The following is a 43582-nucleotide window of genomic DNA, read 5'->3' as shown; positions in this document are numbered from 1 at the left end:
GCGGGCCAACCCCCTCCGCTATCGGCGGCGTACGAATCTGCCTTTCGCCCGCCGGCCAAGCGCTACCAGATCCGCACCCGTTCCTCGGGAGCCAGGTACAGCTCATCGCCCTCGACCACGCCGAACTCCTCGGCGAACGCGTCCACGTTCTTCACCACGCCGTTGCAACGGAACTCGGAAGGGGAGTGCGGGTCAATCGCCAGGTAGTTGATGGCGATCTCGTCCCGGCGCTTGTTCTTCCAGATCCGCGCCCAGTTGAGGAACACGCGCTGGCGGCCCGTGAAGCCCTCGATCACCGGGGCGTGCGCGGAGGAGGCGTGACCCTCGCGCTTCATCGCGATGTCGTAGGCCTTGAGCGCAATCGACAGGCCACCAAGGTCGCCAATGTTCTCACCCAGCGTGAGTGCGCCGCTCACATGGTGCGGGGTGCCGACCAGCTGGGCGGGCACGTACACGTCGTACTGGCCCACGAGCGACGCCGTCCGTTTCTCGAACTCCGCCCGGTCCTCGTCCGTCCACCAGTTCTGCAGGCGGCCCTCGCCGTCGTACTTCGAACCCTGGTCGTCGAACGCGTGCCCGATCTCGTGGCCAATCACGGCGCCGATTCCGCCGTAGTTGTAGGCCGCGTCCGCCTCGGCGTCGAAGAATGGGGGCTGGAGGATGGCCGCGGGGAACACGATCTCGTTCGCCACCGGGTTGTAGTAGGCGTTGACGGTCTGCGGGTTCATGAACCACTCGTCGCGGTCCACCGGCGTGCCGAGCTTGCCCAGCTGCCAGTCCGAATCGAACTTCTCCGCCGCGCGCACGTTCCCCACCAGGGAATCCGTGATCTCGAGCGCGGAGTAGTCGCGCCACTTGTCCGGGTAGCCGATCTTGGTGACGGTGGTGGCGAGCTTGGCCAGCGCCCGCTCGCGCGTCTCCTCCGTCATCCAGTCGAGCGTGGAGATCGAATAGTGGTAGGCGGCCAGCAGATCATCGACCAGCTGCTCCATGAGCGCCTTGTGGTGGGGCGGGAAGTGGCGCTCCACGTACAGCTTGCCCACGGCCTCGCCCAGCGTGCCGTCAATGAGCGCGACTGCGCGCTTCCAGCGGTCCCGCATCTCCTCAGCACCGTGGAGCACCTTGCCGAAGAAGTTGAAGTTCGCCTGCGCGATGTCCTGGCTCAGGTACGGGGCGCGCGCCCGGACGACGTTCCACCGCAGGTACGTCTTCAGCTGCTCCATGTCGGCCGCCGCCCACTCGCGCGCAAAGCCAGCCAGGGCGTCGGGCATCATCACCAGAAGGGTCGGAGCCGCCTCGCGGGTCAGGCCAAGCCCAGAAAACGCCGTCGTCCACCCAAATCCCGGCGCCGCCTCAAGCAACTCATCCCAGGTCAGCACGTTGTTCGTCTTATCCGTGTCACGCGAATCCACCGCGCTCATATGATGGGACGCAAGCCGGGCTTCGACGCCGTAAATCACCTCGGCCGCAGCCTTCGCCTCGGCGTCGTTCGCACCCGTGCCAAGCGCGTAAAGAGTGGGGATGAAGGCCCTAAACTGCTCGCGGAACTGCTCGTACTGCTCCTCGCGGTAGAACGCCTCGTCCGGCAGGCTCAGCCCCGACTGGTAGAGCCAGCAGATGTACTCCGACGGATTGTTGCGGTCCGCCGAGACCTCCAGGCCGAACGGCATCGGCACGCCCACCTGGTACAGGCGCCCAGCCGCGAGCTCCAGCTCCTCCTTGGTGGCAGCCGAGTCGATGAGCGCGAAATCGTCCGCCAGCGGGGACGCGCCCAGGCCGTTGATGCGGCCCTCGTCCATAAACGAGTCGTACAAGACCGCGACCTTGCGCTCCTCATCCCCGGCCTCGCCGGCCTCCGCGTGAGCGACCGCGTCCTGGATGATCTCCCGCACGTTCGCCTCCGCCTCCAGGCGCAGGTCCATGAACCCGCCCGTCTGCGACTGATCCGCCGGGATCTCCGCGCTCGCCAACCACGTACCATTCACAAAACGGAACAGGTCATCCTGCGGGCGAACGGCATGATCCAGGCCGTCGATGATGTTTTTCGTCGTGTTATCCATCCCACCAGTGTATGCGGCGGGCCGGGCCGAAAGCACACCTGCGCAAACTAAAGCCGCCTCACGGCGAAACCGTGCCGGTATACTTGGGACATGCGTATACACATTGCCGCTGATCATGCGGGTTTTGAACTAAGAGAACATCTCATCGAGCACCTGAGTGCCGCGGGGCACGACGTCGTCGACCACGGCTACAAGGAATACGACAAACTGGACGCCTACCCGCCCGTCTGCTTCGCGGCCGGCGAGGCCGTGGTAGCCGAGCCCGGCTCGCTCGGCATCGTCATCGGAGGCTCCGGTAACGGCGAACAGATGGCAGCCAACAAGGTGAGCGGTGTGCGCGCGGCGCTCGTATGGAACGAATCCACCGCCGAACTCGCCCGCGAACATAACAACGCCAACGTCATCTCCCTCGGAGCCCGCCAGCACACGTTGGAAGAGGCCACCCGCTTCGTCGACATCTTCGTTTCCACCGGCTACGACCCGGCCTCGCGCCACCAGTCCCGCATTGAGATGATGAGCGCCTACGAGGCCGGCGAGCGCTAGCGCGCTTCACGACGCCGCCCGGCCGGCTTTCCGCCGGCGCTTCGCGACGCCGCCCGTCTATGCTGAAGGCCCCCGATGTCCGGGGGCCTTCAGCTCGCTCGGGCCACACTCACATGGGATCACAGCCATTTGACCGCGCCCGAGCACGTTAGATGTAGATGGTCGGGTCGATCAGGTGCTCGACGTCGGACTTCTTGCGGGTCTTGGCGGGGATCCCCACCGCGACGTTGCCCGCCGGCACGTCCCGCACCACCACGGCGTTAGCCCCGACAGCGGCGTCGTCGCCAATCTCAATTGGGCCGAGCACCTTCGCGCCCGAACCGATCGTCACCCGGTTGCCCACCGTGGGGTGGCGCTTGCCCGGGCGCATCGACGTGCCGCCGAGCGTGGTGCCGTGGAAAATCACCACGTCCTCGCCCACCTTAGCCGTCTCACCGATGACAACCCCCATGCCGTGGTCGATAAACAGCCGCCGGCCCAGCTTCGCGCCCGGGTGAATCTCAATGCCCGTGATCGCACGCGCCGCCTGCGCGAGCAGGCGGGCCGGGAGCTTGAGGCGGTCGTCCTTGTTCCACATGGCGTGCGCGATGCGGTATGCCCACACTGCATGCACGCCCGGGTAGGTCAGGAAAACCTCGAGCTCGGAGCGGGCCGCCGGGTCGTTATCCACCGCGGCGCGCAGGTCCTCGCGCATCTTCTTCCACAGGCTGGGGTTCGTCATCGTCGTCTCGTCTCAGGTGGCGGGCTGCTAGTCGACCAGGCCCTCGAACAGTGGGGTGGACAGGTAGCGCTCGCCGAAGTCCGGCACAATCGCCACGATCGTCTTACCCGCATTCTCCGGGCGGGCCGCCAGCTCCGCCGCAGCCTTGAGCGCCGCGCCCGAAGAAATACCAACCAGCAGGCCCTCCTCGTGGGCAACCCGGCGCGCCATCGCTACCGCATCCGCGGACGCAACCGGCAGCACCTCGTCGTAAATCTCCGTGTCGAGCACGTCGGGCACGAAATTCGCGCCGATGCCCTGGATGCCGTGCGGGCCGGCCTTGCCCTCGGACAGGAGCGGGGACTCGGCCGGCTCCACCGCCACGATCTTGATGTCCGGGTTTTGCTCGCGCAGGTAGGCGCCCGTGCCCGTCAGTGTGCCGCCCGTGCCGATGCCCGCCACAAAGATGTCAACCTTGCCCTCGGTGGCCTCCCAGATCTCCGGGCCCGTGGTCGCCTTGTGCTTAGCCGGGTTGGCCGGGTTGGCGAACTGCGAGGCCAGGATCGAACCCGGGCGCTGCGCTGCGATCTCCTTCGCGCGATCCACCGCGCCCTGCATGCCCTTCGCCGGCTCGGTCAGCTCCAGCTCCGCACCAAAGCCGCGCAGCAGGGCCCGGCGCTCCTTCGACATCGACGCCGGCATCGTCAGCACCACCTTGTAGCCACGCGCCGCGCCCACCCAGGCCAGCGCAATACCCGTGTTGCCCGACGTCGCCTCCACAATCGTGCCGCCCGGCTTAAGCTGGCCCGACGCCTCCGCCGCGTCAACAATCGCCACGCCAATGCGGTCCTTGACCGAGTTCGCCGGGTTGTAGAACTCGAGCTTGGCCAGGACGCGAGCTTGATCGTCGGAGACGATACGGTTCATACGGACGAGGGGAGTGTTGCCGACCAGTTCAGTTGCGTTGTTGTAAATCATTGTTCTTCCTTCACGAGCGCGCGGCGCTCACACATGTTTTGGTGTTCTGTTAGAAGCTCTTGAGGGGAGCTACCCGAGGTGGCACACATGCCCGAAAAAGAAGGGCACCAAACTACGGCATGCCACCTTACAGACAGTCGCAGCAACACATCGGTGCGGTCATCATCATCAGGACCGTCCTTTCCGAGGTTGCCATGCACACGTCATGTAAGTGAAAGTTCAACGGTTTCAGTTTACTTTTTTCGGGCCGACAGTCAACGTGGGGTTCACCATGTGGGCAACGTCCCAGCCGGCACATCCCTCACGACGACGCCGACCACCTCCACCTGCGCCGCCCCCGCGCTCAGTTCCGCCACGTCCTCGGCGAAACCCTGGCCGGCCGCCACGTCAATGTGCGCGCGGGTGGGGCCGTACTCCGTGCCCACCACGTCGAAGCCGCGCCCGCGCAGGTCCGCCTCCAACTTGCCCGCCGTAGCGTGCATGGCAGTCACCCGCATGAGCGGGCGCGTGATCCGGCGGGTGACCGGCTCGCCCGACAGCACCTCTCGCACCGCATCCGAATACGCCCGCACCAGCCCACCCGTGCCCAGCAGCGTGCCGCCGAAGTAACGCACCACAACCACTGCAACGTCCATCAACTCATTACCCGTGAGAACGTCAAGCATCGGCCGGCCCGCGGTGCCGGACGGTTCGCCGTCGTCGGAAGAATGAAGGATCGGCTGGGCGCTCGGCACCGACACCACGTAAGCCGAGCAATGGTGGCGGGCGTCGGGGAACTCGGCGCGGGCGTCCGCAAGCAGGGCGCGAGCCTCCTCGACCGAGGCGGCTGGGCGGGAGAGCGCGATGAACCGGGAGCGCTTGATCTCAATTTCAGCGCGGCCGGGGCGGGTCAGGCGAAGTTCGGTCATGACGCTATTATTGCAGTGTTTCGTAGCACAGTTGCCCCACCCTATGTAGCTTTCGGCGCCTGGGGTGGGTAATATCGAACGTTGTCTGCTCGGAGGCGCGCCTCCGAATGAAGGGGTGGCCACGCGGCCACATGAGTATTGAAAGGAGCGGAAGGACATGGCAGTTCCCAAGCGAAAGATGTCCCGTAGCAACACCCGCTCTCGCCGCTCCCAGTGGAAGGCTGAGCTGACCGAGCTCCAGCCCGTTCGCGTTGGTGGCGTTGAGAAGCGCATCCCCCGTCGTCTGGCGAAGGCCGCGCAGAAGGGTCTTGTGGACTAAGGCTTAACAAAATGGGGCCCTCCGGGGCCCCATTTTTTGTGCCCGCCGGGGGGCGGTCACATTACTCCCAATGTTCTCAATTGTTACACTCGTCCCAGCTCCGACTGGCAGCTGGGTGAGGTCTCACCTTGTAGCCCGCTCTTGCCGGGACGATTTGGGCCGCGAAGTGTCGGTTGTCATGGATGTCAGCCGACTCGGCGGCAGGGGTGGCGGCCGCTGGCGTGGTAGCAGGCGGAGTTTGTTACGGTCCGGTAGGCTGCTGGTGCCGGTGCGACCGGCACCAGCAGCCAGGGAGGCGAGATGTCCACAGCCCACGTCCCATTCAGCCGAGAGGCGACCATGACGCCCGCGACCGCCCGCGCCTACGGGCAATTCGTAGGAGCCGAGCTCACCCACTTGCCGCCCATGGCCTTCCACAACCTGTGCTTTCCCACCACGGTCCGCACCCTACGTGCGCGGTCTGTGCCGGCGCCGCTACTTGGAATGGTCCATGAGTCGCTGGCGTGGGAGGTCCTCCGCCCGTTGCAGGTGGGGGAGCGGGCGCGAGTCTCGTCGCAGGTAACGGGCATGGAGCTGGTGGAGGCGGGTCTCGCGGTGGAGGTGACGTCCATGGTGGCGATCGGCCCGACTGTTCATTATGTCGAGCGTGCGCGCTACCTTTCGCGCAACCCCAAGAAGAGCGCGGCAGAATCCGTGGGCGGCCAGCTCGCCGATTGGGAAGCCCCCGCCGTGCCCGACCTGCGCGCCGAGCACGGCACCCGCGCCGGCGTGCTGCCGGTGGACGGCCCGACGCTGGCCACCTTCACGCTCCCCGCCCCGACGGGCCGGCGCTGGGCCCGCATCTCCGGCGATGCTAACCCCATCCACCTCTCGCGGGTCACAGCCGCCCCTTTTGGCTTCTCGGCCGCGATCGCTCACGGCGCCGCCCTGGAGGCACTCGCTCATGCGGCCCTCGGGCTTGACGACACGGCGCCCGCTTCTGGCGCGAGCCGCTTCCGCGCGCCCACCACCCTCCCCAATAAGATTGAGCTCGTGGCGGTGGGGGAGTCGTGGGCGCTGGTTGAGCAGCGCACCGGCCGCGACCTCGTCCACCTCGCCGCCCGCCCGGCCGCTCCACCCGAGATCCCACCCAGCCGCGTCTTCCTACCACGCCTTGACTCCAAGGTGAGCACCACCGCGCTCGGCCGGCGTGCCTTCGCCGCCGCGGCGGCCGCTGACCCCGAGGCCGTCGCCGCCATCGACTCGGTCAAGAACTGGCGCAAGGGCTACGCGGCGGCGGTCGTCCGGGTAACTGCCCTCGACAACCCCGCCCTCGGCCCCGACGCCGCCCGCCGTGCCCTCGTCTACCTCGGCTGCGCGGTCAGTACCGTGGGCGGAACCGCGCTCGCGGACCTTGAGCCGACCACCGCCCCGACCACCGAACCCGGTCCAGCCGCTGAACCCGGCCAGTCCACCGCGGCCGACAACCCCGCCCTCACCATCCCACTCCGCGGCGCCCGCCTCACGGGCCCGGCCCTCCGCGCCCAGATCGAGTCCTGGCGTTTGGCCGGCGTGCTGACCGACACCGCGGCGGCTCGCATCCTTGCCGTCGCCGATAACCCCGATTGGCTCGACCTGTCCGACCTCACCTTCGCCGTCCTCGGCGCCGGCGCCGAGCTCGCCCCCACACGCTTCCTCCTCAAGCACGGCGCGAACGTGGCCGGGGTCGTGCGCCCGGGCCCGCGCCGCACCAAGCTCGAAGCCGACGCCCGCGCCCTGCCCGGCGCCCTCACGCTGTCGCCGCCCGAGGCGTCCGACATCGTCGCCGACCCGGCCGCGGTCGCAGGCTGGATGCTGGGCGAGCGCCCGGACGTCGTCGTCGAAACACTGTACGCGCCTGGGGCGGACTTCCTGCTGCTGGCGCTCGCGGCGGACGCGGTGGAGCGCATGATCGCCGAACGTAGCCCGGCGCTGATGGCGTGGTATGGCTCGCCGTCGGACGCGTACGTGCTCGGGGGAGAGGTCTTCAACGGGATCATCGACCTGCAGGGGCCGAACTACATCCTGGCCAAGCGCATCGGCCGCTGGCGCGCCACGGACCTTGCCGCGCGCGGGCATCGCGTGTCCTACAACGTGGCCCCAATGGCCGAAACCGCCTCGGTGCTGAGCTCGGCCACGTTGCGCGCCGCCTACCGCGGAATGGCGCGTATGGGACTTTCGTCGCTACCAGCGAACACGACGTCGGCGATCATGGGCGCCCTCCTCGTCTGGGATGCCCGAAACACCCCCGTGACCTCGGAAAACTTCCTCACGGAGGCGGCGGCGCCGTCGGGAATCTGGAGCCAGAAACGCCCACCAAACGAGCTGATGAAGCGTGCGGTGCTACGCGGCGCCGGTGCATTTGTGTCCAAAGCGGTAAAATCGGAAGTGCCTCAAGAGTAAGGAGTGACATGTCCAAGACCATTGCTACTGCCGCAGCGCTCATGCTTGCGCTCGTGGGCTGCTCGCAGTCCGACGACACCCCGTATGCAAACACTTCCGAGTCGAGCGCCGAGGCCACGGCCACCGACAACACCACGACCGACGACGCCGAGGCCACCGACGACACCACGACAGACGACGCGACCAATGCCGACGCCAACACGCCAGTCACCACCGAAGCTGAAGGTGACATGATCCGCCACACGCTGGCCAACGGCCGCATCTCCATTGCGGTCCCTGCGGCCTGGGGCGAGCCGGAGGAATCGACCGAGGAAGCGCCCGTGTCGATCTTCAACGAGGACACCACCGCCTTCGCGGCCGTGACGGAGATCGGCCCAGCGGCCCTCGTGCCGGACGAAGAGGCCTACATCGAGGCGCTTGAGAACAACCTCGGCTTGGAAAAGGGTGAGGTGGAGGACAAGGGTGAGGTCCAGCTCAATGGGGGCTCGGCTCACCGCTACGATATGACGGTGTCCGGTTTGGGCGCCCAGATTTACGCGGTCCAGGTGGACGGCGTTGCGTATGAGATCACGCTCATGGGCACCGACGCCGAGGCGGGGAGCCTGAAGGCGATTCTCGACTCGGTCCTCATCAAGTAATCGAATAATCTGGTAGACAGCCCGCGCCCTTGCGGGCGCTGTCTCACGAAAGGTCCGCCCATGCGCAAGCTTGCCACCACCGCCCTCGTCTTCCTCCTGGCCGGGTGCGGGGCGGGGCAAGCGAGTGAGGCGGCGTCGTCGGCGGGGCCCTCGTCGTCTGTGGATGCAAGCCCGACGACGCCGGGGCCCGCGCCCGAACCCACCGAGACAACGGCCGAGCCCTCGGACCTGAGTACGCAGCGGGAGGGGGAGAACATCATCTACCGCTTCGCGGAGGGAAAGTTCTCGCTCGTGGCGCCGACCAATTGGACGCCGGTGGTGGAAAGCTCGCGGGCGTTCCCCGTGGCGCTGGCCAGTGAGGATGGTAGCGAGCGGGTGGTCGTGGGCGAGATCGGGCCCGCGGACCTGGCGCCTGGCATGGAGGCCTACGCGGGCCTACTGGCAGAGCGGCTCGGGCTGGACGCCGAACAGGTGGTCTACCTAGGGCAGGACTACCTGGGAGTGGCGCTGGTCCCCGCGTTCCAGGTGGTAGGCGAGGGGTACGTTGCCCGCGTGTACCTGGCCACGCTCAACGGCACCCTGTACGAGGTGAGCATTCGCGGCGCCGACGACGCGGCGCTACAGCAGGCGCTGGGTATCGCGGCGTCGGTAGAGATCTCGTAGGCCACTAAAGATTTGCGGGACGTTTTCGGCCTCATCTGCACATATACGCAGATGAGGCCGAAAACGTCCCGGATATTTGTGCTGGCGCGGGGCGAATGGGTGGAGGAGTGGGTGGAAATTGGGCGCAGTCGTTTGCTCGCGTTTTTGGCGGGGAGACTCTATATTGCGCGACAAATGAATGGCCAATGAATGACCAATGAGGGACAACCGAATGGGCAGCGCCTGGATCGTTCACAACGCCGACGCTCACTTTTCGTTGATGTGCCACGGTTTTCTGGTAGTCGGGCTAGCGGGATTTGAACCCACGACCTTCCGCTCCCAAAGCGGAATATGCCCCACCTAGAATGGCCGAAAAACGTTGATAGTCCGCAGGTTTAAGGTTGTAGGTTATTCCCGGAATGTGATAGAAATGAGGGGCAAATGAGGGGCAAAGCTATGGGGGTACAGGCCAATGGTGCGGCGGAGCTACAGGCGGGAATATGGTGAGGGGGCGTTCTACTATTCGCCCGCGAAGGGCCGGTGGATCGGGCGGGTAGAGGCTGGCTATTACCCAAATGGGGCCCGCCGCCAGCTTGAGGTGAGCTCGAAAGACAAAGCGAAGTGCTGGGATAAATTCCAAGCGCTGCGCCGGCGGGTAGCCCGCGAGGGGATGCCCGTGGAGGGCATGGCTACCACGCCCACCGTGGCGGCGTGGCTTGAGACCTGGCTCGCCGCCCGCGTGACGATGGTGCGCCCGAAGACCTTCGCGTCCGAGCGTTCCGTCCTGACCCGGCACGTGATCCCGATCCTGGGGCGCAAGCACCTCGACGCGCTGCGCCCCTCCGATCTTCGCGCCTTGACCCAGGCCATGGCCGCCGCCGGCGCCAACTCAACCCATCAAGGGTACGGGCAACGAATCCTCGTCCAAGCCCTCAAAGACGCCGTGACCGAAGGGTACGAGGTCGCCCCGGGCATCTTCCATACTCGCAAGCCTGCCGAAGCGATCAATGACCGCACTTCGCTACCGCTCGAGGATGCAGTGGCCATGCTGCGCGTAGCCTCCACCCGCCCCGACTCATCCCGGTGGGTTGCTGCCTTCCTTCAAGGAATGCGGCAAGGCGAATGTCTGGGCCTGACCTGGGACGCGGTCGATCTCGGCCGGCAAACCGTGGATGTGTCCTGGCAGCTCCAAGAGCTTCCCTACCTGGACCGGGCGGCCGGCACCTTCCGCATCCCGGCCGGCTTCGAAGCCCGCCACCTCATCCACTCCTTCCACCTCACCCGGCCCAAAACCGCCGCCGGACAACGCATCCTCCCACTCGTGCCCTGGATGAGTGCCCAACTGACCGAGCTACGCGCTCGCGGTATCGACTCCCCATATGGTCTGGTCTGGCCCCGCCCCTCCAACCCTGCATTGCCGCAGCGTGCCGCATTCGACCGCGAAGCCTTCCGGGGCCTGCAAATCGAGGCCGGGGTCAAGAAGGGCACCAAGACCACCACCAACGAGGCCGGCGAACTCATCACCGTGCCCGATTACTACGTCGTCCACGAGGCACGGCACACCACGGCATCGCTCCTGACCGCCGGCGGCGTCGACCCCGTCGTAATCACCGCCATCCTCGGCCACACCAAGCTCGCCACCTCCGAACGCTACAAGCACGTGAACCTCGCCTCCGCCCGCGCTGCACTGACGGATATGGCGGCCCAGCTCGGCCTTACCAGGTAGCCCAAAGGCGAAGCAGGGACCATTAGCGCATGGCGACGGTCTAGCAATGCCCCGTATTGAATCGAAATATGGCCACAGGGACCAGACAAGCAAGCTATTATTACGACTATGAGAAAAACACTCTTTTCCTTAACAAGCGTGATTGCCTTAGTGGTCACACTCTCCGCCTGCGGGCCACAGCAGGCCGAGGTCACCGAAGAATCTCAACCAGGCACAACCGCAACTACGACGGCTAGCGCTGAGCCAACAACCAGCGAAGTGAATGCTACGCCCAAGTTTGGCGACACGATCACCTATCCTGATGGGCTCAAGATCACCGTCAAGGATCTTGGCGAGTTTGAACCCTCCGAAACGGCCGCTGGCAACGAAGGTGGGACGCCGCACCAGATTGAGATCACGGTAGAAAACGGGACCGACAATCCAGTAGACCCGAATCTTCTTCACGCCACTGCCGCGTCTGGAGGCAAGGAGTCAAATCAGATCTTTGACTCTGAGGCTGGCCTCAACGGGGCGCCGACAACGACGGTACTCCCCGGGAAGTCGGTAACGTGGATCGAGGGCTACGCATTTGCCGACCCGGATGATGTGACTTTCGAGATCTTTATCTTTGATGCGGGACACGACTCCGTCATTTACACTCGCTAGCAACCTATTCATATGACCTTGAGGTGGCAGCCGTTTGGTTGCCACCTCAGCTATCGGCGCAGGCTCGCTCGACTCCACCGACGCGCTCGCGGTCGGCTGTTCTGAGACCGCCGGGTCCTTCGGGTCAGTCAGCACATCGATCAGGGCCACGAAAAAAGACTACGCCGATCGCCATCGCGATCCACTGCGCCTTTCCCTAGCTCATCATTCTCTCAATCATGATTCCTCCACGGTGCCCAGTGAGCCTGGGCGGTTCAAAGGCTGGTCATTTTCGACCGCCTCGATGGCAGCGGCTAGGGAGATCCCTAGGGCCTCTGTGATTCGTAGGAGCTGCGGCAAGCTTGCCATCTGCTGCAGTGAGTAAATCTTCGAGATCTTCCCCTGCGAGATCCCCGTGGCCTCCGCCATCTTCACCTGCTTAATTCCCTGCCGCTCGGCCTCATCCCGGAGAAGGATGACCAATTTTCGGGCAAGATCTTCGGCTTCTTCTAATGATTCCATACTACCAGTCTATTCCAGATGGAAACACGGCGCCACAGCGAGTTGCAATAATATTCTAGATGGAATAAACTCATTGCTATGAAAAATATTCCATACGGAATAGCCGCCCAGTTCAGGGGCGAGCTAGCAAAACGCCGCATCTCCGATGCCCAACTCGCTGAGGAGACCGGGATCTCCATCTCCTCCATCCGCCGCAAGATCTGGCTCGAGGAACGAGACCTCACTATCGCCGAAGCCTGGGCCATCGCCATCGCGGTCGGCGTCCCGCTCTCCACCATCGTGACCAACGCCGAGAACGGCGCTCACACCCAGGGGGCCGTCGTATGAGCACGGTTCACATCACTCACGTGACCCACGGCCCGCTCATGATGACCGTGCAGGACTTCGCCTACCTTCACGGCGTCTCGCCCTCCACGGTCGAGCGCTGCATCAACGGACGGCCCGGCGACTACCCACCCCTGCGCGTCAAGCTCGTCGGCTCCAAACGCTATATCACCGCCGAAGCCGCCGCCGAATGGCGCGACCAACTTCCGGACGCCTAGCCATGGACGCCACGATCCACGCACCACACATCGCGCTCGCGGTGTTCCGCAATGCGCTCGGACTGTCCCAGGCTGACCTCGCCCGCGAGGTCTCCCTTGTGCTCGGCCGTGAGGTGCCCCAGGGCACGATCAGCGCGATCGAGAACGGGCAGCGCGGCGCCTCGACCGAGATGCTCGCCGCGATCACTGCCGCCCTTGACCTGCCCGCCGGTTCGGTCACGACGTCGTACCGGCCCCGAAAGCCGCGCCGGCCGCGGCCCACCAACCTGAAATAAGAAAAGCGCCCACCCCGCTGTCCTGTAAGCGAGATGGGCGTAGCGACTCCTGGAGGAATCACAAAATGCAGTTTATCAAACGCCACCGACAGACGTCATCCGTGCCCGGTGCGACGAAGGACCGGACCCGGGCCGATCTGGACACGCCGGTCTTGCCCTGTGAGTGGCGGGCCTTGCTCTACTCGGCCCGCATCCGCTGCGGCCAGCCCCGCACCGCGACCTCGCACTCGAAGGAGGCCTAGCCATGGATGCCGCTACCCAGGAGGTGGACTGACAATGCTCTACGCCTTCATCTTCCTTTTCACGCTCGGGGCATTGGCCTGGGCGCCGGGGCTCGGCGTGGCCATCATCATCTGGGGGCTTTTCTATGCCCTCACCACCATGGCGCTCGATGCCACCCGGGCACGGAACGCCGAGCTGGACGCCCTTCGGGCGGCATCGTGCGCCACCCGGCGGGGAGGTGTGCGTCATGGCTAAGTACGCTGCGCGCTTCGTGGCTGATTCGGGCGCGGTCGATACCGAAGAGTTTCTGGATTCGTGTCGTGCTGCGACCCGGACTGCGATCGATGATCTCGTGGGCAAGGGCGTGATCGCCGCCTGCTCCGATAACGAAAACATCATGTGGCGCCACCGAGATGAGGGCATGATCCTTGTGATCTCTTATGAGGTCACCCTCGGCGAGAAATACCAGCCCGGCCGCAAATACCAGCACGAACTGACCGTTTAGGATCACCATGGCAAGAACACCTGAATCCGTTTTCTATGAATGCGCGATCTGTGAAGACCAGATCTGCAAGATCAACGACTGCGACTGCGTGAACGGTTTCCACTACGAGGGCGGCTCGATCGTCGGATTCCAGCGGCTGTGGGATAACCCTAACATCGACCGTGAGGACCTCTTTGGTCACCCAGACCACCGCATGAGCTCCCTTGCCCAGGTCCGGATTTGCTGGGCCTGCCAAGAGCGCATCTTGGATCTGATTTACGACGGCCTCATCAATGATCTGATCTGGGCTGAGGACGACGACGATGACGATGACTCGTATCTCAGATCGGAAAGCGAGCAGGCCTGGCAAAAGGGTTGGTCTGAGTGCGCCGACCACTTCGAAGATCTGCTCGGCCAGACCTCCTTCAATCGCACCCCGAGAACCGTGGCCGCTCTGCTCGAAGATATGCCCCAGGAGCAGAAGCTGCACGCCTCCATTACCGGGGAGGTGCCTTGCCCCTGGTGTGATGGCCATCTGCGCTGCGAGTACCTCCAGGATGAAATCTATCTGGTCAAATGCTCGAACCATTGCGGGCGTACCACCATCGTGGAGGCGACCTCGCCAAGTGACGCCGTGCACACCGTGGCCCTGCCCGCCCGCAAAGGCGACGGGGAATGCTGATGAAGAAGAAGACGATAATATGCGCGTCCTGTTCCGCACATTGCACCCAGGTCATTGACTGCATCTGCAAGGGCGGCACTCATTACGAAGGCGGGGCGCCCTTGACCTTTCGCCCACACTGGGACAACCCGGCCTACAACATCATCGATCTTTTCGGGAACGTCGACCACACCAACACCACGCCCCTCGACATTTTCCTCTGCTTCGACTGCCAGAAGTCCATCCACCTACTCATCGAAGATGAAGTGATCTTACGGCTTGACCTAGAGGAGGCCTAACACCATGGAATATGCAGATATGCTCCCCACCGAGCGCTGGACTTGGGCCTCCGCCCTCGCCCACTCCACCTACATCCCCAAGTCGCTTCAAGGCCAACCCGGAAACGTTTTCTTCGCAGCCGAGCTCGCCCTCGCCTTCGGCCAAGACCCCCTCAGTGAAATTCTCGGCTGGAATCAAGACCAGATGGCCGAGCTGCTCGCCGAACACTACGACGCCAACGCCGACGCCAGCGACATCAACGAGGACGAGGCCGAGGGCGAGGGTGGCGAACATCCGCCGGCAGCCCTCCCCGCCCAACCCGCCACGCCCCACCAAACCAAGACCAAGCCCGGCGACTTCCCACCCGCTGCAGCCATGCCACCCGGCACCCTGCACGAAGCCCGCACCCAATTCACCACCATGGCCACCGCCCGCAACCTCACCACCAACCAACTTGCCGAGGTCATCAGCTGGGCCACCACAGGGCGCTCCATGGACCTCGAAGACATGACCCTCGACGAACTCGCCCACGTCATCTCACGCTGGAACGAGAGCGCCAAATGAGCACCACCACCGGCTTCGCCGCCGTCCCCCGCTGGCTCCTCACACAAGGACTCTCAGCCCACGCGCTCGCGGTTTACGTCGTCCTCTCCGCTCACGCAGCCCGAGATGGCTCATGCTGGCCATCCCAGGGCCGCATCGCCGAGATTGTGGGACTCTCCCGGCCAACTGTTCGCAAAGCTCTCGCTGAGCTGCGCGCCGCCGGCGCCGTCGAATGGATCTCCCAAACCGGAGAAGACGGCGCCCAGCGCTCCAACCTCTACCGCATCCGCATGTTCGACGCCTCCCCTGTGGATAACCGGCCGAAACATGTAAACGACGTTGCCACCCCCTGTAAACCAGATTTCCAACCCCTGGCAACCACGTTTCCACGAACTATAACCAATGAACTAGAACCAATGAACGATTCACTCGTCCAAACCGACACCGCCCCTGTGGATAAACCCGAAACCGAAACCACACCCGAACCGGACTCAGAGCCCGAAGGCTTCACCGACTTCTGGAAAACCTACCCACGCCGCGTCAAAAAACCACGCGCGCTCGCGGCTTACCGTGCTGCACTTGGACGGGGAGCGACGCCGGGAGTTTTGCTCGCTGCAGCGCGACGGTACGCCAACGACCGGAATCTGCCTGAGCTGCGCTTCATCCCACACCCGGCCTCTTGGCTCGATGATGACTCCTGGCTCGATGATCCCGAGCCTTTCCGCCGAGAAGAGCACTTCTCCCGCCTCGACGCAGTGGCTCTGCGCGTGGACAAGATCGCTGATGTGCTCGCCCAGGCTGGCCACCCACCCGACCGGCAAAACGCGGCCCTGAATCCCTTCTAGCGAAAGACAATATCATGAATCTCACCAACGCCCTGTGGGCACTCCTCCAGATCGCAGCCGGTCTTGGGCTTACTCTACTTGTCATCGTGCTGCTTGCCCTTATCGCCACCGTGACCACCGCCATGATTCAGACCGTGGCCAAGGCACGCCGCGAGCGCGAGGCTCCGCCCGCTTTGGATGCTGCGGCTGATGCTTCGATTTTCAGTTCGTCGAACCCGTCTGATCGGTTCCGTGAAAACCCCTACTTTGGGGGCGACCATGCGGATTGATGTGTGTGTGCCGGGTAAGCCTGAACCGCAGGGGTCGATGCGTCATGTCGGTGGTGGGCGGATGATTCACCGCCCGGAGCTTGTGGCCTGGCGTGAGCGGATCAGGGCCATGGTCTTGAGGGAAGCGCGCGTGATCGGATTCCCGTGGGGTTTTGATGGGCCGGTGGTGGTAGAGGTGGAGTTCGCGTTGCCGAAGCCAGCCCGGTCAAAGTACGTGGGCGTTCCGTATGGGAAACCTGATCTTGACAAGCTGATGCGCGCCGTGGGCGATGCCCTGGCTCCAAAAAAAGAGCTGGGGTTGCTCGCTGATGATGGGCAGATCGTTAGTTGGACGGGCAGCAAGGTGTGGGCAGAGCGTGAGCCATGGGCAGCGATCACGATCAAAACAATCCCCAATTAGGGAGAATCTTCATGAAGAATGCAAAGGCACTGACGACACGGCCAGTCCTTGATATGACCTGCGGCGGACGAATGATGTGGTTCGACCATGAAGATGATCGGGCGGTCTTCATCGATAACCGAACGTTATCAGCTGAGCTGTGTGACGGACGTACATTCACGATCTCGCCCGACGTATTGGCAGATTTTCGCGATCTTCCCTTCGACGACGACACATTCCGATTGGTGATCTTTGACCCGCCCCACCTAGAAAACCTCGGCAAGACCTCCTGGCTCGCAACGAAGTACGGTGCGTTGCTGCCATCCTGGAAAGATGACCTGCGCGCCGGCTTCGCAGAAGCCTTCCGCGTTCTGATGCCTGGCGGAATCCTCATCTTCAAGTGGTCAGAAATCCAGATCCCGCTAGCTGAGATCCTCAAACTCACCCCGGCCCGTCCGCTTGTAGGCCACACCGGCACTAACCCCGCGACCTACTGGGTTACCTTCCTCAAGGAGAACAATGACAACGACCTCTCATGAACCGCAGCCCGCGTGCGCTAGCCTGCCACCAGCCATCGCCGACCAGATCTTCTTCTCCGCGACGGCCGAAAATACCGCCAAAGCAAAGAAAGTCTGCTCCCAATGCCCATTACGCTCTGAGTGCCTGGAAACAATAAAAGCAATCGAGACCAAGGACTGCCAGCCGACGGCGGGAATATGGGCAGGACTGACGCCACTAGAACGCGCCCCAAAAACACAAACCAATATCGCCTGCAAAACATGCGCCCACTGTGGACGATACATTCGCCCAGCGAAACTCAAGGCGAGCGCCGTACCCGGGGCCGTGACCGTGGCCGAAGCCGCAAACGGCCTGTGCTACCGCTGCTACCGCACCAAAGCCCGAACTCGCACCAACCAATCCACCGAAGGAGCTACCAGATGACCAGCCGAATTGACACCGCGCCCGCGGATCGGCGCGATCGGATTCGGGCGCTGGCTGCGGATGGAGTCCAGCGTCATGCAACGGTCTACAAGGATCGGGTGAGCGGAAAGTGGTGTGTTCGGCTGCGCCTTGCTGACAACGTAGTTCAGGCCTTGCCTGGATCGTTCGAAGCTGCGCTTATATGAGCGGTGCGCTACACGCATGATGCCGGCCGAGCACAAACCACAATCTGTAGTATGAGTGATTATATTCAGTCCCATATGTAGTGTCTGGTGGTGAATTGGGGTGGTGAATGATCCTTCGCGGTTGGCAATTGCCAACCAGCAGCTGGAGGAGCTGATCATGTGGCGTGAGGATTTACCGGCGAGGATGCAAACCACGCTCGGGCTGCGCGGCGTGCCGGCCGAGCTCGCCCCGGCAGCGCACGCCACCCGCTCACCCGTAGAGACCGCGCTGGTGCGTGCCGAGCTGCTGGCCTCGATCGGGGAGCGCCTCGAGGGCCTGGCCTATGAGTGGGGATTCGATCCGGCTCACACCAGTGGAGACCGGAGGCTTGCCGCGCTGCTCTACCTGCGCCGCCGCCTGGAATGGGCCGCCCACCACTTCCCGATGAAAGAGCCACTGCAATTGATCCACGCCGCTCATGCCGCCACCATCGACCACCGCCCATCAGGCTATAACCGGATTTGCCCCGCCCACCCAGAGACCATGACGCTCCTCGTCGAATCGTCCTCGGGTGCCCTGTACTGTACCGAGTGCGCCCGCAGTCTGACCCTGGATGAAGTCGACGCCCTCGGACTGCTGCACTTGATCAACGCCAACCCTCCCGTGACTATCCGCCTCGCCGCCGAGTTGCTCGACCTCGATCCGGCCACGATTCGCCAATGGGTACGCCGCGGCCACCTCGAAGCATTCGCAGGGAAAGTGCACCTCGGCGAGGTCTACGACTGTGCCCACCGCGACACGCCCGGGAAGGAACGAATTTGAAATGGCTTTGCTTAAGTGTACTCTTGTCAGTGGAGCACTGTGTTCAGTGTACCCGAGCCAGCAGTTCCCATATCTGGTGGCCTTCCACGACCTGAAATCCTGGGAGGCCACCAGTTCATATCTGGAGGCGAGATGCGCACCTCAAGCCGGGCCTTCAAAAAAGCACGCACAGCTTTCTACCTCGAAGGCAAAACCCAAGCCGCCAGCGCTGACCCAGACGAACGCGCCCTGGCCGTGTGCTGGCTATGCCTGGCCAGTATTGACTACGAAGCACCGCCCGGGACGACGCCTGACTCACACGAGCTCGATCACTACTACCCGGTATCGACACACCCGGATCTGCAGGATGACCCGGCGAACTTTCGCCACGCACACCGCGAGTGCAACAACCGGCGCGGCAACCGCACCCCAAGCCTTGGACTTGGCAGCAACGTTGTGGCTGACTGGTGGTAAACGCCCGTGGGGGAGGGGCGGTCAATTCCTGGCCAACCCCTTCGCGGCCCACTCCCCAGGTGGCCTTAGGCCTCTCCCTCTTGGAATTGATACCCCATCGCGCGCGAGAGACCCCGTTTTCGGATCGTGAGGTGAGAAGTTGAGTCAGCTCAGTGTTATCGAGACCAGATCCTTCCCCATCGGTGAGGTGATCTCATACCATCGCAACCCGCGCCGCGGTGACGTGGATCTGATCGCGGCCTCACTGAAGAAGCGCGGCCAATACCGCCCCATTGTTGTCAACAAAGGCACCCATACAGGGCGCCCCTTCGAAATACTCGCTGGTAACCACACCTGGATGGCCGCCAAGCAACTCGGCTGGACAGAAATTCACGCCTCAGTGGTTGATGTAGACGATGAGAGCGCTCGCGAGATTGTTCTTGCCGATAATCGGCTCGCTGATCTTGGCACCTATGATGAAGATGTGCTCGCGGAGCTGCTCTCGCAGGTTGATGACCTCGAATCGGTAGGTTTTTCCGATGCTGACCTTGATGCGCTTCTCGGCATTGACGAACCGGTCTCGTTGACGGATCCGGATGATGTTCCGCAGGCTCCAGAAGCAGCACGGACTGTGTGCCAGGCCGGGGATGTGATCGATCTTGGCGGTTCGCGCCTCTTCGTGGGGGATGCGACAGATCTGGAGGCGGTGCGTGCTAACGCGCCGGGCCTTGCTGATTGTGTGTGGACTGATCCGCCTTATGGGGTCTCTTACGTTGGCAAGACTGCGGATGCGTTGACGATCGCCAATGATGGTGCCGGAGATCTTCCCGATTTGATTCCGGCAGCGTTTAAGACGATGGTTGCGTGTGCGTGCCCTGGTGCCCCGGTGTATATCGCGCACCCTGACGCCGAGAGGATCCTTTTCGAGGAATCCATGGCCTCAGCGGGAATGGTTTTCCGTCAGAACCTGATCTGGGTGAAGAACCATATGGTGCTTGGTCGATCTGATTACCATTACAAGCACGAGCCTATTCTTTTCGGCTACATTCCCGACCATGAGCCTGTCTTGTATGGCTTTACCGAGGGCGGTAAAGGACGCCTCGGCCGCGGTGGTGAACGATGGTATGGCGATCACAAGCAGACCACGGTGTTCAACGTGGCAAAACCTAAGCGCAATGGTGAGCACCCGACTATGAAGCCGGTCGAGCTGATCGAGGCGATGCTGGTAAACTCGTGCCCCAGGGGGGGGCTGGTGCTCGACGTTTTCGGTGGATCGGGCTCCACCCTGATCGCCGCCTATCGCCTCTCGATGCGCGCCTACCTCGTCGAACTCGATCCCGTCTATGCCGACGTCATCGTCAAACGGTGGGCAGCCCACACCGGCCGCACACCCACCCGGGGCGGTGAGCCGCTCATCTTCGAGGAGTAACCCATGGCGATGAACAAGGATGATATGGCGCTCAGCCTATTCAAGGCAGCGACCCCGCTGACCGTCATCCGCGACAATTTAGGATTCCGTTCGGTGACGTCCGCACAAGCGGCAATTAATCGCGCACTCGAAGCCGCTGAACGCGGGAAAACGATCGAGACGCTGAACCGGCTCGAATCAGAAAGGCTCGACGACCTTTACAGATCGGTGTATCCGCGGGCGGTCAAAGGAGATATGGCTGCACTCGACCGGGCGTTGAAGATTTCGGAGTTGCGGGCCCGCATGGTCTCCGATCCGGCAACAGCACCGGATTCGATCCTGGATGCATTCGACCGCACCGTCGACTGTCTTGACCACATTGACGCGGGCGGGAAGGACGAGGCCGTGGTCGCCACCGGCCGGGCATTGGCGCGGCAGATTGATTTCGCGATCCACCATGGCACCGGTCAGGAAGTGACTAAGGCGCTGTATTTGGTGCCGCATTTGATGAATGTGCTCACCGCACTGGGAGCAACCCCGGATGCGAGAAAGGAAGTCAAAGCATCGGCTGGCCCGGCTCAGCTGTCATCTTTGGATGCATTCCGGGCGAAGGCATTGAAGGAAAGCACCAGCTGACCCACGAAAGGAGGATCAAGTGGCAGAGGATCGGAAAGGCTCAACCGAGCCGCGGATCTTCATGCCCCCGCTGCGCCCCCTGACCCCGGAGACCACCCGCGGCTTCGAACTGATCGCCTTCGCCCGAGACGTCCTGGGCGTCAAACTCTACCCCTGGCAAGAATGGCTCGCCATTCACGCCCTGGAGATCCTCGAAAATGGGATGTACCGATACAGGCGCGTCCTCGTCCTCGTCGCCCGCCAAAACGGGAAAACCACCTTCGCCTCCGTCCTGGCAGCCTGGTGGCTCTTCATCGACTCCCACCGATTCCCGCAACTGACAAAGCCCTCAGATTTCAAAATCGTGGGCACCGCCCAAAACCTGGACATCGCCCGCGAACCCTACTCATCCGTGCTCCTGTGGGCGGATCCTGATCCCCCATCGGCTGACGCCGCAGCGCTCGCGATTCCCGCGCTGCAGCAAGCCACGATTCATGTTTCTCGCACGAATGGGAAAGAGCTGATCACCGCTAGGGGCTTGGCTCATTATGAGATTCGGGCGGCGGGCAACACTCGTGGAAAGCCCGCTGCGCGGGTGCTAATGGATGAGCTGCGCGAGCAGAAGAATTGGGTGGCGTGGAACTCAGCCTCTCAGACCTCGAAGTCGATCGCTAACGGTCAGGTGTGGGCGATCTCGAATGCCGGCGATTCGGCGTCGGTCGTCCTCGAGCACCAATACGAGGCCGGCGTCAAGCTCATCGAGTCGTTCAACGCTGCAGCCGAGGAAGGCAAGACCCCGGCCGAATGGGCAGAAGAATCTGACCCATCGCTTGGCACCTTCGTATGGTCCGCACCCGACGATTGCGACCCGCGCGATGTCGATGCGATCCTCGCCGCCAACCCCTCCATCGGGTATGGGCCGATGACGATCGCGGCCTGCCTCTCGGACCAGTCGACCATGATGGATGCCGACTTCCGCACCGAGGTGCTGTGCCAGTGGGTGCCAGCCGTGGTCGAGTCCTATATCGATATCCACGATTGGGCCAAGCTCGTGAAACCAGCCGACCAAATCAGCATCGCCCCAGGGTCTCGTACCGTGTGGGGGATCGACACCTCCGCCGACCGATCCACCACCTACGTGGCCGCAGCCGTCATGACTGAGTCTGGGCTGCCGTTCGTCACCGTCCGCGAAGCCCGCCCCGGATCCCTGTGGGTCGAGAACTACATGACCGAGCTCGCCCAGGCCTCCGGCCACCGAGAGGTGTGCATCCAAGCCCGCGGCGCCCCGGCCATGGAATTCATTGAGCCGCTGACCGTGGCCGGACTCGACGTACACGCGATTGAAGGATCCTGGTTTGGTATCGCAACCGGCCGGATCAAAGATCGGGTGCGTGAAGAGGGCATGATCCTCATCGACCAGCCGGCCGTGAACGTGGCTATCTCGGGCGGCCTGACGAAAAAATTTGGCGAGACCGACGCCTGGAACCGCACCGGTTCCGCAGTCGACATCTCACCTATCATCGCCATGACTCTCGCCCTTTATGGGCTGGAAGCTCTCCAACCCACGACCGCTGCCGCCTCGGCTTACTCTGAGCGGGGCATGATGTTTTTTACCTAGGGAGGCCACGTGTCCATTATTGATCGGATACGCAACGCGATCGCCACCCCCGCGGCGGCGGGCAACGTCGATGTTCACTACTCCCTGGGCGCGATCGACCAGGTCCGCAAGCTCTCCCCGGCCCAAATGTACCGGACCCAGCCCCACCTTCGGGCCGTCGTAGAATTCCGCGCAATCAACGTCGCCCAGCTCGGCCTGCACGTATTCAACCGGGCCGACAACGACGGCCGTGTCCGCTCCCGTGACTCTATCGTCGCCCGCCTCCTGCGCCAACCCAACGCCAACCAGACCCAGTACGAACTCATCCGCGATCTGGTCTCCGACCTTTCCTTGTACGGGGTGGCGTTTTGGGCGCTCGCCCCTGACGCTGACGCCGACTCGGGCTGGACCATCCGCCCAATCCCACCCACGTGGGTATCGGGATACTCGGGCGGCACCGTATGGGACCCGGCCTGGATCCACGTGCTGCCCCCGGGCGGAACCCCGGTCAAACTCCCCGCCCGCGAATTCATCATCTTCCGCGACTACATCCCCGGCCTTTCCTCCATGGCCACCACCCCGGTCGAAGCGCTGCGCGACGTCCTCGTCGAGCAGCTCGAAGCCTGGCAATTCCGCCGCCAAATCTGGAAGCGCGGCGGCCGGGTGGGCACCTACCTCTCCCGCCCCAAAGACGCACCCGTATGGACCGAAGCCGCCGCCGAGCGCTTCCGCCGAGACTGGAACCAATTCCAATCCGGTGGAGCCCGCGCCGGCTCCACCCCACTCCTCGAAGACGGCATGGAAATCCGCCGGATCGGCTTCTCCGCCCGAGAAGAAGAATGGGCCGAAGCCACCAAACTCTCCCTGCAAACCGTGGCAGCCGTCTACCACATTTCACCGGCAATGATCACAGGGGAAGGCGGCTCCTCCCACGCAGCCATGCGCGAATTCCGCTCCATGCTCTACACCGAATCACTCGGCCCCGTGATCACGATGATCTCCGCCCGCATTAACCACTTCCTCATCCCACGCATCGACCCAGAATCGGTCGAGTACGCCGAATTCAATATCGAGGCCAAACTCGCCGGCAACTTCGAAGAGCAAGCCGCGATCTTCTCCACCGCCACCGGCGCCCCCTGGATGACCGTCAACGAGGCCCGCGCCCGCCGCAACCTCCCCGCCGTCGACGGCGGCGACGACCTCGTCGTCCCCCTCAACGTCATCAAAGGCGGCCAAGCCTCACCCCAATCCGGGGAAGCCCCAGCGCTCGCGGTTGAAAATGAGAGGGATGGGCAATGATCAGGATTGTGTGTGGCCCGCCGGCCGCGGGCAAGACGACGTACATCCAGAAACACAAAAAGCCTGGCGATGTGGTGGTGGATTTCGATCACCTGGCGCAGGCGCTTGGCTCTGGCGTGCCTCACCAAGCCCCGCGACCGATTAAGGAAGTCACCTTCGCCGCTCGCAAGGCAGCGATCGGGAGGATCTTCGAAGGGATCGATACGGATGCGTGGATCATTCAATCCAACCCGGCCAAGCCCTCGATCGAGCGGTGGGGTGCCGGCGGTGCACGCTTCATCGTGATCGACCCCGGCCTTGAGGCTGCACTCGCCCAGGCCCGTGCCGATGATCGCCCCGAACCGACTGAAGATCTGATCCGGTCCTGGTATGACAACCCTCCGGTGATCCCGGAGGCATGGATCGAAACTCCCAAGAAAGGAAATAGTGCGATGCGAATCAAAACCGCCTCGGCGGATATCAAGGCCGGGGATCTCGCCGAGGGCGAGTTCATCGCCTACGCCTCCACCTTCGACCGCGAACCCGACTCTTACGGCGATGTCGTCGCCCGGGGCGCGTTCGATACCACCCTCAAGGAGTGGGAAGATTCGGGGAATGTGATCCCGGTGCTCTTCGGGCACCGCATGGACGATCCAGATTTTTTTGTCGGCGAAGTCGTCAGGGCTGAGGTTGATGAGCGCGGCTTGAAAATCCACGGCCGCCTCGACCTCGACCTTCCCAAGGGCGCCCAGATCTACCGGCTCATCAAGGGCCGGCGCCTAACCCAGCTGTCCTTCGCCTTCGATGTTATCGACGCAGGCATGGTCACCCTCGATGATGGCACGAAGGCCACCGAGCTGCGTGAGCTGAAGATCTACGAGATTTCGCTCGTGCCAATTGGCGCGAATCAAAACACGGAGGTGCTCGCCGTGAAAGCCGCTGCCGAAGTCCTCGCAGCATCGGCTAAAACCCGGCCCCTATCGGATACCAACGCCGAACGACTGGCGGGCGTGCTCGACACGCTCGACGAAGCCGCCACCACCATTAAAGCTTGCCTGGCCGAACCCGGCCCGGTAAAAGAAGGAACCGCCGCCATCGGTGCCGCCGACCAGCCAACTGCCCAGGAGGGGCAGTCCGCTGGGGAGCCTAACCCGCCCGCTTCCGGCTCCCTCGATCTCCTAATCAGCCTCACCCTGGCCGGAGTCTAGGCCAGAAAAATGAAAGAAGGTTCTCATGAGTCTCAAGACCGAGCGCGCCGCCCTCGCAGAAAAGGCGGCAGCTTACAAGGCCCGGATCAAGGCCGGCGAAACCCTGACCGACGAGGAGGTGAACGCGGTGAAGGGTCTCATTTCCGACATCGACGCGCTCGACGCCAAGATTGCCGATGCCTCCGAGAAGGCCTCCGTCCTCGACCGACTCGGCGCCCTGGAGGATGGCTCTACCTCCGCCTCCTCCACTGACGATGAGACGCCGGCGAAGTCCATCGGCGAGCATTTCGTGAAGTCGGCCAAGGCCGCCGGCGTCGTCCTCGCCGAGAAGCGCCCATTCTTCGCCCCCGAATTCAAGGCCAACACCGACCTTTCCCTGATCGGTGGCCCCGAGGGCGGCTACGGCCCTTACATCACCGACATCGACCGGGCAGCGGTATTCCCCGCCTCCCGCCCGCTAACGATCGCTGATCTCATGGCGGCGGGCACCCTTTCGGGCTCCTCGATCCGCTACCCGATCTACGGGGCGGTCGAGGGCAACGCGGCCACCGTCGCCGAGGGTGGCGCCAAGCCGCAGGTACACTTCCCGGCCCCCTCGTGGGTCACGGAGTCCCTGGCCGAGATCGCGGCCTGGACTGGTATCTCCGACACCATGGCCGAGGACGCCCCCTACCTCCAGACGCAGATTAACCAGCAGCTGATCCGACTGCTGCAGATCGCGGAGGAGGATCAGATCCTCTCCGGTGATGGCGAGGGATCGAACCTGAAGGGGCTCCTCAACCGCGATGGCATCCTCTCCCTGGAAGCCACCGCCGATGATCTGGCCGACAAGATCGCCACCGCCCAGACCAACATCCTGACCGCCACCGGCTCGATGTGGCGCGCCGATGGCGTCGTGATTAACCCGCAGGATTACAACGAGCTGCGCCTCAAGCGCGACTCGAACGGCCAGTATTACGCGGGTGGCCCGTTCACGGGCGCCTACGGCAATGGTCAGACCCCGTCCGATCCGCCGCTTTGGAATATGCCCACGGTGCAGACCACGGCCGTGCCGAAGGGCACGCTCCTGGTGGGTGCGTTCAAGTCCGCGGTGATCTTCCGCAAGAACGGCCTCCAGCTCGCAAGCTCGGATTCGCATGCGGATTACTTCACCAAGGATCTGATCGCGATCCGCGCCAAGACCCGCGCCGCCCTCGAGGTCAAGTGGCCCGGGGCGTTCTGCAAGATCAAGATCGGCGGCTGACACATGGCCCGCTATCTTGATCCCACGACCGGCCTGGTCTTCCAGTACGCCGATGGCTACCGGCACGTCCCGCCCCACCTGACAAAGATCGAGGCGCCCGCACCGATCACCCCCACCGTCGAGGCGGAGGTCGAGGTGGAAGGAGCGGATGAGGTGGAAGCTACCGAGGTTGAGGCCAAGGCCAAGACCGCCCCGGCAAACAAGGCCCGGCCGGCCAAAACCAAGTAGGAAAAGGAGGGCGCGATGCGCCAGTCAATGATCGGCGAAGAAGATGTCGATGCCAAGCTGTGGCTGCACGCAGCCGAAGCCACTATTCGCCGCTATTGCGGCTGGCACATCGCGCCCTCCCTCACCACCACACTCACCCTCGACGGAGACGGCGGCCGCCTCCTACGCCTGCCCACCCTCCACCTCACCGAACTTACCGAACTCACCCTCGACGGCCACGACGCGCTCACGGCCGCCCAATGGTCACAGCGCGGCATGGTCGAACTTACCGGCCACCGCCACTTCCCCGATCAGCTGGGCTCCATCCGCGTCACCATGACACACGGCTACGACCCCGAAGAGGTCCCCGATATCATCGCGATGATCATGACCATCGCACGCCGCGGCGCCTCCCAACCCGCCGTCGCCTCCCAATCGGTCAACGGAGCCTCCGTCTCCTACTTCTCCATCGGCGGCGCACCCCTGTCAATCCCGCTACTGCGCACCGAGAAGGAAGCCCTCGCCCCCTACACGCTGCGCCGGGGGATCGCATGAAACCACACGAATTCATCACCACCGGCTTCGCTATGGACCACCTCACCACCTTCACAATCCTCCGCCCCGCGCTCGCGGTCGACCCCTACAATCCCGAGGCCACGATCACGACCGGCGAGATTGAAAAGGCTGGCACTGTGGATGGATATATCGATTCGGGATTTGGGGCCATGGCAGATGAAGCTAACCGGGCTCAGATCACCACGCCGGCAACGATCGTGATACCCAACCCGGCTGCTGACGTCCACCTTGGCGACCTCCTCGAAGCTGGTGGGCGGCGTTGGCGCGTGATCGGATTCCCCACCACCGACCGCAACCCATTTACCGGCTGGCAGCCCACCCTCGCCGCAACCGTGACCGAGGTGCTGGGATGAAATACGCTGAGCTACGCTTCGACGACTTTTACTTCAAGCGCATTCTGCGCTCGGCCGGCGTGAACGCCCTGACCAAGGCCGCTGCCGAAAAGGTCCTTGCCCGAGCGAAGGCAACCGCTCCGGTTGACACCGGCGCCTATAGGAAAGGCCTGCAAATCAAGAAAATCGGTGCAGCCACCCGAGATGTCTACCTCGTCGTGGGCACCGATTGGAAAACACTCCTCGTCGAATCCAAGACCGGTAACCTCACCCGCGCCCTGAAGGGAGCCTAAATGATCACGCCACCCGACCTCGAACTGTGGCTGACCACCTTCCTTCGCGCCCAGCTCGCCGCCCGCAAGATCGCCGCCACCGTCTCCAACAAGGAACCCGCCCAGCTTTCGGCGCCACTATCGAAGCCGCTGATCGTGATCCGCGAAGACGGCGGCCCCGGAAAAACTGAGATCACCTACACCCGCACCTGCGGAGTGTCCATCCTTGGCGGAACCCGCCAACACGACCAACCCACCAAAGCCCTCGCCCGCCTGGCCTACGCGATCCTCACCGACCACGAAACGATCGCGCTCGCGGCTGGCTCGCCGGTGGTGGCGGTGGAGTTCTCGGGGTGTGATGGCCCGTACACCGTGCCTGACCCGCAGGATGTGACGCGCGTGTATTTCGTGGTGGAGTACACAGTCGTCGGCTCCTGGTAGCCGCGTTTTCCCTGCCAGCCGGTGGGGGCAAGTTTCAACACAATCAAGGAGAAAAAATGTCTGTTGATGCAACCACGGGCGCCAATCTGGGCGCCGTCGGAATTCCGCTCACCGGCTTCGCGGCCGTTCAGCTGGAGGGGGAGCCGGTTCTCTTGGAATCGGTAGCGGGTAAGGCAACCCCGCTCGAGGTTCCCGAGGGTTATAAGAAGGTTGGCCTTTTCAAGGTCGATGGCGGCCCGCAGGAGTCGGCCGAAACCGGTGACTCGATTGAATTCTTCCAGGATGGATTCAAGGCCGCGGGGCAGGGAACCCTGACGATTACTATCAACCTGGCGGAGATGAATGAGCACGTGCGTCGCCTGACCACGGGCAAGAAGGCCGATGAGAACGGGATGATCGTTGTTGACGCGGCAACCCCGGACGCGATCTTCCCGCTGCTGGTCGTCACCCAGTATAAGAATGGTTGGCAGCGTCGTCTCAATGGCATGGCGCGTATCTCGGCCGTAGAGAAAGACCAGGAGACGCGCGGCGAGGTCAATGGCCGCAACACAACCTTCGAGTGGGTGTACTCGGAGAAGGTCGGCGGCTATTTCCGCGAGTGGGTCATCCGTCCCGACGGCCTCGCCGCCTAACCGTAACCAGTAGACACAGGTGGCGGGCACGATCGTGCCCGCCACCTCATTCATAAGGAGCCACATTGACCAAATATGATTTCGATTCCTGGGATGAAGAAGCTGCTTCGGCTGCGATTGCCCGCATCGCCGAAACCCAGACTTCTTTTCGGTATCTCATCGACGCCGAGGATCTCATCGTAGAGCTTCCTTCGAAAAAGATCGCCAAGCTTCCACTGAGCGTGACCGCCCGCGATATGCTCCAGGTCGCTGAACTCGAGCAGCGGGGCGAAGCAGCACTACTCATGCAGCTTCTGGATAACGTGGGCCAGAAGGACACCTCGGCCCTTTTGCAGGATTGCTCGCTCGCCCTCGTGGCGAAGATCGCCATGGTGTACTTCGATCTGATCGGGCAGATCACCGGAGTGGCACTGGGGGAATAACCTGGCTGCTCAGGCTGCGGCACGAACACGGCGCGGCCCTAGCGGCCACCTTCCGAGCCACCTTCCACACATCAATCGGTGCGGTGTGGGCTGGCCAGATCGAGCTGCGCGAAGCAATCGACCTGGCCACCTGCGCCGCGGCCGATCCTGCCACCTACCTCGGCGCCGCTATCAATGGCCTGACCAGCCCCACCTCTAACGCCGACCTGGCCCTCATGGTGGCCCTGACCCGATTCGCGGGCGAGCCCATGAAATCCTTCATCCCCATCGCGACAATCCAATCCAACGAATCCGACACGGACGCCGCCCGCGCACCGGAACCGGACGAACAGGAGCTCGCGGCTGCGGAGGCCATTCTCGACCAAACGATCATTTTCGCCTAGGAGGCCACATGTCGAAGCAGGTGGGCACCGGCCACATCGCGATCTTCCCCGTGATGAAAGGCATCAGGAAGAAGATTGGCCAAGAGTTCGACGCCGCCGCCCGCGACTCCCGCTCCCGCTTCTCACGCGCCTTCGGCCGAGCCGGTGAAGAAACCGGAGCCAAGGTAGGGGCCGGCTTCCGATCCGCCTTCGGCCGCACAGACCTGGCCACCCCCGGAGTCAAAAAGCTCAAAAGCGAAGTAGCCTCCGCCTCCCAAGCCCTCAATAAAGCACGCCTAGCCCAGCAAGACGCAGCAGGCAAAGTCCGCACCGCAGAGGCCCGCCTCGCCGCCGCCCAAACTGCATCCGCGAATGCCGCCTCCGCCCTGGCTCGCGCTGAAACCAATGCCGCCTCCGCCCGCACCAAGTACGGTGCGAACTCGGCCAAGGCCCAGGCAGCAGAACGCCAGCTCGAAAACGCCCGCACCAAGGTCGCCCGCACCGCGGCCTCCGTCACCAGCGCCGAAGAACAGCTCGCCTCCGCCAAGCGCCGCGCCGCCACCGCCGGGGAAACCCTCACCGCTGCCTCCCAACGCCTTGCCTCCGCACAATCCGCGCTCGCGGCGTCGGCCATGCGGGCCCAGTCGCAGATGTCCTCTTTTGGGCAGCGCACGTTGGCGTCGTTTAAGTCCGGGTGGAGTGGGGCCTTTGGCCCGGCCACGTCTGCTTTCCAGGGCTTCGCCCAGTCCGCGGGACGTCACCTGGGATCGATTGCGACGGCGGTTAGCCCAGTAGCGGGCAGAGTCGTGGCACCGTTCCGCTCCGCGTTCACGGCCGTGAGCTCGGCGATCTCGACCACGATCGGCCCCTCGCTGCGGGGGGTGGCCTCGAGGGCTGCATCTACAGGCAAGGCGATTCTTTCGCACGTGGGCGGGGCGTTCAAAGCGATCGGCCAAAGCGCGCTGGTCGCAGCTGGCATCATCGCCGGCGCTTTCGCTAAGTCCCTCTCGAGCGCGATCTCCCGAGTCGACACGTTGAATAATTTCCCGAAGGTCATGAAGAATCTTGGATATTCGACTGAGGATGCTTCGCGCTCGATCGAGAAGCTTTCCAATGGGATTCAGGGCCTGCCCACCCGCCTCGATGACATTGCCTCCACCACACAGCGGCTCGCGCCGCTGACCAGTTCGCTCGATGAAGCCTCCGACCTGGCAATCGCCCTGAACAACGCATTCCTCGCTGGTGGCAAGGGCTCGGCAGAAGCCGCGCGCGGCATGGAGCAATACACGCAGATGCTGGCCGTGGGCAAGGTCGATATGATGGCTTGGCGGACCCTGCAGGAGGTCATGCCCGGTCAGCTCAATCAGATCAGCCAAGCACTCCTCGGCACGACCGCCAATTCCCAAGATCTGTATCAGGCGATGCAGGATGGCACGCTCAGCTTCGACGATTTTAACGCCGCCATCCTCGACCTGAACAAGAACGGGCTCGCGGGCTTCGCCTCCCTCGAAGCTCAGGCCAAGGATGCCACGGCCGGTATTGCGACCGCTTTCGAAAATGTGAAGACCGCCCTGGCAAAGGGCGGGGCGACCATCATTCAGGCAATCGGCCCCGAGAACATCACGGCAGCGGCCGCGAAAGTACAGGCCGCCATCGGGAAAATCTCCAATTCCATCGCCGGCTTCATCGAGCGCCTCAAGGCCATGAATTTCACCGGGGATCTGACCAAGCAGCTGACCGCGCTTGGCCCAATCGCCGCCGGTGCCCTCGCCCCGCTACTGACAAAGCTTCCGCTCGTGGGTAGGCTCTTTACCGGGCTGACCGGCCCCGTCGGCCTGGCCATCGGACTCCTCGGCGCTCTCCTCGCCTCCTCCGAACCGCTGCGTAATTCCCTGGGACGGCTCGCCGAAAGCGTCAGCAAGGCCCTCCAGGGTGCCTTCACCAAACTTCAGCCCGTCCTCGATTCGGTGGGCAGCGCGCTCGCGGATCTTATGAGCACGGTGGGCGATGCGCTCGCCCCGGTCATTGACGCGCTAATCCCGATCGTGGAAGAGCTGATATCCATCTTCACTGATGCAGCAGCCAATATCCTTCCCTCCCTGATCCCACTCCTCGAAACCCTCGGCCAGGCTTACACCACATTGGCCGGTATTGTCACGGATCTCGTCATCCCGACCATTGAAAAACTTCTGCCTATCGTGGAGGGCGTGCTCAATGCGATCATTGGCATCATTGGCCCCGCCCTCGACACGATCACTGCGATTATCGACACCGTCCTCGCGGTGATCTCCGGTGATTGGAGCGCAGCATGGGAAGGCATTAAGGGCATCTTTTCCGGGGTGTGGGAGACGATGGGCGCGATCGTGACCGGCGCGATCGAGATCATCAAGGCCACCATCTCGGCCGGGGTTGAGATCATCAAGGCCGTGTGGTCTGCTGCCTGGGAAGGTATCAAGTCCGTGGCCTCCACGGTCTGGGAAGGTATCAAGTCCGTGGTCTCCACCGCGATCACCGCCGTCTCCACCACGGTCTCCACCGTCATGGAAGGCGTCAAGACCGGGTGGAACACTGCCTGGACCACCGTCAAGGACTTCGCCTCCACCGCCTGGGAAGGCATCAAGAGCAAAGCCTCCACCGCGATCACCGCCGTCTCCTCCACGGTCTCCACCGGCATGACCGCAGTTAAGAGCGGGTGGAATACCGCCTGGACCACCGTCCGTAATGTCGTCGGCCCGGCCTGGGAAGGTATCAAGTCCGGCGTCAGCAGCGGTTTGAGTTCCGTTGTATCCACCGTCCGCTCACTACCCGGCCGAGTGCTCGGCGCCCTCGGAAACCTCGGCAACCTCCTGATCAATTCCGGCCGCTCCCTCATCTCCGGCTTCGTCCGAGGAATCACCAGCGCCTTCTCCAGCGCAATCAACGCCGTCAGAAACGGCATGAGCCGAATCCGCTCTTTCTTCCCCTTCTCACCCGCAAAACGCGGCCCATTCTCCGGCCGCGGATGGGTCAAATACTCCGGCCAATCCATCCCACCTGCGCTCGCGGCTGGTATCCGAGGCAAGATTCCCGAGGCTCAGGCTGCTGCGCGTGATCTCGCACAGGCAGCGTCGAATGCTCTGACCGTGGACGGGTCTATGACCGGGCTTGCGTCGTCCGGCTCGGGAGCACAACCTGGGGCGGCCGTGCAGCCCGAAACGGCTAACCACGGCGGGGCCGGTGTTGTGTTCAATATCGGCGGCATTTACAACCCGCAGGCCGAGCCATCCTCGACCTCGCTATCCCGTGAGCTTGCCCGAGTCGCGGCCGGCGTCGATGCCCTGATCTAAGGAGGAAGAAGATGACGACTTTCTACCTAGATGATTTCCCGCTCGATGACCCGCAGGGCCGGTGGCGCCTCACCACCGATACCGAGTTGCCTAGCCTTTCGCTTTCCGAGCACAAGCTGGTCACGGTGCCTTTCATGGCGGGCGCTGCACGAGTGCGGGGTGCTGCACCAACCCGCCCGATCACTCTGGGTATGTGGATCCCCAACCGCCCCGGCGGCCCAACTCATGATCACGTGCTCGCCACCGCCCAACTGCTCGGCTTGGCGCTCGCCAATGCAGAGCACCTCGTGCTCGCACCGAACGTGGGCGATCGCCGCCAAGCCAAGATCCTGAATGCCTCCGCCTCCGAGATCTCCATGAACCGAACCAGGACGGGAGCAACACTCGCCTTTAGCCTTGATCTAGACCCGTTCTGGGCAAGCCAAGCAGCATTCATCTCTGCCCAAATCCAGGCCACCACCCAGATCACGATCCCGAATTTCGCTGGCGTGACCGGCCCGGCCCGCGACGCCGTGATCCGGCTTTCGGGGCCACTGACCGCGGCCCGCCTCACCGACCCCACCACCGGCCAGTGGATTCACGCAGCGACCAGCGTGAGCCGCGGCACCTACCTCTACATCAGCCCATCCACCACCAGCTTCTGGACCTCCACCTCAACCAGCCAGTGGACACCACCTGCGCAGGCCAAGATCGCCGAGTACGGCCCGGACGGCCCACCCGAGTTCTGGCCAACCGCCACCACCACCGGAACCGAGCTCATCATCCAAACTGCGCTCACCAACGCCTCATCCACCCATCTCGTCGTTAGGGGGCACAAATGGTATCTGTAACCGCCCGCATCACCATATACAACCCCGACGGCGAGCTCCGCGGCCGCCTCAGCAAACCCACCTCGTGGTCGGCATCCATCCCATGGAACGACGTCTCGGCCTTCAAACTCGACCACGCGCTCGCGGCCCCTGGCGCCGAGCTGCTTGCCGAGCCGGGCGAGTGTGCCCTCGAAATCTGGGATGGGGCGGCATGGGTAGAGCCGGCAGGGGCACGCTACTGCATGATGGAGACCTCCACTGATCGGGCTGACCGTGGTGCTGGGAAGCTTTCGATCACAGCGCCCGGCTATGCGACCCTCCTCGATGGTGTGGTGGGGATCCCGCAGAAATTCGGGCAGCCCGCCCAGTATGACACTGAAGGCAAGCGTAAATTCCTTTCCGCCACCGTGGGGGAGATCCTGACCACGGTGCTTGCTGAAGCCCGCGGCCTCGAACCGGGCCTCGTGCCCGGCCTTTCTCTCGCCTTCACAAAGACCACCGACTCCGCGGGCGCCGCCTGGGCGCGCCGCGTCACCATCTACTACGAACCTGGCCTCTCGCTCCTGACCATCCTCGATAACCTCGCCCAGCAAGGCCAGTGCGACTGGCACATGAAGGGCCGGGCACTGCACGTCACGAACGTGACCAACCCCGACCCGCTCGCCGTTTACCTGCCAGAAACCGTGAAAGAGGCCCCCGTGCGCACCTCCCTCTCAGGCCTGGCACACACAGGCTTCCTCGTGGGAGAGCGCGATACCTGGCGCTTCGAGAATGAAGGCACCCCCACCCCCTGGGGCAAAACCATGAAGGTCATTACCCAGGGCGGAGGGCGTGACGAGGTCACCGCCCGCCAGCTCGTGACCGGCGCGCTCGCGGAGGGTGCCCGGCAGCGCGTGGAGTACACGTGGGCAGCGCCCGCCAGTGTGGAGGCGCCGCGTCCCTTCGTAGATTTCCGCCCAGGCGAGCGAATCTACGCCCGAAATGTGGCCGGCGAGTTCGAGCCAATGCGCGTCGCCCAAGTGGCGCTCTCCTTCGGCTCCGATGGCCTGGAGACCATGCTCACCCTCAATGATCGCTTCACGGATTCCATGATCCGCATCGCCAAGCGCACCAAGGGCATCGTCAATGGTGCCTCCGGCGATGCCGGCACTTCGACCACCCCGGAAGGCCTCAAGGCTGCACCCCCGAAGCCAGTCGAAGGCCTCACATTGCACACCGAGGGCTACTGGGATGGGCCTCTCGCCCGGTCCCTGGTTCGCGCCTCCTGGGGTGCGGTCACTCACGATATTCGCGGCTCGGCGACCCAGATTGCCGAATACCGCCTCGAGATGGCCGGCCGCACCATCACCACCACCGAAACCACCGGCACCGTCTCCGACCTCGCCCCCGACCAAGTGGTCACAGCCACGGTGACCGCGGCCGATAATGATGGGCAGCGCTCTGCCCCGACCTCGCTCTCTATTCGCACCGCCTACCCCCTCGACCGGCTCGACCCGCCCACCCGGCTCACCGGCAGCTCCGAATACGGGATCGTCTCGCTCTATTGGGATGGTCTGCTCGATCCCGGCCCAGGAGGCACCCCCTACACCCCGCCCCGCCACTTCTCTCGCCTTCTCATCGAAGAAGCCCCCTCCGCCAATGGGCCGTGGGTGCCGCTCACCGAAACCACCGGCCGCCAAGCCACCATTGACCGCAATAAGTACATCGGCCAAACCCGCTTCTACCGGGCCACGGCTATCGACCACCTCAGCGGCAAATCTGACCCCGGCCCCGCCAATGAAGTCCAGGTACGCTCCACCATCACCGACCAGCTCGAAGGCACCGCCGACCAGCTCGCCGAACTCACCGCGAAAGCCCAAGACGCGCACAATGCTGCCATCGACGCCCAGGCCGCGGCCGACCGAGCACTCGCCGAGTACGGCCCCATCGATGAACGCACCCAAGCCGCCCAAGCAGCAGCCCAAGCCGCCGAAGAGCGCGCAAACGCCGCCTACGCGCTCGCAGAGGAAAAACCGGACCTGGCCGACGTCGAAGCTGCAGCCGAGGCCGCAGCTGACGCCGCCCGCCAAGCCGCGGCCGCTGATGCTCAGGCGAAGGCCGACGCCGCGAAGGCCGAAGCTCTCGCCCAAGCCGCTCAGGATGCTCAGGCGAAGGCCGACGCCGCGAAGGCCGCCGCCGAACAGGCGGCAGAATTCGCCGCCCAGGCCGCGGCCGACGCGGCTGAGCAAGCCGCGATCGACGCCGCCGCTCAGGATGCTCAGGCGAAGGCCGACGCCGCCCAGGCCGCCGCTCAGGAAGCAGCCGAAGCTGCAGCCCAAGCAGCCCAAGCAGCCGCCGAGCAGGCCGCCGCAGCCGACGCCAAATCCAAAGCCGATGCCGCGCTCGCGGCTGCACGTGCCGAGTTGGCTGCAGCTCAGAAGCTGCTGGATTCGAAGATCACCACGGTGCAAGCCTCCGCAAATGGCAAGAATTCCATCACGGTCTCGCGTCAGAAGTGGGCGGCGTCGACGCCGGGGAAGGTGGCTGGGGATCTGTGGCGGTGGGTGGATGGGTCTGGGAATCTCATTGGTGAAGCTACGTGGGATGGGGCGGCGTGGAAACCCTCCCCGATCACCTCGGCCGCTATCTCCGCCCTCGACGTCCATAAACTCACCGTCACAGGCAACGCCCAATTCTCCAAAGCTGTCATTGACCGATTCTGGGTCAATGAAGCCAATGCTGGCAAAGTTACCGCCCGCATGATGAACGTGGTAGCCGACCCGGAGAAGGGCGGCAGCGAGTTCACTCCCACCAAAATCGGGATGGTCGGCCCCGGCGGCCTCGATGTGCTCAACCTTGAAGTCGGCGCCGAGAATGCGCTCGCCTTCTACCAAGATAACCAGGCGAGGTTCGCGGTCTCCTCCGACGGATCGCTCTCCGCCATCAGCGTGAATGCGGCGCAGTCGCTCACGTATCAGGGTGAAGAGCTCGCGGATATCCTCGAGCGGCTCCCGAAGGGCATCGTGTACTTCGCGGAAAACATTAACGGGCTATTTACGATCCAGAATGCGAGCTACACATCGCGAATTGCTCACATTCCGGTGACTCGGCCGAATCAGCCGCGGTTTTGGCGGATAACGGCAAGAGCCGGCATCCAATCAAACACCGCCAGCAACACAATCAGCTCCGGCATTCATATGCAGGTAGTGTCGAATACATCCGCCCACTATGACCAGGCGGCATGGAGAATACACGGCTCCGTGCTCTATCAGACATCTGGCTACTACTGGGAGACCGTCAATTTTGTCGATATCGTCGATACCCGCGACGTAAATTGGTCATCCGATGGCCACGCCCTGATCTCCTGGACGGCCCGGAACGCCGCGGGATCCAGTTTCACTATTGGGCAAGGCATGCGATTCTGGATCGAGGATCTTGGCCCCGCCTTCAACCGCACCCCGACCTACCCGTGGATCCGACCCGAAGCCACCTCCGATAGTGGCTCATCACCCACGAAAATCACGAGCACCGCCTCATGGGGGATGGCCGGATCTGAAATCTACCGTGGATCAGGGAAGCTTGGACACACCTCCGGCAATCTCCCAGCCGGCTACTACTCGGGCGAGTGGAAGAGCCTGATTTTTTTCAATGACGCAAGCATCCGCTCCGTGCTCTCCGGCGCGACTATAAACCAAGTCCGCCTCTACCTCGCCAACGCCCACACCCACGCCTACTCCGGCATGACCGCCCGCATCGGCACACACAACGCCGCGAGCGCGCCGTATTCGGCCCCGAGCTTGACTCATTGGAAGGATGAGGCGTTTTCGCGGGGTCAGGCGAAGTGGGTGACCTTGCCGACTGGGGTGGGCGATTGGTTGAGGAATGGTAGCGCGCGGGGCATCGCGCTCGCGGGCTGGTCGACGAGCTCGCAGTTCTATGGCACGTTTTTGAAGAATGTGCGGCTCGAAATCACATACACGAAGTAAGGAGCAATCATGGATGTGGCTGAGTTGTCTGATTCGGAGCTGGCACAGCTGGCGAATGCGGTGCGGGTGGAGCAGGATCGGCGTCAGAATGAGGCCCTGGTCGAGAAGCAGATCATTGAGGCTGTGAAGAAGATACAGCTTGAGGATGGTACTCGCCCCCGGCCCGCCCGGCCGTATGTCCAGCCGGTGGGTGCTCACGATGCGTACACGCGAGGCGACACTGTGGTGTGGGATGGGGGCCTATGGGAGTCCCAGCTGGCGGTGAATGTGTGGCCGCCTCAGAGTGTGGCGGGGGCGTGGGAGCGCATCGGTGTTGCTCCTACGAATGAGCCTGATGGTGAGCGTGAAGGTGCCCCGGAGTGGGTGCCCGGGCTGGCCATGGTAGCCGGTGATCTTGTGAGCTATCAGGGCTCAGTTTATCGGGTGGTGCAGGCCCATACGGCGCAGGTCGGGTGGGAGCCACAGGCAGTTCCTGCCCTTTTCAGCAAGATCTAACCTAAGGAGGAAGAAATGGTGTCTTACTGGTATCCGGGGGCGGTGCGTAAGCCGCTGACCCGCAATTTCACGAATGCGACTCGCAAGCGGACTGACGGGGTGGTGCTGCACGTGGCGGCCTCTGAGGCCGCCTCGCTGCAGGGCTGGTTCAATAACCCCGCCGCCCGTGCTTCATCCCATTTCTATATTCGCCGCTCTGGCGTGGTCGAGCAGTACCTGCCGATCAATCTGATCTCCTGGGCGGGCGTTGATTCCGATGCCCGCATGATCTCGATCGAAACCCAGGGCATGGGGAGCGGTACGTGGGACCCAGCGCAGGTGGATGCGATCGTGGCCGTGCTGCGCTGGATTCGCACCATCTACCCCTTCCCGGCCCGCCAGATGACCAGCTCGAAGAGCACCGAGAAGGGCATCGGCTATCACGCCCTTGGCGTGCCGGGGTCCAGCTGGCAAAAGCTTCGCCGGGTCTCTCAAACCGGCGGCGAACTGTGGTCAGGTGCGGTGGGGAAAATCTGCCCCGGCCCGGGCCGTGTTGCCCAGATCCCCGCGATTATCTCCCGCCTTTCCAGTACCACCACAGCCCCGGCACCACAGGCCACACCCGCGCCGCCGGCCACGAGCGGCACACCGATCGCCGCCCATCTCGATGTGAAGACCGTGCAGCGGCAGCTGGCCGAGGCTGGGTTCTACACCGGGCTGATCGATGGGCAGGCCGGCTCCATGACCGGCGCCGCGGTACTCGCCTACCAAACGAATCAGCGCTATTTCCCCGGCCTGCTCATCGATGGGAACTGGGGCGATCTGACTCAGCGCCACTTCGAGTGGGTCAAGGTGCTGCAGTCGGCAGTGAATCGGTGGAAGACGGCCGGCCGCATGGGGGCCACCAAGGTCGATGGCGACTACGGCGCATATGTGGACCGGCTTGTGCGCGCAACCATCGCCGACAACTTCAGCGGCACCTACACTGCGGCCGTGAAGGCGATCTACGGGCGTAGCGCCCGCCCCGTCAATGACGGCGAACCCGGCGCCGCATTCTGCCGCATGCTATCCATCCCCACCCACCCCATGGCCACGAAATAGGAGGCGCCTCATGAACCGCATTCTCACCCCCGAAGTACGCACCTGGATCTACGGCATCGCGCTCGCGGTGCTCTCTCTTCTCGGCGCGTATGGGTTGCTCGAGGAGGGCCAGATCGATCGGTGGGCGCAGCTGGCTGCAGCTATCATGGGCATGATTGCCTCGGGCACGGCTGTCGTCTACCGCCCCACCCGAAACCCCAACCCCGACCCGGGCGAGGAGGTAGGGGAGGAGCCGGCAGACACGGAATGGGCGGGGCCAGATGACATCCACTAATCTGACCGCGCTCATTACTGCCATGCCTGACCCGATCGCGGCAATCAATCTCACCGAAGCGATGTGGGTAGCCGTGATCGGCGCCGCGGTCGGAGTCGCCGGCCTCTTTGTCACCATCATGAAGGATCGCCACTCCCACGAGCTCGATGTCGTCCGGGCCGCGATTGAAACCTACACCAAGCTAAACGACAGGCTCACCGCCCAGGTCAGGGAGCTATCGACTCGTGTAGAAGGCCTCGAAAGCCGGGTAGCCACCGCGGATGAAACCGTCCGCCAGCTCCGTGCCTACACCGCCGTGCTGCGCCAGCACATCTCCGATGGCAAGCCGCCGCCCCCACCCGAGATGAACCCACCCGCCTAACACGAAGCCCCCGCCCACCCCACCGCGCTCGCGGTAAGGGGTGGGCGGGGCTTTTTTGCTAGCAGTCGGCGAGTTCGATGTACTGGTCGATAGTGCAACACACTACATATTTGGCTCCAGTTCGGATTGCATGGCCCAAAACATGGCGACCTCCCGCCATGGGGCATCGGCCTCGATTGGATGACCTCGGCGCAGCGCGGCCACATCGCTCAAGAAGTCGCGGTAGAGCTGCTCGACCTCGGCGTGGATGCCGGGCGGCACCGGGTGGGTCCCCTTCTCCCACCGCAGGTAGGAGGTTTGGTTGATGCCGAAGAGGAGGGCCATGTCGGTTTGGGAGAGGCCGAGTGCTGCACGGAATTTGCGGAGGAAAGAGCCCGTGAGTCGAGGGATAAGCATGAGTTCATCCTTTCAATAGGGCGGGGCCGGGGTATTGTGTCCCCGGCCCCTGCGGTTTGTGTTAGAAGATTCCGGTCAGCTCCTCGTCGAGGTTGGCGAGTTGCTGCTCGGCCTTCTCAAGCTCGGCGAGCAAGCACGCCTGGCGGGCCTCAAGCTCAGCCTTCTTGGCCTTCGCATCCCGCCACTGCTCGGCCTTCGGCTGCAGCTGGCCGTGGGTCATGAGGAAGAGATCCTTAAGCTCCTGGCGGCGGGCCTTCTCCTGGCGCTTGGCGGTCAGCTCGGGCGTGGAAAACTGCTCTACCCCTGCGGCCGCGTCATCCATCGCCTGGAAAGCGAGCCACACCAGGTTCTTGCTATTCGCGTGCTCGAGGTAGGCCAGCCGGGCATCCTCAGCCGCCACACCCTCGATCTGGCCCGTGAGGAAGAGCGCCCGCTCGGGGTCAGCCAACGTGATCTCCTGGAACTGTGCACTCGTGAGGAACGGCTTGTAGGTGTTCCTCTCGGCCCACCGGTTGAAGCGCTCCTGGTCGGTCAGCGCTGCTTCCGCTGCCGCGTCGTCTTCTGCCTCGACGTCGATGCCAGCATCGTCGTTATCGTCCGAAATGCCCATGTAGCGGTCGATGATGTGGTCGTAGTCGGGGCCGAGCTTGATCTCGTCGATCGCGTCCTCCCACGCCGCCTCGTCGATGTCGGCGTCGATGTCAGCGCAGATCTCGCCGATGCCGTTGATCGTGATCCCGGCCTCGGGGAAAGCGGCCTGGAGGATCTCCTCGGCGTGGGTGATCATGAGGGCCGCGCCCTCGTCGTTCATGGCCTCGCGTTGCGCGTGGGTGAGGTTCAGCTCGCCGTAGGGGTCGAGGTCGAAGGTCTGCAGGGCGCCGGTGGTCAACTGGTCGAGGGTGGAAATCATGGTGAGAGTCATTTTCTGATCCTTTTCTGATCCTGCAATGAGCCTTGCTGCTCCTTGCCTGTACCCCTATTCTATGTCCCCTCGCGGGACATGTCAAGCGTGAAGCGCAACACACTACGCGGGGTGTTTGCGCCTGCTATGCTGGACTCATTCCCCGCGCTAGCGGGGGTACTTCCATTTATGGACGCCGGCGACGGCCTTCCCCGCGAAAGCGGGGGCAAAACAATGGGGGCGGCACCCGATCGCAGGGTGCCGCCCCCTTATTCCTATCCCGCAGTCCACTCAGCCGTAAACCCGCGATCAGCCATCTCGAGCAGTACCGCGAGCGCGGCGTTCTTTGCTGCGAGCTGGCTATCCCGGTACGCGATGAGGTGGATAGGCTGGCCAGGGTCGGCGAGGCTGTCAGTCTCGGCGAGTAGGTTGTCGAGCGTTTCGATCCACTCCTGCCAGTGCTCCTCCATGAGGATCTGGATATCGGGCGGGACAACATTTTGCCCGGTCTCCCATCGCTGCAAGGTGCGGCGGTTAATGCCGAGCACGCTCGCGGCGTGCTCTACCTCCAAGCCCATCGCGGTGCGCTTGATGAAAAGCTCTGCCCCATTCATGCGATCTCCTTACTCTTGGCTGCTTGCTTGTTTTCTTCTTCCATGTGAGTTGCGATCATCTGCATGATCGTGAGGGTGTGGAGATCGCGCGTGGCAGGGTTGCGGTAGGTTGCGCGCCACTGGTCGAGGTTGTGGAGGGTCTCAAGCTTTTCGCGGATCGTGGCCACGTTGTAGTAGTAGGTGCGGTTGTAGAATTTCGAGGTGTGGTGCCACTCGTCCCAGCCGATGAGGCCGTGCCCGATCAGCCACTTGATGAAGCCGACGTTTTCCTGCACTCCGCCTTCGCGCAGCCACATGGCGGTGATTTTCGACTTGGGCAGCATGCCGTCATCTTCCGCCCATACGGCATTGTTGGACTTGCCCTTTTCCCAGTTGTACCCGGCCATGATTTTTCTCCCTCGGTATGTTCCGTCCGGTTCGGCCTCGTGCCGTTCCTTTACCCCTATCCTATGTCCCGTTGTGGGACATGCCAAGCGGGGAGAGGCGATTGCTGCGCTCGCGATCTTATAGCGGGGCAGAATCTTATAGTGGGGCAAATGAGGGGCAAGATGAGGGGCAAGGCCCGTTTTGCCCGATGATTGAAAGTCGCAGCACGCTCACTTTTCGTTGATGTGCCACGGTTTTCTGGTAGTCGGGCTAGCGGGATTTGAACCCACGACCTTCCGCTCCCAAAGCGGACGCGCTACCAACCTGCGCTATAGCCCGTAGCCGAATGGCCTTCGTCAATCTTAAAGGAGCTGGCCGTGTTAGACGAATCAGCCCCGATGAGCATCATCTCACGGGGTGAAGCTTTTGAGAAACTTGGCGGGCTTGCTAAGATCAACGGGTCACTTATGGTGATACGCGAGTGTAGCTTAATGGTAAAGCCTCTGCCTTCCAAGCAGATGACGCGGGTTCGATTCCCGTCACTCGCTCCACTTAGACGTCGGATTTGATAAGTACCCTTTTACGCTAGCGAGTATCGCTTAGGGGGTGTGAAAAATCGCTTGCGCTAGCGGGTTTGGGTTTTGCGTTACCTAGTATCGTTTTTTCCCTGTTCGAGTAGGGTTTCGAGGTTTAACTCGCTAACGGATGGCAGGTGACGTTCGCTGAAGTGCCCCAGGTTTTCCCACCTACTCAAACGGAAGAAAATCTGGGGCACTTCACCTTGGTGGTGACTCCGCCATCGCTCTTGTTGGGCATTGCTATAGGCGGCTGACATGTGGTCGGCGTGGTGGCTAGTCAGTGATCAGACTCGTTATCTTCGCCTGGGACGTGTACGAAGAATTGCGAGGAGATTGCAAGTAGTTCGCGCATAAGTTCGTATTGGCCACCGTGCATGTTCCAGATTTCATCTTCGCCTGCGGCTTCTGGTCGTTCGTAGATCGACGAGGTGGTGTTGACGTCGGCTAGCCATCCGTTGTCGTAGTAGTCCATGAGCGGTTTCATGGTTTCGTTGAACGCTTTGATGGATTGGAGCCCTTCGCATGCTTTCTCATAGGAGGCGCGGGATTTCATCAGATTGTCTTGGGCTACGTTGAGCCGTGCAAGGCTCGCCTGCTGCTCTGGCGTGTAGTTCGATTCTGCTGTGTTGTCGTTCATATATTCAGTGTGACACAAGCTGTAGGTGTCTGGTGCTAAATGTATGGTGCTGTTTCGTGTCGTTCGCTTTAAACGGGGTGTGGTGAAGTGTCCCAGGTTTTCTTCTGTTTGAGTGGATGGGAGAATCTGGATTATGTCGAAGGGATTTGATTAGGAAGCGAAAGAGCAGATTGTTCGTCTGGTGGAGGATCTGGAGTGGCCTAAGAATTAGGCCCGCTCGGTTTAAGTGTTGACCGTGTTTTCTTG

53 protein-coding genes and 2 tRNA genes are annotated in these 43582 nt (G+C 63.1%); 44 read left to right on the top strand and 11 right to left on the bottom strand.

What is annotated here, in order from left to right:
* Positions 1-62: 62 nt before the first annotated feature.
* Positions 63-2060 (bottom strand): M13 family metallopeptidase, encoded by a 1998-nt coding sequence (locus HMPREF3174_RS03750; protein WP_062614217.1) that lies wholly within the window; start codon positions 2058-2060, stop codon positions 63-65.
* A 90-nt stretch (positions 2061-2150) separates the two neighbouring features.
* On the opposite strand from HMPREF3174_RS03750, the gene HMPREF3174_RS03745 reads away from it, so the two are divergent.
* Complete coding sequence (locus HMPREF3174_RS03745; protein WP_062614218.1) at positions 2151-2603, top strand: ribose-5-phosphate isomerase; 453 nt, start codon at positions 2151-2153, stop codon at positions 2601-2603.
* A gap of 148 nt (positions 2604-2751) precedes the next feature.
* Here the strand turns inward: HMPREF3174_RS03745 and epsC are convergent, their stop codons facing one another.
* The 3 genes from epsC to HMPREF3174_RS03730 form a co-directional block, all read right to left on the bottom strand.
* Complete coding sequence (epsC, locus tag HMPREF3174_RS03740; protein ID WP_070447981.1) at positions 2752-3324, bottom strand: serine O-acetyltransferase EpsC; 573 nt, start codon at positions 3322-3324, stop codon at positions 2752-2754.
* 27 nt (positions 3325-3351) lie between these two features.
* Complete coding sequence (gene cysK / locus HMPREF3174_RS03735) at positions 3352-4281, bottom strand: cysteine synthase A (RefSeq protein WP_062614220.1); 930 nt, start codon at positions 4279-4281, stop codon at positions 3352-3354.
* 266 nt (positions 4282-4547) lie between these two features.
* Positions 4548-5189 carry an IMPACT family protein gene (locus HMPREF3174_RS03730; protein ID WP_068539220.1) on the bottom strand — a complete coding sequence of 214 codons (642 nt, stop codon included), beginning with the start codon at positions 5187-5189 and terminating at the stop codon, positions 4548-4550.
* Positions 5190-5346: 157 nt separating this feature from the next.
* On the opposite strand from HMPREF3174_RS03730, the gene rpmF reads away from it, so the two are divergent.
* From rpmF to HMPREF3174_RS03695, 6 genes are all read left to right on the top strand, one after another.
* Positions 5347-5508 carry a 50S ribosomal protein L32 gene (rpmF, locus tag HMPREF3174_RS03725; RefSeq protein ID WP_062614222.1) on the top strand — a complete coding sequence of 54 codons (162 nt, stop codon included), beginning with the start codon at positions 5347-5349 and terminating at the stop codon, positions 5506-5508.
* 300 nt (positions 5509-5808) lie between these two features.
* Positions 5809-7929, top strand: coding sequence for a MaoC/PaaZ C-terminal domain-containing protein (locus HMPREF3174_RS03720; protein ID WP_148132160.1), 2121 nt, complete (start codon positions 5809-5811; stop codon positions 7927-7929).
* An 8-nt stretch (positions 7930-7937) separates the two neighbouring features.
* The gene (locus tag HMPREF3174_RS09380) at positions 7938-8567 is read left to right on the top strand and encodes a hypothetical protein (protein WP_062614224.1); all 630 of its coding nucleotides are present in this window, start codon (positions 7938-7940) and stop codon (positions 8565-8567) included.
* A gap of 60 nt (positions 8568-8627) precedes the next feature.
* Positions 8628-9230 (top strand): hypothetical protein, encoded by a 603-nt coding sequence (locus tag HMPREF3174_RS03710; protein ID WP_062614225.1) that lies wholly within the window; start codon positions 8628-8630, stop codon positions 9228-9230.
* Positions 9231-9894: 664 nt separating this feature from the next.
* Positions 9895-10935 carry a tyrosine-type recombinase/integrase gene (locus tag HMPREF3174_RS03700; RefSeq protein ID WP_070447977.1) on the top strand — a complete coding sequence of 347 codons (1041 nt, stop codon included), beginning with the start codon at positions 9895-9897 and terminating at the stop codon, positions 10933-10935.
* Positions 10936-11043: 108 nt separating this feature from the next.
* On the top strand, positions 11044-11580 hold the full coding sequence (locus HMPREF3174_RS03695; RefSeq protein WP_148132159.1) for a hypothetical protein: 537 nt from the start codon (positions 11044-11046) through the stop codon (positions 11578-11580).
* A gap of 216 nt (positions 11581-11796) precedes the next feature.
* On the opposite strand, the gene HMPREF3174_RS03690 is transcribed toward HMPREF3174_RS03695, so the two are convergent.
* Positions 11797-12081 carry a helix-turn-helix domain-containing protein gene (locus tag HMPREF3174_RS03690; RefSeq protein ID WP_070447973.1) on the bottom strand — a complete coding sequence of 95 codons (285 nt, stop codon included), beginning with the start codon at positions 12079-12081 and terminating at the stop codon, positions 11797-11799.
* Positions 12082-12159: 78 nt separating this feature from the next.
* On the opposite strand from HMPREF3174_RS03690, the gene HMPREF3174_RS03685 reads away from it, so the two are divergent.
* The 36 genes from HMPREF3174_RS03685 (at position 12160) to HMPREF3174_RS03520 (ending at position 39844) form a co-directional block, all read left to right on the top strand.
* Positions 12160-12408, top strand: a complete 249-nt coding sequence (locus HMPREF3174_RS03685; protein ID WP_070447971.1) for a hypothetical protein — start codon at positions 12160-12162, stop codon at positions 12406-12408.
* Complete coding sequence (locus HMPREF3174_RS03680; protein WP_070447969.1) at positions 12405-12623, top strand: hypothetical protein; 219 nt, start codon at positions 12405-12407, stop codon at positions 12621-12623. Before HMPREF3174_RS03685 ends, HMPREF3174_RS03680 begins: the two co-directional genes overlap by 4 nt.
* Positions 12624-12625: 2 nt before the next feature.
* Positions 12626-12898, top strand: a complete 273-nt coding sequence (locus tag HMPREF3174_RS03675; RefSeq protein ID WP_070447967.1) for a helix-turn-helix transcriptional regulator — start codon at positions 12626-12628, stop codon at positions 12896-12898.
* Positions 12899-13174: 276 nt separating this feature from the next.
* The gene (locus HMPREF3174_RS03670) at positions 13175-13375 is read left to right on the top strand and encodes a hypothetical protein (RefSeq protein WP_070447965.1); all 201 of its coding nucleotides are present in this window, start codon (positions 13175-13177) and stop codon (positions 13373-13375) included.
* Positions 13368-13625 (top strand): hypothetical protein, encoded by a 258-nt coding sequence (locus HMPREF3174_RS03665; protein WP_070447963.1) that lies wholly within the window; start codon positions 13368-13370, stop codon positions 13623-13625. The genes HMPREF3174_RS03670 and HMPREF3174_RS03665 overlap by 8 nt, the downstream gene beginning before the upstream one ends.
* A gap of 7 nt (positions 13626-13632) precedes the next feature.
* Positions 13633-14286, top strand: a complete 654-nt coding sequence (locus HMPREF3174_RS03660; RefSeq protein ID WP_070447961.1) for a hypothetical protein — start codon at positions 13633-13635, stop codon at positions 14284-14286.
* Between the two features lie 101 nt (positions 14287-14387).
* Complete coding sequence (locus HMPREF3174_RS09375) at positions 14388-14564, top strand: hypothetical protein (protein WP_168160558.1); 177 nt, start codon at positions 14388-14390, stop codon at positions 14562-14564.
* A 4-nt stretch (positions 14565-14568) separates the two neighbouring features.
* A complete protein-coding gene (locus tag HMPREF3174_RS03650) occupies positions 14569-15108 on the top strand; it encodes a hypothetical protein (protein WP_148132158.1) in 540 nt (179 codons plus the stop codon).
* Positions 15105-15932 (top strand): helix-turn-helix domain-containing protein, encoded by an 828-nt coding sequence (locus tag HMPREF3174_RS09595; protein WP_083297675.1) that lies wholly within the window; start codon positions 15105-15107, stop codon positions 15930-15932. The genes HMPREF3174_RS03650 and HMPREF3174_RS09595 overlap by 4 nt, the downstream gene beginning before the upstream one ends.
* A 14-nt stretch (positions 15933-15946) precedes the next feature.
* On the top strand, positions 15947-16201 hold the full coding sequence (locus HMPREF3174_RS09370; RefSeq protein WP_070447953.1) for a hypothetical protein: 255 nt from the start codon (positions 15947-15949) through the stop codon (positions 16199-16201).
* Positions 16191-16601: a RusA family crossover junction endodeoxyribonuclease gene (locus tag HMPREF3174_RS03635; RefSeq protein ID WP_168160557.1), complete on the top strand. Its 411-nt coding sequence runs from the start codon at positions 16191-16193 to the stop codon at positions 16599-16601. The genes HMPREF3174_RS09370 and HMPREF3174_RS03635 overlap by 11 nt, the downstream gene beginning before the upstream one ends.
* An 11-nt stretch (positions 16602-16612) precedes the next feature.
* On the top strand, positions 16613-17119 hold the full coding sequence (locus HMPREF3174_RS03630; RefSeq protein WP_070447950.1) for a class I SAM-dependent methyltransferase: 507 nt from the start codon (positions 16613-16615) through the stop codon (positions 17117-17119).
* Complete coding sequence (locus tag HMPREF3174_RS09655) at positions 17100-17522, top strand: WhiB family transcriptional regulator (RefSeq protein ID WP_083297673.1); 423 nt, start codon at positions 17100-17102, stop codon at positions 17520-17522. The genes HMPREF3174_RS03630 and HMPREF3174_RS09655 overlap by 20 nt, the downstream gene beginning before the upstream one ends.
* Before the next feature lie 288 nt (positions 17523-17810).
* Complete coding sequence (locus HMPREF3174_RS03625) at positions 17811-18509, top strand: MerR family transcriptional regulator (protein ID WP_168160556.1); 699 nt, start codon at positions 17811-17813, stop codon at positions 18507-18509.
* A gap of 132 nt (positions 18510-18641) precedes the next feature.
* Positions 18642-18962, top strand: a complete 321-nt coding sequence (locus HMPREF3174_RS08955) for an HNH endonuclease (protein ID WP_148132157.1) — start codon at positions 18642-18644, stop codon at positions 18960-18962.
* Between the two features lie 139 nt (positions 18963-19101).
* Positions 19102-20370, top strand: coding sequence for a DNA methyltransferase (locus HMPREF3174_RS03620; RefSeq protein WP_210382924.1), 1269 nt, complete (start codon positions 19102-19104; stop codon positions 20368-20370).
* Between the two features lie 3 nt (positions 20371-20373).
* Positions 20374-20985 carry a terminase small subunit gene (locus tag HMPREF3174_RS03615; protein ID WP_070447946.1) on the top strand — a complete coding sequence of 204 codons (612 nt, stop codon included), beginning with the start codon at positions 20374-20376 and terminating at the stop codon, positions 20983-20985.
* A gap of 19 nt (positions 20986-21004) precedes the next feature.
* On the top strand, positions 21005-22582 hold the full coding sequence (locus HMPREF3174_RS03610) for a hypothetical protein (protein ID WP_070447944.1): 1578 nt from the start codon (positions 21005-21007) through the stop codon (positions 22580-22582).
* Between the two features lie 9 nt (positions 22583-22591).
* The gene (locus tag HMPREF3174_RS03605; protein WP_070447942.1) at positions 22592-23860 is read left to right on the top strand and encodes a phage portal protein; all 1269 of its coding nucleotides are present in this window, start codon (positions 22592-22594) and stop codon (positions 23858-23860) included.
* A complete protein-coding gene (locus tag HMPREF3174_RS08950) occupies positions 23857-25047 on the top strand; it encodes an HK97 family phage prohead protease (RefSeq protein WP_083297672.1) in 1191 nt (396 codons plus the stop codon). The genes HMPREF3174_RS03605 and HMPREF3174_RS08950 overlap by 4 nt, the downstream gene beginning before the upstream one ends.
* 25 nt (positions 25048-25072) lie before the next feature.
* On the top strand, positions 25073-26290 hold the full coding sequence (locus tag HMPREF3174_RS03595; protein ID WP_070447940.1) for a phage major capsid protein: 1218 nt from the start codon (positions 25073-25075) through the stop codon (positions 26288-26290).
* Between the two features lie 3 nt (positions 26291-26293).
* The gene (locus HMPREF3174_RS03590) at positions 26294-26518 is read left to right on the top strand and encodes a hypothetical protein (protein ID WP_070447938.1); all 225 of its coding nucleotides are present in this window, start codon (positions 26294-26296) and stop codon (positions 26516-26518) included.
* Positions 26519-26533: 15 nt separating this feature from the next.
* Entirely contained in the window at positions 26534-27052 is a 519-nt protein-coding gene (locus HMPREF3174_RS03585) for a hypothetical protein (protein WP_070447936.1), read from the top strand.
* Complete coding sequence (locus HMPREF3174_RS03580) at positions 27049-27426, top strand: hypothetical protein (RefSeq protein WP_148132156.1); 378 nt, start codon at positions 27049-27051, stop codon at positions 27424-27426. The genes HMPREF3174_RS03585 and HMPREF3174_RS03580 overlap by 4 nt, the downstream gene beginning before the upstream one ends.
* Complete coding sequence (locus HMPREF3174_RS03575) at positions 27423-27698, top strand: HK97 gp10 family phage protein (protein ID WP_070447933.1); 276 nt, start codon at positions 27423-27425, stop codon at positions 27696-27698. Before HMPREF3174_RS03580 ends, HMPREF3174_RS03575 begins: the two co-directional genes overlap by 4 nt.
* Entirely contained in the window at positions 27699-28118 is a 420-nt protein-coding gene (locus tag HMPREF3174_RS03570; RefSeq protein WP_070447931.1) for a hypothetical protein, read from the top strand.
* A gap of 56 nt (positions 28119-28174) precedes the next feature.
* A complete protein-coding gene (locus HMPREF3174_RS03565) occupies positions 28175-28750 on the top strand; it encodes a hypothetical protein (protein WP_070447929.1) in 576 nt (191 codons plus the stop codon).
* A 65-nt stretch (positions 28751-28815) separates the two neighbouring features.
* Positions 28816-29172, top strand: coding sequence for a hypothetical protein (locus tag HMPREF3174_RS03560; protein WP_070447927.1), 357 nt, complete (start codon positions 28816-28818; stop codon positions 29170-29172).
* Positions 29173-29255: 83 nt separating this feature from the next.
* Positions 29256-29555, top strand: coding sequence for a hypothetical protein (locus tag HMPREF3174_RS03555; protein ID WP_070447925.1), 300 nt, complete (start codon positions 29256-29258; stop codon positions 29553-29555).
* Between the two features lie 8 nt (positions 29556-29563).
* Positions 29564-32860 (top strand): tape measure protein, encoded by a 3297-nt coding sequence (locus tag HMPREF3174_RS03550; RefSeq protein WP_070447923.1) that lies wholly within the window; start codon positions 29564-29566, stop codon positions 32858-32860.
* Between the two features lie 11 nt (positions 32861-32871).
* Positions 32872-33690 carry a hypothetical protein gene (locus HMPREF3174_RS03545; RefSeq protein WP_070447921.1) on the top strand — a complete coding sequence of 273 codons (819 nt, stop codon included), beginning with the start codon at positions 32872-32874 and terminating at the stop codon, positions 33688-33690.
* Positions 33678-37634, top strand: coding sequence for a hypothetical protein (locus HMPREF3174_RS03540; RefSeq protein ID WP_070447919.1), 3957 nt, complete (start codon positions 33678-33680; stop codon positions 37632-37634). The genes HMPREF3174_RS03545 and HMPREF3174_RS03540 overlap by 13 nt, the downstream gene beginning before the upstream one ends.
* Positions 37635-37643: 9 nt before the next feature.
* Complete coding sequence (locus tag HMPREF3174_RS03535) at positions 37644-38129, top strand: carbohydrate-binding protein (RefSeq protein WP_070447916.1); 486 nt, start codon at positions 37644-37646, stop codon at positions 38127-38129.
* Between the two features lie 15 nt (positions 38130-38144).
* Positions 38145-39209 carry an N-acetylmuramoyl-L-alanine amidase gene (locus HMPREF3174_RS03530; RefSeq protein WP_070447914.1) on the top strand — a complete coding sequence of 355 codons (1065 nt, stop codon included), beginning with the start codon at positions 38145-38147 and terminating at the stop codon, positions 39207-39209.
* A gap of 10 nt (positions 39210-39219) precedes the next feature.
* Complete coding sequence (locus tag HMPREF3174_RS03525; protein ID WP_070447913.1) at positions 39220-39483, top strand: phage holin; 264 nt, start codon at positions 39220-39222, stop codon at positions 39481-39483.
* A gap of 22 nt (positions 39484-39505) precedes the next feature.
* Positions 39506-39844 (top strand): hypothetical protein, encoded by a 339-nt coding sequence (locus HMPREF3174_RS03520; protein ID WP_070447911.1) that lies wholly within the window; start codon positions 39506-39508, stop codon positions 39842-39844.
* Between the two features lie 102 nt (positions 39845-39946).
* Here HMPREF3174_RS03520 and HMPREF3174_RS03515 read toward each other — a convergent pair whose 3' ends face one another.
* The 5 genes from HMPREF3174_RS03515 to HMPREF3174_RS03495 all read right to left on the bottom strand — a co-directional run bounded on the left by HMPREF3174_RS03515 (position 39947) and on the right by HMPREF3174_RS03495 (position 42460).
* Positions 39947-40240 carry a helix-turn-helix domain-containing protein gene (locus HMPREF3174_RS03515; protein WP_070447909.1) on the bottom strand — a complete coding sequence of 98 codons (294 nt, stop codon included), beginning with the start codon at positions 40238-40240 and terminating at the stop codon, positions 39947-39949.
* A 61-nt stretch (positions 40241-40301) separates the two neighbouring features.
* Positions 40302-41162, bottom strand: a complete 861-nt coding sequence (locus HMPREF3174_RS03510; protein ID WP_070447907.1) for a hypothetical protein — start codon at positions 41160-41162, stop codon at positions 40302-40304.
* Positions 41163-41416: 254 nt separating this feature from the next.
* Positions 41417-41755: a hypothetical protein gene (locus tag HMPREF3174_RS03505; protein ID WP_070447906.1), complete on the bottom strand. Its 339-nt coding sequence runs from the start codon at positions 41753-41755 to the stop codon at positions 41417-41419.
* The gene (locus HMPREF3174_RS03500) at positions 41752-42141 is read right to left on the bottom strand and encodes a hypothetical protein (protein ID WP_070447904.1); all 390 of its coding nucleotides are present in this window, start codon (positions 42139-42141) and stop codon (positions 41752-41754) included. The genes HMPREF3174_RS03505 and HMPREF3174_RS03500 overlap by 4 nt, the downstream gene beginning before the upstream one ends.
* Before the next feature lie 245 nt (positions 42142-42386).
* Positions 42387-42460, bottom strand: a tRNA-Pro gene (locus HMPREF3174_RS03495).
* A gap of 138 nt (positions 42461-42598) precedes the next feature.
* On the opposite strand from HMPREF3174_RS03495, the gene HMPREF3174_RS03490 reads away from it, so the two are divergent.
* Positions 42599-42672: transfer RNA gene (locus tag HMPREF3174_RS03490), tRNA-Gly, on the top strand.
* Between the two features lie 304 nt (positions 42673-42976).
* Here the strand turns inward: HMPREF3174_RS03490 and HMPREF3174_RS03485 are convergent.
* Positions 42977-43336, bottom strand: coding sequence for a hypothetical protein (locus HMPREF3174_RS03485; protein ID WP_068539229.1), 360 nt, complete (start codon positions 43334-43336; stop codon positions 42977-42979).
* Between the last annotated feature and the right edge of the window lie 246 nt (positions 43337-43582).

Origin of the sequence: Trueperella sp. HMSC08H06 (assembly GCF_001808465.1) — a bacterium.
Taxonomy (GTDB): domain Bacteria; phylum Actinomycetota; class Actinomycetes; order Actinomycetales; family Actinomycetaceae; genus Trueperella; species Trueperella bernardiae.
This window is presented reverse-complemented; position numbering and strand designations above follow the sequence as displayed.

What these genes read in the sequence shown, in the direction of transcription:
- HMPREF3174_RS03750 (WP_062614217.1), bottom strand. Translation starts at nt 2,060, where the DNA reads ATGGATAACACGACGAAAAACATCATCGACGGCCTGGATCATGCCGTT.
- HMPREF3174_RS03745 (WP_062614218.1), top strand. Translation starts at nt 2,151, where the DNA reads ATGCGTATACACATTGCCGCTGATCATGCGGGTTTTGAACTAAGAGAA.
- epsC (WP_070447981.1), bottom strand. Translation starts at nt 3,324, where the DNA reads ATGACGAACCCCAGCCTGTGGAAGAAGATGCGCGAGGACCTGCGCGCC.
- cysK (WP_062614220.1), bottom strand. Translation starts at nt 4,281, where the DNA reads ATGATTTACAACAACGCAACTGAACTGGTCGGCAACACTCCCCTCGTC.
- HMPREF3174_RS03730 (WP_068539220.1), bottom strand. Translation starts at nt 5,189, where the DNA reads ATGACCGAACTTCGCCTGACCCGCCCCGGCCGCGCTGAAATTGAGATC.
- rpmF (WP_062614222.1), top strand. Translation starts at nt 5,347, where the DNA reads ATGGCAGTTCCCAAGCGAAAGATGTCCCGTAGCAACACCCGCTCTCGC.
- HMPREF3174_RS03720 (WP_148132160.1), top strand. Translation starts at nt 5,809, where the DNA reads ATGTCCACAGCCCACGTCCCATTCAGCCGAGAGGCGACCATGACGCCC.
- HMPREF3174_RS09380 (WP_062614224.1), top strand. Translation starts at nt 7,938, where the DNA reads ATGTCCAAGACCATTGCTACTGCCGCAGCGCTCATGCTTGCGCTCGTG.
- HMPREF3174_RS03710 (WP_062614225.1), top strand. Translation starts at nt 8,628, where the DNA reads ATGCGCAAGCTTGCCACCACCGCCCTCGTCTTCCTCCTGGCCGGGTGC.
- HMPREF3174_RS03700 (WP_070447977.1), top strand. Translation starts at nt 9,895, where the DNA reads ATGGCTACCACGCCCACCGTGGCGGCGTGGCTTGAGACCTGGCTCGCC.
- HMPREF3174_RS03695 (WP_148132159.1), top strand. Translation starts at nt 11,044, where the DNA reads ATGAGAAAAACACTCTTTTCCTTAACAAGCGTGATTGCCTTAGTGGTC.
- HMPREF3174_RS03690 (WP_070447973.1), bottom strand. Translation starts at nt 12,081, where the DNA reads ATGGAATCATTAGAAGAAGCCGAAGATCTTGCCCGAAAATTGGTCATC.
- HMPREF3174_RS03685 (WP_070447971.1), top strand. Translation starts at nt 12,160, where the DNA reads ATGAAAAATATTCCATACGGAATAGCCGCCCAGTTCAGGGGCGAGCTA.
- HMPREF3174_RS03680 (WP_070447969.1), top strand. Translation starts at nt 12,405, where the DNA reads ATGAGCACGGTTCACATCACTCACGTGACCCACGGCCCGCTCATGATG.
- HMPREF3174_RS03675 (WP_070447967.1), top strand. Translation starts at nt 12,626, where the DNA reads ATGGACGCCACGATCCACGCACCACACATCGCGCTCGCGGTGTTCCGC.
- HMPREF3174_RS03670 (WP_070447965.1), top strand. Translation starts at nt 13,175, where the DNA reads ATGCTCTACGCCTTCATCTTCCTTTTCACGCTCGGGGCATTGGCCTGG.
- HMPREF3174_RS03665 (WP_070447963.1), top strand. Translation starts at nt 13,368, where the DNA reads ATGGCTAAGTACGCTGCGCGCTTCGTGGCTGATTCGGGCGCGGTCGAT.
- HMPREF3174_RS03660 (WP_070447961.1), top strand. Translation starts at nt 13,633, where the DNA reads ATGGCAAGAACACCTGAATCCGTTTTCTATGAATGCGCGATCTGTGAA.
- HMPREF3174_RS03650 (WP_148132158.1), top strand. Translation starts at nt 14,569, where the DNA reads ATGGAATATGCAGATATGCTCCCCACCGAGCGCTGGACTTGGGCCTCC.
- HMPREF3174_RS09595 (WP_083297675.1), top strand. Translation starts at nt 15,105, where the DNA reads ATGAGCACCACCACCGGCTTCGCCGCCGTCCCCCGCTGGCTCCTCACA.
- HMPREF3174_RS09370 (WP_070447953.1), top strand. Translation starts at nt 15,947, where the DNA reads ATGAATCTCACCAACGCCCTGTGGGCACTCCTCCAGATCGCAGCCGGT.
- HMPREF3174_RS03635 (WP_168160557.1), top strand. Translation starts at nt 16,191, where the DNA reads ATGCGGATTGATGTGTGTGTGCCGGGTAAGCCTGAACCGCAGGGGTCG.
- HMPREF3174_RS03630 (WP_070447950.1), top strand. Translation starts at nt 16,613, where the DNA reads ATGAAGAATGCAAAGGCACTGACGACACGGCCAGTCCTTGATATGACC.
- HMPREF3174_RS09655 (WP_083297673.1), top strand. Translation starts at nt 17,100, where the DNA reads ATGACAACGACCTCTCATGAACCGCAGCCCGCGTGCGCTAGCCTGCCA.
- HMPREF3174_RS08955 (WP_148132157.1), top strand. Translation starts at nt 18,642, where the DNA reads ATGCGCACCTCAAGCCGGGCCTTCAAAAAAGCACGCACAGCTTTCTAC.
- HMPREF3174_RS03615 (WP_070447946.1), top strand. Translation starts at nt 20,374, where the DNA reads ATGGCGATGAACAAGGATGATATGGCGCTCAGCCTATTCAAGGCAGCG.
- HMPREF3174_RS08950 (WP_083297672.1), top strand. Translation starts at nt 23,857, where the DNA reads ATGATCAGGATTGTGTGTGGCCCGCCGGCCGCGGGCAAGACGACGTAC.
- HMPREF3174_RS03595 (WP_070447940.1), top strand. Translation starts at nt 25,073, where the DNA reads ATGAGTCTCAAGACCGAGCGCGCCGCCCTCGCAGAAAAGGCGGCAGCT.
- HMPREF3174_RS03590 (WP_070447938.1), top strand. Translation starts at nt 26,294, where the DNA reads ATGGCCCGCTATCTTGATCCCACGACCGGCCTGGTCTTCCAGTACGCC.
- HMPREF3174_RS03585 (WP_070447936.1), top strand. Translation starts at nt 26,534, where the DNA reads ATGCGCCAGTCAATGATCGGCGAAGAAGATGTCGATGCCAAGCTGTGG.
- HMPREF3174_RS03580 (WP_148132156.1), top strand. Translation starts at nt 27,049, where the DNA reads ATGAAACCACACGAATTCATCACCACCGGCTTCGCTATGGACCACCTC.
- HMPREF3174_RS03575 (WP_070447933.1), top strand. Translation starts at nt 27,423, where the DNA reads ATGAAATACGCTGAGCTACGCTTCGACGACTTTTACTTCAAGCGCATT.
- HMPREF3174_RS03570 (WP_070447931.1), top strand. Translation starts at nt 27,699, where the DNA reads ATGATCACGCCACCCGACCTCGAACTGTGGCTGACCACCTTCCTTCGC.
- HMPREF3174_RS03565 (WP_070447929.1), top strand. Translation starts at nt 28,175, where the DNA reads ATGTCTGTTGATGCAACCACGGGCGCCAATCTGGGCGCCGTCGGAATT.
- HMPREF3174_RS03550 (WP_070447923.1), top strand. Translation starts at nt 29,564, where the DNA reads ATGTCGAAGCAGGTGGGCACCGGCCACATCGCGATCTTCCCCGTGATG.
- HMPREF3174_RS03545 (WP_070447921.1), top strand. Translation starts at nt 32,872, where the DNA reads ATGACGACTTTCTACCTAGATGATTTCCCGCTCGATGACCCGCAGGGC.
- HMPREF3174_RS03540 (WP_070447919.1), top strand. Translation starts at nt 33,678, where the DNA reads ATGGTATCTGTAACCGCCCGCATCACCATATACAACCCCGACGGCGAG.
- HMPREF3174_RS03535 (WP_070447916.1), top strand. Translation starts at nt 37,644, where the DNA reads ATGGATGTGGCTGAGTTGTCTGATTCGGAGCTGGCACAGCTGGCGAAT.
- HMPREF3174_RS03530 (WP_070447914.1), top strand. Translation starts at nt 38,145, where the DNA reads ATGGTGTCTTACTGGTATCCGGGGGCGGTGCGTAAGCCGCTGACCCGC.
- HMPREF3174_RS03525 (WP_070447913.1), top strand. Translation starts at nt 39,220, where the DNA reads ATGAACCGCATTCTCACCCCCGAAGTACGCACCTGGATCTACGGCATC.
- HMPREF3174_RS03520 (WP_070447911.1), top strand. Translation starts at nt 39,506, where the DNA reads ATGCCTGACCCGATCGCGGCAATCAATCTCACCGAAGCGATGTGGGTA.
- HMPREF3174_RS03515 (WP_070447909.1), bottom strand. Translation starts at nt 40,240, where the DNA reads ATGCTTATCCCTCGACTCACGGGCTCTTTCCTCCGCAAATTCCGTGCA.
- HMPREF3174_RS03510 (WP_070447907.1), bottom strand. Translation starts at nt 41,162, where the DNA reads ATGACTCTCACCATGATTTCCACCCTCGACCAGTTGACCACCGGCGCC.
- HMPREF3174_RS03505 (WP_070447906.1), bottom strand. Translation starts at nt 41,755, where the DNA reads ATGAATGGGGCAGAGCTTTTCATCAAGCGCACCGCGATGGGCTTGGAG.
- HMPREF3174_RS03500 (WP_070447904.1), bottom strand. Translation starts at nt 42,141, where the DNA reads ATGGCCGGGTACAACTGGGAAAAGGGCAAGTCCAACAATGCCGTATGG.
- HMPREF3174_RS03485 (WP_068539229.1), bottom strand. Translation starts at nt 43,336, where the DNA reads ATGAACGACAACACAGCAGAATCGAACTACACGCCAGAGCAGCAGGCG.